Origin of the sequence: Sporolactobacillus sp. KGMB 08714 (assembly GCF_036598985.1) — a bacterium.
Classification (GTDB): Bacteria; Bacillota; Bacilli; order Bacillales; family Sporolactobacillaceae; genus Sporolactobacillus.
Genome location: NZ_JAUUBW010000074.1, coordinates 56,314 through 113,984, shown reverse-complemented (window position 1 = coordinate 113,984; position 57,671 = coordinate 56,314). Strand labels below are relative to the sequence as shown.

57 protein-coding genes, 8 tRNA genes and 2 pseudogenes (1 of these 67 running past the window's edge) are annotated in these 57,671 nt (G+C 45.9%); 15 read left to right on the top strand and 52 right to left on the bottom strand.

Going from position 1 to position 57,671, the window contains the following annotated elements:
* The 6 genes from glmS to sigW all read right to left on the bottom strand — a co-directional run.
* Positions 1-1,058 carry the 5' portion of a glutamine--fructose-6-phosphate transaminase (isomerizing) gene (gene glmS / locus Q6A92_RS20100; protein ID WP_332239125.1) on the bottom strand. The gene continues 748 nt to the left of window position 1, outside the view, so the window shows 1,058 of its 1,806 coding nt (coding positions 1-1,058); the start codon lies at positions 1,056-1,058; the stop codon falls past the left edge of the window.
* 481 nt (positions 1,059-1,539) lie between these two features.
* Positions 1,540-2,898 carry a phosphoglucosamine mutase gene (gene glmM / locus Q6A92_RS20095; RefSeq protein ID WP_332239124.1) on the bottom strand — a complete coding sequence of 453 codons (1,359 nt, stop codon included), beginning with the start codon at positions 2,896-2,898 and terminating at the stop codon, positions 1,540-1,542.
* A 112-nt stretch (positions 2,899-3,010) separates the two neighbouring features.
* Positions 3,011-4,291 carry a CdaR family protein gene (locus tag Q6A92_RS20090; protein ID WP_274401292.1) on the bottom strand — a complete coding sequence of 427 codons (1,281 nt, stop codon included), beginning with the start codon at positions 4,289-4,291 and terminating at the stop codon, positions 3,011-3,013.
* A complete protein-coding gene (gene cdaA / locus Q6A92_RS20085) occupies positions 4,284-5,114 on the bottom strand; it encodes a diadenylate cyclase CdaA (protein ID WP_443029764.1) in 831 nt (276 codons plus the stop codon). The genes Q6A92_RS20090 and cdaA overlap by 8 nt, the downstream gene beginning before the upstream one ends.
* A 233-nt stretch (positions 5,115-5,347) precedes the next feature.
* The gene (locus Q6A92_RS20080) at positions 5,348-5,749 is read right to left on the bottom strand and encodes an anti-sigma factor family protein (protein WP_274401294.1); all 402 of its coding nucleotides are present in this window, start codon (positions 5,747-5,749) and stop codon (positions 5,348-5,350) included.
* Positions 5,736-6,323 (bottom strand): RNA polymerase sigma factor SigW, encoded by a 588-nt coding sequence (gene sigW / locus Q6A92_RS20075; protein ID WP_274401295.1) that lies wholly within the window; start codon positions 6,321-6,323, stop codon positions 5,736-5,738. Before sigW ends, Q6A92_RS20080 begins: the two co-directional genes overlap by 14 nt.
* A gap of 186 nt (positions 6,324-6,509) precedes the next feature.
* Here sigW and Q6A92_RS20070 point away from each other — a divergent pair, with 186 nt between their 5' ends.
* From Q6A92_RS20070 to Q6A92_RS20060, 3 genes are all read left to right on the top strand, one after another.
* Entirely contained in the window at positions 6,510-6,662 is a 153-nt protein-coding gene (locus tag Q6A92_RS20070; RefSeq protein WP_274401296.1) for an aspartyl-phosphate phosphatase Spo0E family protein, read from the top strand.
* A gap of 243 nt (positions 6,663-6,905) precedes the next feature.
* Positions 6,906-7,562 (top strand): TetR/AcrR family transcriptional regulator, encoded by a 657-nt coding sequence (locus Q6A92_RS20065; RefSeq protein WP_274401297.1) that lies wholly within the window; start codon positions 6,906-6,908, stop codon positions 7,560-7,562.
* On the top strand, positions 7,559-8,755 hold the full coding sequence (locus Q6A92_RS20060; protein WP_274401298.1) for an Acg family FMN-binding oxidoreductase: 1,197 nt from the start codon (positions 7,559-7,561) through the stop codon (positions 8,753-8,755). The genes Q6A92_RS20065 and Q6A92_RS20060 overlap by 4 nt, the downstream gene beginning before the upstream one ends.
* 146 nt (positions 8,756-8,901) lie before the next feature.
* On the opposite strand, the gene Q6A92_RS20055 is transcribed toward Q6A92_RS20060, so the two are convergent.
* From Q6A92_RS20055 to Q6A92_RS19995, 13 genes are all read right to left on the bottom strand, one after another.
* A tRNA-Ala gene (locus tag Q6A92_RS20055) sits at positions 8,902-8,974 on the bottom strand.
* 8 nt (positions 8,975-8,982) lie between these two features.
* Positions 8,983-9,057 (bottom strand) — tRNA-Gly (locus Q6A92_RS20050).
* Positions 9,058-9,160: 103 nt separating this feature from the next.
* A tRNA-Leu gene (locus Q6A92_RS20045) sits at positions 9,161-9,246 on the bottom strand.
* Positions 9,247-9,259: 13 nt separating this feature from the next.
* Positions 9,260-9,335 (bottom strand) — tRNA-Lys (locus Q6A92_RS20040).
* Positions 9,336-9,356: 21 nt separating this feature from the next.
* Positions 9,357-9,441, bottom strand: a tRNA-Tyr gene (locus Q6A92_RS20035).
* Positions 9,442-9,465: 24 nt separating this feature from the next.
* Positions 9,466-9,541, bottom strand: a tRNA-Thr gene (locus Q6A92_RS20030).
* Between the two features lie 7 nt (positions 9,542-9,548).
* Positions 9,549-9,621, bottom strand: a tRNA-Val gene (locus Q6A92_RS20025).
* Positions 9,622-9,625: 4 nt separating this feature from the next.
* Positions 9,626-9,697, bottom strand: a tRNA-Glu gene (locus Q6A92_RS20020).
* 300 nt (positions 9,698-9,997) lie between these two features.
* Complete coding sequence (locus tag Q6A92_RS20015; RefSeq protein WP_274401299.1) at positions 9,998-10,153, bottom strand: hypothetical protein; 156 nt, start codon at positions 10,151-10,153, stop codon at positions 9,998-10,000.
* Between the two features lie 101 nt (positions 10,154-10,254).
* Positions 10,255-11,016, bottom strand: coding sequence for a M15 family metallopeptidase (locus tag Q6A92_RS20010; RefSeq protein ID WP_274401300.1), 762 nt, complete (start codon positions 11,014-11,016; stop codon positions 10,255-10,257).
* A 209-nt stretch (positions 11,017-11,225) separates the two neighbouring features.
* The gene (locus tag Q6A92_RS20005; protein ID WP_274401301.1) at positions 11,226-11,387 is read right to left on the bottom strand and encodes a hypothetical protein; all 162 of its coding nucleotides are present in this window, start codon (positions 11,385-11,387) and stop codon (positions 11,226-11,228) included.
* Between the two features lie 144 nt (positions 11,388-11,531).
* The gene (locus Q6A92_RS20000) at positions 11,532-12,341 is read right to left on the bottom strand and encodes an aminoglycoside N(3)-acetyltransferase (RefSeq protein ID WP_274401302.1); all 810 of its coding nucleotides are present in this window, start codon (positions 12,339-12,341) and stop codon (positions 11,532-11,534) included.
* A 153-nt stretch (positions 12,342-12,494) separates the two neighbouring features.
* Entirely contained in the window at positions 12,495-12,920 is a 426-nt protein-coding gene (locus tag Q6A92_RS19995) for a universal stress protein (protein WP_274401303.1), read from the bottom strand.
* A gap of 325 nt (positions 12,921-13,245) precedes the next feature.
* Here Q6A92_RS19995 and Q6A92_RS19990 point away from each other — a divergent pair, with 325 nt between their 5' ends.
* Positions 13,246-14,229: a DMT family transporter gene (locus Q6A92_RS19990; protein ID WP_332239122.1), complete on the top strand. Its 984-nt coding sequence runs from the start codon at positions 13,246-13,248 to the stop codon at positions 14,227-14,229.
* A 156-nt stretch (positions 14,230-14,385) separates the two neighbouring features.
* Here Q6A92_RS19990 and Q6A92_RS19985 read toward each other — a convergent pair whose 3' ends face one another.
* Positions 14,386-15,483: a TIGR04053 family radical SAM/SPASM domain-containing protein gene (locus tag Q6A92_RS19985; RefSeq protein WP_443029763.1), complete on the bottom strand. Its 1,098-nt coding sequence runs from the start codon at positions 15,481-15,483 to the stop codon at positions 14,386-14,388.
* On the bottom strand, positions 15,480-16,862 hold the full coding sequence (gene hemG / locus Q6A92_RS19980; protein WP_332239121.1) for a protoporphyrinogen oxidase: 1,383 nt from the start codon (positions 16,860-16,862) through the stop codon (positions 15,480-15,482). Before hemG ends, Q6A92_RS19985 begins: the two co-directional genes overlap by 4 nt.
* A 1,421-nt stretch (positions 16,863-18,283) precedes the next feature.
* Here hemG and Q6A92_RS20395 point away from each other — a divergent pair.
* Positions 18,284-18,607 (top strand): YjcZ family sporulation protein, encoded by a 324-nt coding sequence (locus Q6A92_RS20395; protein ID WP_443029767.1) that lies wholly within the window; start codon positions 18,284-18,286, stop codon positions 18,605-18,607.
* A gap of 182 nt (positions 18,608-18,789) precedes the next feature.
* On the opposite strand, the gene Q6A92_RS19975 is transcribed toward Q6A92_RS20395, so the two are convergent.
* The 20 genes and pseudogenes from Q6A92_RS19975 to Q6A92_RS19880 all read right to left on the bottom strand — a co-directional run bounded on the left by Q6A92_RS19975 (position 18,790) and on the right by Q6A92_RS19880 (position 36,660).
* Positions 18,790-19,653 (bottom strand): PHP domain-containing protein, encoded by an 864-nt coding sequence (locus Q6A92_RS19975; protein ID WP_332239120.1) that lies wholly within the window; start codon positions 19,651-19,653, stop codon positions 18,790-18,792.
* Positions 19,650-20,090, bottom strand: coding sequence for a GNAT family N-acetyltransferase (locus tag Q6A92_RS19970; protein ID WP_332239119.1), 441 nt, complete (start codon positions 20,088-20,090; stop codon positions 19,650-19,652). The genes Q6A92_RS19975 and Q6A92_RS19970 overlap by 4 nt, the downstream gene beginning before the upstream one ends.
* Before the next feature lie 7 nt (positions 20,091-20,097).
* On the bottom strand, positions 20,098-20,802 hold the full coding sequence (gene phnL, locus Q6A92_RS19965; protein WP_274401308.1) for a phosphonate C-P lyase system protein PhnL: 705 nt from the start codon (positions 20,800-20,802) through the stop codon (positions 20,098-20,100).
* A gap of 5 nt (positions 20,803-20,807) precedes the next feature.
* Positions 20,808-21,431 carry a DapH/DapD/GlmU-related protein gene (locus Q6A92_RS19960; protein WP_332239118.1) on the bottom strand — a complete coding sequence of 208 codons (624 nt, stop codon included), beginning with the start codon at positions 21,429-21,431 and terminating at the stop codon, positions 20,808-20,810.
* 9 nt (positions 21,432-21,440) lie between these two features.
* Positions 21,441-22,628 (bottom strand): alpha-D-ribose 1-methylphosphonate 5-triphosphate diphosphatase, encoded by a 1,188-nt coding sequence (locus Q6A92_RS19955; protein WP_274401310.1) that lies wholly within the window; start codon positions 22,626-22,628, stop codon positions 21,441-21,443.
* 9 nt (positions 22,629-22,637) lie between these two features.
* Positions 22,638-23,477, bottom strand: coding sequence for an ATP-binding cassette domain-containing protein (locus tag Q6A92_RS19950; RefSeq protein ID WP_274401328.1), 840 nt, complete (start codon positions 23,475-23,477; stop codon positions 22,638-22,640).
* A 1-nt stretch (position 23,478) separates the two neighbouring features.
* Positions 23,479-24,339: an alpha-D-ribose 1-methylphosphonate 5-phosphate C-P-lyase PhnJ gene (locus Q6A92_RS19945; protein ID WP_443029762.1), complete on the bottom strand. Its 861-nt coding sequence runs from the start codon at positions 24,337-24,339 to the stop codon at positions 23,479-23,481.
* A gap of 4 nt (positions 24,340-24,343) precedes the next feature.
* Positions 24,344-25,462, bottom strand: a complete 1,119-nt coding sequence (locus tag Q6A92_RS19940) for a carbon-phosphorus lyase complex subunit PhnI (RefSeq protein WP_332239117.1) — start codon at positions 25,460-25,462, stop codon at positions 24,344-24,346.
* Positions 25,462-26,088 (bottom strand): phosphonate C-P lyase system protein PhnH, encoded by a 627-nt coding sequence (gene phnH / locus Q6A92_RS19935; RefSeq protein ID WP_332239116.1) that lies wholly within the window; start codon positions 26,086-26,088, stop codon positions 25,462-25,464. Before phnH ends, Q6A92_RS19940 begins: the two co-directional genes overlap by 1 nt.
* Complete coding sequence (gene phnG, locus Q6A92_RS19930; protein WP_332239115.1) at positions 26,075-26,530, bottom strand: phosphonate C-P lyase system protein PhnG; 456 nt, start codon at positions 26,528-26,530, stop codon at positions 26,075-26,077. Before phnG ends, phnH begins: the two co-directional genes overlap by 14 nt.
* A gap of 176 nt (positions 26,531-26,706) precedes the next feature.
* Positions 26,707-27,570, bottom strand: a complete 864-nt coding sequence (locus Q6A92_RS19925; RefSeq protein WP_332239114.1) for a PhnE/PtxC family ABC transporter permease — start codon at positions 27,568-27,570, stop codon at positions 26,707-26,709.
* Positions 27,571-28,356, bottom strand: coding sequence for an ABC transporter permease subunit (locus Q6A92_RS19920; RefSeq protein WP_332239113.1), 786 nt, complete (start codon positions 28,354-28,356; stop codon positions 27,571-27,573). It abuts the gene before it with no gap.
* Complete coding sequence (phnC, locus tag Q6A92_RS19915) at positions 28,353-29,153, bottom strand: phosphonate ABC transporter ATP-binding protein (protein ID WP_274401315.1); 801 nt, start codon at positions 29,151-29,153, stop codon at positions 28,353-28,355. The genes Q6A92_RS19920 and phnC overlap by 4 nt, the downstream gene beginning before the upstream one ends.
* A gap of 45 nt (positions 29,154-29,198) precedes the next feature.
* The gene (locus tag Q6A92_RS19910; protein ID WP_332239112.1) at positions 29,199-30,236 is read right to left on the bottom strand and encodes a PhnD/SsuA/transferrin family substrate-binding protein; all 1,038 of its coding nucleotides are present in this window, start codon (positions 30,234-30,236) and stop codon (positions 29,199-29,201) included.
* A gap of 82 nt (positions 30,237-30,318) precedes the next feature.
* Positions 30,319-31,035 (bottom strand): GntR family transcriptional regulator, encoded by a 717-nt coding sequence (locus tag Q6A92_RS19905; RefSeq protein WP_332239111.1) that lies wholly within the window; start codon positions 31,033-31,035, stop codon positions 30,319-30,321.
* 759 nt (positions 31,036-31,794) lie between these two features.
* A complete protein-coding gene (locus Q6A92_RS19900; protein WP_332239110.1) occupies positions 31,795-32,811 on the bottom strand; it encodes a LacI family DNA-binding transcriptional regulator in 1,017 nt (338 codons plus the stop codon).
* 178 nt (positions 32,812-32,989) lie between these two features.
* Positions 32,990-33,244 (bottom strand): hypothetical protein, encoded by a 255-nt coding sequence (locus tag Q6A92_RS19895; RefSeq protein WP_332239109.1) that lies wholly within the window; start codon positions 33,242-33,244, stop codon positions 32,990-32,992.
* A gap of 48 nt (positions 33,245-33,292) precedes the next feature.
* Positions 33,293-33,691: a D-ribose pyranase gene (gene rbsD / locus Q6A92_RS19890; RefSeq protein WP_332239108.1), complete on the bottom strand. Its 399-nt coding sequence runs from the start codon at positions 33,689-33,691 to the stop codon at positions 33,293-33,295.
* A gap of 112 nt (positions 33,692-33,803) precedes the next feature.
* Positions 33,804-35,812, bottom strand: a pseudogene (tkt, locus tag Q6A92_RS19885) (transketolase).
* A 128-nt stretch (positions 35,813-35,940) separates the two neighbouring features.
* Entirely contained in the window at positions 35,941-36,660 is a 720-nt protein-coding gene (locus tag Q6A92_RS19880; RefSeq protein WP_332239107.1) for a transaldolase, read from the bottom strand.
* A gap of 278 nt (positions 36,661-36,938) precedes the next feature.
* On the opposite strand from Q6A92_RS19880, the gene Q6A92_RS19875 reads away from it, so the two are divergent.
* The 4 genes from Q6A92_RS19875 (at position 36,939) to fucP (ending at position 40,425) form a co-directional block, all read left to right on the top strand.
* Positions 36,939-37,352 (top strand): RbsD/FucU family protein, encoded by a 414-nt coding sequence (locus Q6A92_RS19875; protein ID WP_332239106.1) that lies wholly within the window; start codon positions 36,939-36,941, stop codon positions 37,350-37,352.
* Between the two features lie 110 nt (positions 37,353-37,462).
* Complete coding sequence (locus tag Q6A92_RS19870) at positions 37,463-38,095, top strand: KpsF/GutQ family sugar-phosphate isomerase (RefSeq protein WP_332239105.1); 633 nt, start codon at positions 37,463-37,465, stop codon at positions 38,093-38,095.
* Positions 38,092-39,024: a ribokinase gene (rbsK, locus tag Q6A92_RS19865; RefSeq protein WP_332239104.1), complete on the top strand. Its 933-nt coding sequence runs from the start codon at positions 38,092-38,094 to the stop codon at positions 39,022-39,024. The genes Q6A92_RS19870 and rbsK overlap by 4 nt, the downstream gene beginning before the upstream one ends.
* Positions 39,025-39,075: 51 nt before the next feature.
* Positions 39,076-40,425, top strand: a complete 1,350-nt coding sequence (gene fucP, locus Q6A92_RS19860; RefSeq protein WP_332239103.1) for an L-fucose:H+ symporter permease — start codon at positions 39,076-39,078, stop codon at positions 40,423-40,425.
* Between the two features lie 545 nt (positions 40,426-40,970).
* Here the strand turns inward: fucP and Q6A92_RS19855 are convergent.
* Entirely contained in the window at positions 40,971-42,398 is a 1,428-nt protein-coding gene (locus Q6A92_RS19855; RefSeq protein WP_274401813.1) for an MFS transporter, read from the bottom strand.
* Between the two features lie 152 nt (positions 42,399-42,550).
* Between Q6A92_RS19855 and Q6A92_RS19850 the strand changes: the two genes are divergently transcribed.
* Together Q6A92_RS19850 and Q6A92_RS19845 are read left to right on the top strand one after the other, a co-directional pair.
* Complete coding sequence (locus Q6A92_RS19850; RefSeq protein WP_332239102.1) at positions 42,551-43,054, top strand: MarR family winged helix-turn-helix transcriptional regulator; 504 nt, start codon at positions 42,551-42,553, stop codon at positions 43,052-43,054.
* Between the two features lie 61 nt (positions 43,055-43,115).
* Positions 43,116-43,894, top strand: a pseudogene (locus tag Q6A92_RS19845) (aldo/keto reductase).
* 103 nt (positions 43,895-43,997) lie between these two features.
* Here Q6A92_RS19845 and Q6A92_RS19840 read toward each other — a convergent pair.
* From Q6A92_RS19840 to Q6A92_RS19830, 3 genes are read right to left on the bottom strand one after another with little or no spacing between them, the layout of a single operon-like run.
* Positions 43,998-44,975, bottom strand: coding sequence for a hypothetical protein (locus tag Q6A92_RS19840; protein WP_274401811.1), 978 nt, complete (start codon positions 44,973-44,975; stop codon positions 43,998-44,000).
* Entirely contained in the window at positions 44,968-45,567 is a 600-nt protein-coding gene (locus Q6A92_RS19835; protein WP_274401809.1) for a permease prefix domain 1-containing protein, read from the bottom strand. The genes Q6A92_RS19840 and Q6A92_RS19835 overlap by 8 nt, the downstream gene beginning before the upstream one ends.
* Positions 45,564-45,893, bottom strand: a complete 330-nt coding sequence (locus Q6A92_RS19830; RefSeq protein WP_274401808.1) for a PadR family transcriptional regulator — start codon at positions 45,891-45,893, stop codon at positions 45,564-45,566. The genes Q6A92_RS19835 and Q6A92_RS19830 overlap by 4 nt, the downstream gene beginning before the upstream one ends.
* Before the next feature lie 727 nt (positions 45,894-46,620).
* Here Q6A92_RS19830 and Q6A92_RS19825 point away from each other — a divergent pair.
* On the top strand, positions 46,621-46,749 hold the full coding sequence (locus Q6A92_RS19825; RefSeq protein ID WP_274401806.1) for a hypothetical protein: 129 nt from the start codon (positions 46,621-46,623) through the stop codon (positions 46,747-46,749).
* Between the two features lie 528 nt (positions 46,750-47,277).
* Here Q6A92_RS19825 and Q6A92_RS19820 read toward each other — a convergent pair.
* Positions 47,278-47,919, bottom strand: coding sequence for a Fic/DOC family protein (locus tag Q6A92_RS19820; protein WP_332239101.1), 642 nt, complete (start codon positions 47,917-47,919; stop codon positions 47,278-47,280).
* Positions 47,920-47,923: 4 nt separating this feature from the next.
* Positions 47,924-48,079, bottom strand: a complete 156-nt coding sequence (locus Q6A92_RS19815) for an antitoxin VbhA family protein (RefSeq protein WP_274401803.1) — start codon at positions 48,077-48,079, stop codon at positions 47,924-47,926.
* Between the two features lie 890 nt (positions 48,080-48,969).
* Here Q6A92_RS19815 and Q6A92_RS19810 point away from each other — a divergent pair.
* Complete coding sequence (locus tag Q6A92_RS19810) at positions 48,970-49,131, top strand: hypothetical protein (RefSeq protein ID WP_274401802.1); 162 nt, start codon at positions 48,970-48,972, stop codon at positions 49,129-49,131.
* Positions 49,132-49,691: 560 nt separating this feature from the next.
* Here the strand turns inward: Q6A92_RS19810 and Q6A92_RS19805 are convergent.
* The 5 genes from Q6A92_RS19805 to Q6A92_RS19785 form a co-directional block, all read right to left on the bottom strand.
* Positions 49,692-50,963, bottom strand: a complete 1,272-nt coding sequence (locus Q6A92_RS19805) for a HEPN domain-containing protein (RefSeq protein ID WP_274401800.1) — start codon at positions 50,961-50,963, stop codon at positions 49,692-49,694.
* A 477-nt stretch (positions 50,964-51,440) separates the two neighbouring features.
* Entirely contained in the window at positions 51,441-52,292 is an 852-nt protein-coding gene (locus tag Q6A92_RS19800; protein WP_274401799.1) for an FRG domain-containing protein, read from the bottom strand.
* Between the two features lie 271 nt (positions 52,293-52,563).
* Complete coding sequence (locus Q6A92_RS19795; protein ID WP_274401798.1) at positions 52,564-52,746, bottom strand: hypothetical protein; 183 nt, start codon at positions 52,744-52,746, stop codon at positions 52,564-52,566.
* 577 nt (positions 52,747-53,323) lie between these two features.
* Positions 53,324-54,259 (bottom strand): ribokinase, encoded by a 936-nt coding sequence (locus Q6A92_RS19790; RefSeq protein WP_274401796.1) that lies wholly within the window; start codon positions 54,257-54,259, stop codon positions 53,324-53,326.
* Between the two features lie 16 nt (positions 54,260-54,275).
* Entirely contained in the window at positions 54,276-55,175 is a 900-nt protein-coding gene (locus tag Q6A92_RS19785) for an SIS domain-containing protein (RefSeq protein WP_274401795.1), read from the bottom strand.
* Between the two features lie 231 nt (positions 55,176-55,406).
* Here Q6A92_RS19785 and Q6A92_RS19780 point away from each other — a divergent pair, with 231 nt between their 5' ends.
* Together Q6A92_RS19780 and Q6A92_RS19775 are read left to right on the top strand one after the other, a co-directional pair.
* Entirely contained in the window at positions 55,407-56,363 is a 957-nt protein-coding gene (locus Q6A92_RS19780; protein ID WP_274401794.1) for a sugar phosphate isomerase/epimerase family protein, read from the top strand.
* Positions 56,364-56,404: 41 nt separating this feature from the next.
* Complete coding sequence (locus Q6A92_RS19775) at positions 56,405-57,628, top strand: MFS transporter (protein WP_274401793.1); 1,224 nt, start codon at positions 56,405-56,407, stop codon at positions 57,626-57,628.
* Positions 57,629-57,671: the final 43 nt, after the last annotated feature.

Sequence of the window (57,671 nt, the reverse complement as noted above, 5' to 3'; positions counted from 1 at the left end):
CTGTCGGCCGTCTCGCCGCTCTGTGAGATGAAGATGAACAGCGGTTTTTTTGAGAGAAGCGGCATATTGTAGGAAAATTCGCTTGAAATATGCACTTCGGTCGGAATCTGAGCGACCTGCTCGATCAGCTGCCTGCCCACCAGGCCGGCATGATAGCTCGTGCCGCAGGCAATAATGTAAAGCCGGTCCGCTTCGTTAATCGCCCGGGTAATGGCCGGATCGATCGCAATCGATCCGTTTTTCCCACGGTATTTCTGAAGCAGCCTTCTCAGCACAGCCGGCTGTTCATCAATTTCCTTCAGCATGTAATACGGATAGGCGCCCTTTTCCGTATCGCGGGCATCAAATGAAACGGTGTACGGATCGCGGGTTTTCACATGGCCGTCAAGATCCTTAATCACATATCCGTTCCGCGACAGCAGGACAATTTCTTCATCCATCAGTTCGACATAACGCTTGGTCTGCTGAATCATCGCCGTTGCGTCACTCGCCACAACATTGAATCCGTCGCCTGCGCCGATCAGAAGCGGACTTTTGTTTTTCCCGACATAAATGAGATCGCTGTTTTCCGCATCAAGCATCGCAATGCCGTAGGAACCGTCGATCAGCTTCAGCGTTTTCCGCAGGGCTTCTTCCACCTCAAGGCCGCCGTCGACAAAATGTTCGATCAGCTGAACAACGACTTCCGTGTCCGTATCGCTTTTCAGAGAGACTCCTCCGAGATAACGGTCGCGCAGCTGCGCATAGTTCTCGATGACGCCGTTGTGAACGATGGTAAACCGTCCGGAAGCGCTCTGATGCGGGTGGGCGTTGCGCCGGCTCGGTTCGCCGTGCGTCGCCCAGCGTGTGTGTCCGATGCCCTGAGTGGCCTGAATGGACGGGTCAACAATGGTCCGAAGCGCCGCGATCCGGCCTTTTTCTTTGAAAACATGGACGCTGCCTGCAGTCTGGAGTGCAATGCCTGCCGAATCATAGCCGCGATATTCCAGATTGCTGAGCCCGTTCAATAAAATGTCGCGTGCATCCTTATTGCCAATATAACCAACGATACCACACATTGGGTTCCCCTCCATGTGAGGCAAGAAAGCATTCCGGGGCAGTCTTGCCCCACTTGTTTTTTTATTGTCATAAATGCCTGCTGTCCGGCCTCTGTCCAGAAAGTTGCCTCTCTGTTTTGTACACGGATTAACGGTGCAGGCTGTTTCCGAGAGGCATCCGCCGAGTCTTTCGATAAACCTCTTCCTCGTCAACTATTCCGACTGCTCATCATTTCCGGGAATAGTCCAGGCGCTTTATATTCAGTTCATCCGCCCTCTCTTTCCTTCTTGAGTCAAACCTTTCGGCCAATCGGCCGCACAGAAATTCTACTTAAAAAATATATATCTGTCAACAGACTTTCCCGCGGGCGTCTCCCCCGGCAAGAAAGCATATTTGCTATCCGCCGGCCGGATTCTCTCGCTTGCTTTGCATACTTTAAATTATTCAGATCGGTTATTCTCCGTGCCGGCCGGACATACCCATATATTATAAAATCAGAAATCAGTCCTGGATCTTACCGCCGATCTCTTTTTCGACAGTCTGGGCGATGCGTGCAACGTACGCGCTGCATGCTTCTTCGGTCGGCGCCTCCGCCATGATCCGCACAAGCGATTCGGTCCCGGACGGGCGGACGAGAACACGGCCGTCACCGGCCATTTCCGCCTCTACTTCACGAATGACCTGGCCGACCGCCGGATTATCAGTAACATGAAATTTATCGGCCACCCGCATGTTTACCAGTTTCTGGGGATAGGTCCTGATATCAGCGGCCAGTTCGGACAGCTTTTTCCCCGTCGCCTTCATGATGCTGACGAGCTGCAGTGCGGACAGCATGCCGTCGCCCGTCGTCGAATGATTGAGAAAAATAATATGTCCGGACTGCTCGCCGCCCAGCGCATAGCCGCCCGCCCGCATTTCCTCCATGACATAGCGGTCGCCGACTTTTGTCTGCTTCGTTTCAATTTTTGCCGCTTCCAGGGCTTTATACAGGCCCAGATTGCTCATAACCGTCGTCACGAGCGTATTTTTGCTTAATTGACCCTTCGACTTTAAATAAGTGGCACAGATATACATAATTTTGTCTCCGTCAACGATGTTTCCAAGCTCATCGACCGCAATCAGACGGTCGCCGTCGCCGTCAAAGGCCAGGCCGCAGTCAAGCCCTTTCTCTACGACGAGCGCCGCAAGCGCATCCGGGTGTGTCGAGCCGACTCCGTCATTAATGTTCTTCCCGTTCGGCGATGTGCCGATCGGCACAATATCCGTTTCAAGATCGGCGAACAGATGCGGGGCGAGTGCACTGGTCGATCCGTTGGCACAGTCGAGCCCCAGGCTTAAGCCTGAGAAATCGTCATCCTGAATCGTGTCCTTCAGGAACTGCAGGTATTTCTGGCTTCCTTCAAAATAGTCGCCGGCGGTACCGAGATCAGTGCCGATCGGCCGCGGCAGATCGTCTGTATTTTTTGCGAGAAGCGTTTCGATGGTTTCCTCTACTTCGTCGCTCAGCTTAAAACCGTCACTGCCGAAAAATTTGATGCCATTGTCGGCCACCGGATTGTGCGAAGCCGAAATCATAATGCCCGCGCTGGCATCCATCGCTTTCGTCAGGTAGGCTACGCCCGGAGTCGAGATGACGCCGAGACGCATCACTTCGACGCCGATCGACAGTAATCCGGCAATCAGAGCTCCCTCAAGCATATAGCCCGAAATCCTCGTATCGCGCCCGACCAGGACCTTCGGGTGCTCCGTCGTTTTCGTCAGAGCATAGCCGCCCGTCCGTCCGAGCCTGAAAGCCAGTTCGGGTGTCAGATCCTGATTCGCGATACCCCTTACTCCGTCTGTACCAAAATACTTTGCCATTTTGATCGCTCCTATCTTTCCACTCGTCCAAATTCGTCTCTATTTTGAAAAATCCTCCAAGAAAACCTGATTTGCCGGCAAACGATTGGCTCGCATTGGTAACCGGCACGTCCTAGCTGATGCTGACACCGACGCTTCCGGGAGATGCATGGGCACTCAGTCCGTTCGGAACGGTCACGTCGACCGTTACCTGATGCCGGCCCGTACCCAGTCCGCTGAGATCGACACTCGCCTGTATATCTTTTGCCGTTAGATTATTGAGGTCCTGAGAATTCCCCGTAACTGAAACATCGACGTGATTCGCCGAAGTGAACGTTGCATTTCGGCCGGAACTAAGCCCCGTCATCGTAAGGGGAATCGATTGAAAATTTTTTGACCCGTATTGCCCGCTTGAACTGAAAGCCGAGCTGGCGCTGCTGCCGCTGCCTGTTGATGAAGATGATTTTACAATATGCACCGTCACGTCGACCTTCGCGGGCGAAACCCGGGTCGCGCCGGACGGAACCGGTACATCTACTGAAAATGTTTTATCGCCCGACAGCCCGTCGACGGAAACGGAAAGCGGTGAAATGCCTGTGATCGTGCTCAGCGTATTCTCGTCGGGCGCAATCACATTGACTGTATTCGCCGACAGATCAATCGAGCCGACTGAATAGCCCGATGCAGGCGTGCCGGTCGTTACCGCCTGAATGCTCAATTGTTTGGACACCCGTGTGACCGGCACCTGCACGTGAACGGCAGACGGTTCAATGGATACATCGACCTCTTTGCCGGTACTATCATATGCATGCAGCGTAATCATTCTGTCAACTGTTGCACTGGCATTTTTGACACTGACAACCCCTTTGATAAATGCGATGGAATTAACTGTATCCTCTCCGCCGGTTACGGTCACGGCTCTTGGATCAATCACCGGGTCGCCGACAAGCAAGCCGGCGCCGACCTTACTCTTGTCCAATATGTCGACGGCTACCGGAAGCTCCTTGCTGGTCTTTTTCTGTATGGTGACCCGTACAGATGACGGGACAGGCGTCACTTTCAGGCCGGTCGGGAAGCCCTGTGTCTGAACCTGTACGTCATAAGTGCCGGATTTCATATTCGTCAGATCAATGAAAGCGCTTTTCATCGTCAGCAGCTTCGCTTTCAAAATGAGATCGTTTGATCCGTTCAGACGGAGGTTTACGGACCGCGGAGCGCCGCTGACCACATATTGATTTGAATTATAGCGGACATCCAGCCCTTCCGTAATCATCATCTGCTGCGTCTGATTTGTAATGACGCTGGACGGCGTTGAAGAAGGCGTCTGCCCCGCATTCACAATGGCATAAAGCATCAGCGCTATAACAAAGGAAATAATCTTGACGAGCCAGTTTTTGCGCAGCAGTTTATCCATTATGCTTCCCTCTCCAATTCCATCTTAAAGAACCTGTGTTCTTTTCAGATTTGTTTAGTTCAGTCTGCAGGATTTCCGTCAGCCGTTCTTCAGAAATGTCGCGGAACATTTCGCCGTTTTTTGTGACCGTAATGCCGCCTGTTTCCTCCGATACAACCACGGTGAGAGAGTCGGTGACCTCGCTGACCCCCATTGCCGCACGATGCCTTGTCCCAAGTTCTTTCGAGATGAACGGACTTTCAGAGAGCGGCAGATAACAGGCTGCCGCCGCTACTTCATTTCCCCGGATAATAACCGCACCGTCATGAAGCGGCGTGTTCGGGATAAAAATATTAATCAGCAGCTGGGAAGTCAGATTCCCATGTAGAGGGATGCCCGTTTCAATATACTCATTCAGCCCCGTTTTCCGTTCTATGGACATCAGCGCCCCGATCCGGCGCTTGGCCATATATGAAGACGCCTTGACAATGGCGTCGATCATCTGTTTATGCTGTTCTTCAACAACCGTCCCCCGGGAAAAAAGCCGTCCCCGGCCAAGCTGTTCGAGCACGCGCCGCAGTTCAGGCTGAAAAATAACAATAATCGCAAACAGGCCGTATGTAATCGCATTGTTCAGGATCCATTCGAGCGTCTTCAGCTGAAACAGGCTGCTCAGAAACCAGACACCGACGATAACCAATATACCTTTCGCAAGCTGAACGGCCTTTGTGCCCCGGATAATCAGGATGACTTTATAGATCAGATAGGTGACGATCAAGATATCAATGATATCCGTCAAATAGTTTAAAATGTTAAAATGGGCCAACCAAGACATGGCTTTCATCCTCCAAACAGCCGCTCATTTTCATTATCCAATAATCCCGCAATCCCGATCCCGTGCCGAGTGCCATTGTACCGTCCATCATAGCATAGATTGTCTTCGCGGGCATTTCAACGGCTGCCGCCTGTTCAGTACATTTTCATAGTTTATGCCATAATCCATAAAAAAATGAAAAGCCCTTCGTTTCAGGGCAGCAAATCAGCCGGAACCGATGTATTGCCGGCCTTTTATTCGTATCAGGAACGGTCACCGGGCATTTTAAGCAGTATAAACTGACCGTTTCCGCTTTTTTCCCGATCGGAGGCCTGACGCCTCGCTGCAATCATCATGAGCGACATCGGAAGCGCACAGATTGCCATCCCTGTATACAACGGATGGCGGGCCGCCCAATTCCGAACCGCATGACGATGATCGGCGGGAAGTTTATCAAGAACATTTTTCGTAAAATTTATCGGCACTTGTGGGTGGACCAGCTGGTTGAGCAAATTTGCATACTGCCTCAGCTCATTAAAATGATCACGGCAGCTGCTGCAGCCGGCGAGGTGGGCGTCAAGCAAACATTGTTCTTCTTTCGTCGCTTCGCCGTCCAATACTTTATTCATTAAAGAGACATATTTTTTATGTTCACCGCTCGCCATTTTTTTCACCTCTGAAAGCAGTCATATTTTTTCTCAGCATTTCACGGCCGCGATGAATTCTTGTTTTCACCGTTCCGACAGGAATACCCATAATTTCACTTATTTCTTTCAGGCTGAGATCCTCAATATATTTCAGAATGACGGCCGATCGATACTTTTCAGGGAGAAGGCTGATCTCGTGCTGAATAATTTTCTCCATCTCGGCACGGATGATCCGTTCATCGGGCAATATTTCCCCGCCGCTCAACAATTCTTTCAATACAATCCCGTCAGCACCCGGTATTTCGGCGTCAAGCGAGACACTCGGTTTCTTCCTCCTCAATGAATCAATTGAGAGGTTGGTTGCGATGCGAAAGATCCACGTGGAAAAGCTGCGGTTATTGTCAAATTGATCAATATGTTTGTATGCCCGGATAAATGTTTCCTGAGACAGATCTTCAGCTTCCTGGCGATTGCCGACCATTCTCAGACAAATCGCAAACACACTGTTTTTATATCTGTCGACGAGTTCTGCAAAGGCCTGATGATCGCCTTTTTTAACCCTCCTGATCAGCCGTTTCTCCTTCTGTTCCATCTTAACCTCTCTTTTGCATCAATATGTCATACGAAAGAATACCGAGTCAAGTTTCACAAATGAAACGGCGCCGGAACTCATGACAGAGGCCCGGGACAGTCATTCAGAAAAACCGACATCGTTTGTTTTATTTTTTAAATGAACGGGTATTTGAATATAACTTAAACAGAATATGGAGGCGAGCCGATGAACAGGAAGGATCTCAGTAAAAAAATCGAAAAACTGCGCGACCGCCTTGTCCTTACCGCCATTAAAGAGCCGCTGTCTTCCCCGAAAATCCAGCACATGAGCCGCCGCCTTGACAAGTTACTGAATAAATACGAGCAATTAATCAGATAATCACAATTAGAGAAGGCACGGCCCGCCCGTGCTTTCTTTTGTCGTGAACAAAATCGAACGCAGCAGGGTTTCCGGTTACTATTTGTTACTCAAATTATACCATAATAATACGGGACGGATATGACCATATTCGACATGTTACGACGTTCCTCACAATATTGACAGAAAGAAGAATTTAGTGAACAATAAAGTAAACCGGCAGTTTACTTTATTGTTCACTCATCGCTATCGGAGGTGGCACCAGTGAAACTTGAAGAGGAAAAAGCCATGCGCAGAGATAAAATAATCGGCGCCGCGGAAAAGCTGTTCTTTTCAAAGGGATATGAGCAGTCGACGATGGATGACGTAGCCCGTGAAGCACATTTCAGCAAACGTACGGTCTATGCCTATTTCACAGGCAAAGAACAGCTTCACTTTGAAGTGATGATCCGCGGGTACAGGCAGCTTATTGCTTTGCTGAAAAAGGAAGAGAAGAGCGTGAAAACCGGCCCCGCCGGTGACAGACTTGAGCGGATGACCTATGCCTTTTACCGATTCAGTACCGATTTTCCCGATTATTTCGCTGCTGTCTTCTCCTATGAAAACGGCGAGAGCGATTTTCAGAAGGGGATCCCCGATCAGTCAAGAGAAGAATGCTACAGGCTCGGTGAGGAAGTCTTCGATATGCTGGCCGGCCTGCTTAGAAAAGGCCAGGAGGAGGGGAGCTTCAGGAATGATCTGGATCCTGTAGAAACGGCGATTGTCCTGTGGTCCTGTATGGTCGGCGTATTTAATACATCGAAGGTCAAAGCCAACTATATTCAGAATTATCATCACATATCGGCTGGGGATCTGATTTCAGCTGCTTTCCAAATGATGATCCGTTCGCTTCGAAACGAAAACGGAGGTTTTCATGAATGAAAAAACAGGGAGTGAAAAAAACAATGCTCATCATTCTTTGCAGCCTGGGCACCGTCATTCTGGCGGCATTTCTTTTTCTTCTTCTGATCAGCGGCATTTTCCTTCCGCGGCATTACCTGGAACCGTGGAATAAAAATTATGCGCTGAAATTTGACGATCCGCGCATTCAGCTGGCGGCATACGGGCTTCTTGCGGCGAACGGCCACAATATGCAGCCGTGGAAAATCCGGCTTGACAAGAGCGACCCGAGGATCTTTTACCTTTACGCGGACAGCAGACGGATGACAAACGAAGTCGACCCCTATGCGCGCCAGATGATGGTCTCTCAGGGGACCTTTCTGGCCTACATGCAAGTCGCCGGCGAGAAAATCGGCTACCGAACGGATATATCCTTATTTCCGGACGGAGCCTACGATGAGAAAAACCTTTCGACAAGCATGGATACAAAACCGGTCGCAAAAATTACACTCGGGAAGACCGGCCCGCAGCAGAGCCCCCTCTATAGTGCGCTGTTTGTCCCGGACACGAACAGAGGGCCTTATAAAGCGGACAGGCTGACCGCCGCACAGACCGGCCGCCTCGAAAGCCTCTCAGAACCGGACGTATCGGTGAAAGTTTATCAGGATCAGGCGGATGTCGCCCGATTGAACGATTATGCGATGAAGAGCGCCGTCGTTGAGTCCGGTGTGAAGCGGGTTATGGATGAATCGGCCGCGATTTTCCGGGCCAACGAATATCAAAAGAATAAATATCGCTATGGATTTTCCGTCGAAGGCCAGGGCACATCCGGAATCATGGTCCACCTGCTTCAGGGGCTTGTCACACTTTTTCCTTCGATGAACAGCGGAAAAGCGGCGTCGGACCTCTTCGTCAAATCGACGCAGGCATCGGTTGACAGCACGCCGGCATATATCATGATTCAGACGAAAGACAACCGCCGTGAGAGCCAGGTGAAAAGCGGCCTGATATACAGCCGGCTGATTCTTGAGGCCGGTCATCTGGGGCTCGCCGTTCAGCCGCTCAGCCAGGCTCTGGAAGAATATCCGGAAATGAAGAAACTTTACAACGGCATACACCGTGATTATGCGGCGGACGGAAGCACGATTCAGATGCTCGTCCGCATCGGAAAACCCGATCAGAATGTGCCGCAGACCATGCGGCGCGATGTGACGGATCTGATCATGAAAAACTGATTGAACGCCCGATGCCGGGGCCTGTACGGTGCTCCGAAAGAGAAAAGCCGCCCCCGGGGGCGGCTTTTCCTGCTCAGTCCAAAAAAGCAGCAGGATTCCCGATTGTATAACCGGGGATCCTGCACCATCTTATGTAAGAACCGGAGTGGAGCCTAGGGGGATCGAACCCCTGACCTCCTGCGTGCAAAGCAGGCGCTCTCCCAGCTGAGCTAAGGCCCCGCAATAAATGGAGCGGAAGACGGGATTCGAACCCGCGACCCCCACCATGGCAAGGTGATGTTCTACCACTGAACTACTTCCGCAAAATAAAAGGCGCCCTCGAAAAAGCTTATCCGATGAAACAGCGCGGACTGCCTGTCCCCGCCTCAAAAGCCTTTCAAAACGCACCTCCGGTTAAACAATCAATGCGGATGAGAGGACTTGAACCTCCACGTCCGGTAAAGGACACTAGAACCTGAATCTAGCGCGTCTGCCAATTCCGCCACACCCGCAAAACAAGATAAATGGTGGGCCATGAAGGCCTCGAACCTTCGACCCTCTGATTAAGAGTCAGATGCTCTGCCAACTGAGCTAATGGCCCGCAGTTAAATAAAATTTATAGTGGTGGAGGGAGAAGGTTTCGAACCTTCGAACCCATAGGGAACGGATTTACAGTCCGTCGCGTTTAGCCTCTTCGCTATCCCTCCATACCGTCGCTGCGCATCGATCAATGGTGCCGGTCAGAGGACTTGAACCCCCAACCTACTGATTACAAGTCAGTTGCTCTGCCAATTGAGCTAGACCGGCGAAATAATGGAGGATATAGGGCTCGAACCTATGACCCTCTGCTTGTAAGGCAGACGCTCTCCCAGCTGAGCTAATCCTCCAAAGTGACCCGTACGGGATTCGAACCCATGAACCCACCGTGAAAGGGTGGTGTCTTAACCGCTTGACGAACGGGCCATGTCTCTCCGCCGCAATCGACGTTCTTAATTATATACAGAATGTGAAGGCTTGTAAAGGCAAAAATAAAAAATCATATATTCTGACTATTGGCATTTCCACAGTTCAGTCTTTCCGAATCTTCACACATGGCCCATTCTATCCTGAATGTAAACTAAACTTGTCTTACAGGGATGCCGCCCATCCTATTATACCCCTTCTATGATTTTAAGGTTGTTTTGGAATATCTGCATCTTTTCTTCCGATGTTTTTCTTGTCTGTATAAAAACAGGAATCCAACGAACGGATTCCCGTTTCCGGTTAAGTATCCGGAAACAATTTCTTCTGCTGTACCATCTGATTCATCCGATTTCTGACTGCCTGTCCGATCCGGTTATTGGGCCTCAATAATTGATAAACAGCCGCACCAATACCGATCGTCGTAATCAGTGGAAGAAGCCTCCGTCTTCGCTTCATGATTCCGCTCACCACCATGAATCATTTTATTCACTCTTTCGTGAACCCTTATAGATTGCCCATAGAGTGGGAATCCATGAACGGCAATCTTTGGCAGCCCGTCAGTGTGTAACAGAAACTTTGCCCAGATATTCCTCAAGGGCGAGGCCTTTTTCAGTGATTTCCTTTGCGGCGGCAGGCCCCACGTAGCGAAGATGCCACGCCTCGTATTCATAGCCCGTTACCGATTCTTTTCCTTTTGGGTAGCGGATGATAAAACCATATTCCGCTGCATGGGCCGCCAGCCAGGCAGCCTCGGCCGTTGTTGCGAAGGCGGGCGTCGCCGCATATTGGCCGTTGATCCCTGAAACATCAACGGCCAGGCCGGTTTCATGTTCGCTTGTTCCGGGCCTGGCGCTGTATGTCAGTGCCTTTTTTTCACCGTCTTCCCGGACATAAGTGTTGAAAAGCGTTGTCTGGGACTTGTAGGAGCGATAAGCCGACACACCCGCAAGCTGAACCCCGTCTTTCTTAGCGGCGGCGAACATGATCTCCAGAGCTTTCGCGGCAACGGGACGCATCTCCGTCAGTTCGGATTTCTCACCGGTAATAAACGGAACATTGACAGATACAAGCTGCTTGGGAACATAATTGTCCGGCAGCTTAAAATATTTATTAACCAGGACAAGTGTGCTGTCTGGATTGGCAACGGTGTACAATCCCTTATGGCTGAGAGACGAAACCGTTTTTACCGCCGGACTTGTCTGTGCCGCAGGTTTGTTCTTCTGAACATCCGTCGGCTTTATTTGATGAACCGTACCCGAACAGGCAGCCAGGCTCAGAAAAACGGCAATGACGCCTGCATAAAACATGTTTGCTTTCATATTTTCGATTCTCCATACCAAGCTTGTCTTTTATCAAATTAGTTTATTCGATTCCGTTCTGCCGGCTCTGTCACTTTTTTCTATAAAAAAGCAATAAAAAAATAATGGAAACGCGCTCTTCCCATTATTTCTACATTTTTTTAATTTATGCATCTTGATAGATCGGAAATACCTTTCTTCCTGTTCCGTCCATCCGGCGACCTGCCCTATTATCCGAAAAGCAGTTTGACATTGACAGCAATGGAAATGGCCAGGACACAGTTGGTCAGAAACAGCTTGCGGTTCAGTCTGGCCGTCTGCTGATCCGTATGATCGCCGCTGCTCTGCTGCGGTTCCTCTGTTTCTATGCGTTCTGTTTTTTTGGCCTCCACTTTCATCATCTCCTGTCAGAGAATGAACTCAATAATCGATTCTGCGCCTGATTGCTTTGATAATTTAATTATGTACTCAAGATGTTGAGGCAAAATAACCTGTTGATTAAATTTTTGTTAATATGAAAAAGAGAATCCGATCTGTTATCCTTTTCGGATTGTCTCAAACGTAAAATCAACAATTGCCCGCTGAGACATCAGCATCGATTTTGCCTGTCCGATCATTCCGCTTTGCAGCGCCTTGCTGCCGGCGCTTTTTTCAAAGGCTTTCCCGATCCTTGAAAACCTTTCCTCATGATAGTTCCAATCGCGATAGGTCACCCACTGTTTCTCGTCATGAATCAGAACCGGGCTCGAACGTCTGATCATCCGCAAACGTCCGGCAAGGCACTCGCCGAGATGCATCGACGTATTGTTGCCGTAGCCGACGCCGAGAAGCAGCACAAAACCGTTGCGATCGTATATCTTTCCTAACGGAGACGCCGGGCCGAGACCGTCGTCCAGTGCGTGCTCCGATATGATTGCACTTGCTCCGGCACCCCAGGCGGCAAAAGAATAGATCGGATGGCTGCTCCGTTTTACCCCCGGAAAAGTCCTGAAACATTCCGCTACTCGGCCCATGCCCAGTGTCGGTGTCCGTTCGGGATCAAAGGGCGGCATTTCCGCGTATATGCTTTGCCACCAGGAAGCCGGAACGGCCGGATTATCCCAGTCGCTCGGATCCGAGACATCTGCGCTGTGCGCCGGCATGACAAGGGTGCCTTCCGCCGTCAGCACTTCCTGCAGTGCCTCAATCACTGTGACCGGGCCGCCGCACACCCATCCGATCCGGCTCATTGACGTATGAACAATCACTGTCATCGTCTTTTTTAAACCGAGTCTGTGAAAATCCTCGACAAGAGCGGACCGTGTAACGGCCCGTCTGGTCTTTCTGATCGCATCCTGTTCTGTCACTTCAATTCATCTGCCTCTTTTTATTGTTCCCGCCGGGTTATCTATTTAATCATCTTTTATTCATTCAAAGGTACGAAAAAGGCACTCCGGGCCGGAGTGCCTGAATCACAAAAAATTGAGCTGACTGCGGAACCCGGCCGCTTTCCTGTCTCTCTACTTGACAATCAGAACCGGAATCTTCGACCGCTGCACAACGCCGTGACTGACACTTCCCAGAAACTCCTTAATCCCGCTCAGGCCTCTGCTGCCGATGACAATCAGGTCATACCTATTATCGTCGGCAAATTCAAGAATGGTTCGCACCGGCTGTCCTTCTTTGACGAACGTATGGGTGATGTTGGGAAGATCGCGCAAAGTCTCTTCCGTCCGGCCGACAATCTCTTTTCCGAATTTCAACGTGGATTCCCGTACTTCGCGGTAGACATCGCCGACAATAAACTGATTTGTCGGCACGGTCACAACATTGAGCACGTCAAGAATCGTGTGATCGTCCAGCTGCGCAATCTCGGCTGCTTTTTGAAGCGCTTTCTTTGACAACTCCGAATCATCATAAGAAACCAGAATCTTTGAGAATAACAACGTGATCACCCGCCCTTTTGTCTTTCTGCTTCCTTTTTTATTTTAACATATCAGAAACAGATTCAAATACAGGAGCAGGGAATTGTAATCGGATTTATCAAAAATTTTTTTGCCGTGATATGAAAAATCATGAATATCCAGTTGAAAGTAGGTTACATATTTTTAATATCTGTGCTATATTAATGCTTGTGAATATAGAGCCAATATATATTAGTTGTTTACGCTTACATTACATTTTCTGGAAAAGCCGGTCTTTCGCGGCTAAGATTTTTCTGAAGCGATCAGATCACCTAAAATTTATGGTGAGAAATCGAGGTTTTGAAAAATGAAAAAAGGCTACATTTTTATAGCCTTCTCCACGCTTTTTTTCAGTACGATGGAAATTGCCATCAAACTGGCAGCTTCCGACTTTAACCCTCTGCAATTGAATCTGCTTCGTTTCTTAATTGGGTCTATTATTCTAGCACCGCTGGCGATACAGCACTTAAAAGGAAGCGGATTTTCGCTTAATAAGAGCAATATCCTGTATTTTCTGTTCTCCGGTTTCATGTGTGTGGTTGTCAGCATGACCTTCTTTCAGATGGCTATCGTCTATTCAAAGGCGTCGATCGTCGCTATCCTGTTCAGCTGCAATGCCGTGTTCCTGATTCCGTTCGCTCATTTCTTTCTAGAAGAAAAGCTGACGAAACTGTCGCTGCTGTCGCTGTTGATCAGCCTGGCAGGCATGATATTTATCGTCAATCCTGAAAATCTGACCAATGTGACCGGCATGACGCTGTCGCTTCTGGCCGCAGTTACTTTTGCGCTTTACGGCATTATCGGCAGAAGAGGCAGTCTGAAGTTCGGCTATGACGGCATTGTCCAGAGCAGTTTCAGTTTTTTGGCAGGCAGTGCCGAACTTTTTGTCTTGATCCTGATAACTAAAATCGGTCCGGTCGCCCACTGGCTGCAAAGCATCGGACTCGGTACTTTCAGCAATGTTCCCGTCCTGCAGGGAATTTCCTGGAGCACACTGCCCAGCCTGATTTATCTTGGCGTCTTCGTTACCGGCCTCGGATTCAGCTTCTACTTCCTGGCGATGGAAGAAACATCGGCGGCGACCGCATCGCTGGTCTTCTTCATTAAGCCGGCTCTCGCTCCGATTCTTGCCCTGTTTATTCTCGGCGAAGCCATGACGGTAAACGTTCTTTCCGGAATCGTGCTTATTCTGGCCGGCTCCTGCATCGCCTTTATTTCCGACAACCGCGAAAGCAGGCTGGCTGCCGCGCGGAAATCTTCCGTTCATACAAGCCGTGTCCAGGCAAGATGATATAATTTTGAACAGATTTTAAAACGCAGAAAAAAAGAACAGAGGAATGCCGTTTTTTTTGATGGCATTCCTCTTTTTTACACGTTTACACGGAGCCGCCGTTCTTTTTGCAGAAGACATCCGATCATCCGGACGCGCCGTTTCCTATGCCCCCGGTCAGAGATTAACCTGCGCAGCCTCTCTGTACTTCTTTGGAATATAAATACAGTACGGTTCGGCAGCCTTATAATCTCCTGTAACCGCATAGGCTCTCGACCTCGAACCTCCGCAGATAAAACGGAACTCGCACACGCCGCATTTTCCTTTTGTGGAATCCGGGTCGCGCAGTACCTTAAACACCGGATGATTCCGGTAAATATCCGGCAATGGCGTATCACGGATATTCCCGCAATTGATCGGCAGAAATCCCGAGGGCTGCACATCTCCCGTATGACTGATAAACACAAATCCGTTGCCGTCATTCGTTCCCCGCGGTGCTTTGGCCAGATCGTCATGAGGCCTTCCGATCAGTTTCAGGCCCAGTTTCCTGCGGCGCTGATTTTCCTGAAAAGCGACGCGGCGGTAAAACTGCGCTTCGGTTGTCGACACGATATACGGCATGTGTTCCTGCAGATTGAATGCCCAGCGCAGGACTTCTTCATGCTGCTCCGGAGTAACCGGTTCAAGGGCTTTCCCGCGCCCTGTCGGTACAAGAAAGAACAGCGTCCAGACAGAAACACCGCATGTTTTCATCAGCTCGGCCATCTCAGGCAATTGATCCACATTATATTTGGTGACCGTTGTGTTAATCTGAAATTTTATCCCCAGTTCGTTTAAATAAGAGATCCCCTTCATTGTCCGGTCGAAAATGCCCGGGACTCCGCGGAAGTCATCGTGCGATTTCGCGTCCGGGCCGTCCAGAGAAAAAGCCCAGCGCGCAATGCCGGCTTCTTTAGAGCGGAGCACGGCTTTTTTCGTCACGCGCGGCGTCGCGGAGGGCGTTATCGAAACACGCATCCCCTTCCCCGATGCATAGGACGCCAGTTCAAAGAGATCGTCCCGCATCAGCGGATCGCCGCCTGAGAAGACAAGCAGCGGGTTATGCATCGAGTAGATCTGATCGATCAGCTCTTTTCCTTCCTCCGTCGAGAGTTCTCCCGGATAGGGATGCAGCTGGGCGGCTGCCCGGCAGTGTTTGCAATGAAAAGGGCACATCCGGGTGACTTCCCAGATTGCGATAAAAGGGTCCTGATTATAGTCGCGTACCATCATCATTCGTTCACCGCTTTCTCTTTTTCTTCCAAATACGCTCCGACTCTTTCCGCTACATTCATGGCATTGTCCACACAATCCGGAAGGCCGACACCATGGAACATGGCTCCGCATGCATAGACCCCTGCCCTGTTTTCCAATGCCTGCTCAAATGCCTGCACACGTTGGATATGATTGACGGTATATTGCGGCATATTGTCTATTTGACGAGTAATCACCGAAAACAGCGGAGTGCCAAGTTTCCCGACCCTTCTTAAGTCGGCCAGGGCTTTTTCCTCAATTTCTGTGTCGCTCTCTTCAACAATGGCCGCATTGTCCGCTGTTCCGACGTACGTGCGGACGAGTGCGCAGTCTTTCGGGGCCGCATGGGACCATTTACGGTCCATCCAGCTGCATGCGGTAATATTGAGCCCCTCTTTTCTCGACACGACGTAGCCCGTTCCGTCCAACGATTGCACCGCATCTTTTTTGAAGCCCATCGCTACGGTTGCCGTGGTGGACCGTTTATCATTTGTCAGGCTCCACGCCTCCGGAAAATCAAGCAGCGGGCCCAGCTGTTTCGGCGAAGTCGCCACAATGACGGCATCGGCTTCCATGACTGTGCCGTCACTCAGAACAGCCTTGCCGGGCTCCGCATGGCTGACCGGTGTATTCATTATGACGTCGTCCGCAAACGACGCCAGCCTCTCCGGCAGAACATCGAGCCCGCAGGAAAGGCTCAGAAAACGTCCCTCAGCCTTTTTCGGCGCTCCCGCCTGCTTCGGCGGCTGAATGTGTTTCATACCCAGAATCAGGCTTCGATGTTTTTTTTCGATTGACGCAAATTGCGGCAGCGTCGCTTCCAGGCTCATATCCGACAGATTGCCGTTGTAGATCCCGGATAACAGGGGCTCAATCATATTGGTGACCAGCTCCGGCCCGAGCCTCCTGCCGAAAAACTCGGCCAATGAAATATCCCTGCCCCTGTAAACACGCGGAATCAGCAGATCGAGCCCCGCACGCAGCTTGCCCATCGGACTGATCAGGCCGGTCGTTACCATCGGAAGCATCTTTGTCGGAATACCCATAACCGATCCTGCCGGCATTCTTCTGAGACGATGATTGACATAAATATAATATGTACCTGTATTTGATCGGACAAGCTGATCGCCCAGCCCCAGCTCTTTAATCAGCGCCGTCAGTGTCGGCTTGCGCGCCATATAACCCTCCGGCCCGCATTCGATTAAAAAGCCGTCACGGCGCACGGTTTTTACCTTTCCACCGATTCGTCCGGAAGCCTCGAGCAGAACGACCCGAGCCTGCGGCCGCCGCTTTTTCACATAATAAACCGCAGCCAGTCCCGATATTCCCGCTCCGACCACAATGACCTTCTGACTGTCCAAAAAAATGCCCCCCCTGTGCTTCTATTCATTCTCGCTTATTATAACTGAAGCTTTTAAAAATTGAAGGACCCGACACAATTTTTCATAAATATAGCATTCATATAAATATTATCACTAGATAACTAATCATAAGCTGTAAACTGTTTCAATTTGTTGTCATTTGAATAGCGCTTTCACGAATAAGCGGTATCTGCCGGAATAAGGAATAAAAATTTATGAAGAGCTCTTTATTGTAAAGGAAGAGACAGAAACGAGGGGCTGCCGAAGCGCGTAAATTACCCATGATGATCCGGGATCAGCCATCCAAAAAAAAAGACCCTCTCGGGCCCGAAACAGGGGGTTAAACTCATTGAATAAGCTTATCCTATCGCCTGTTTCTTAAGATTCTCTTAACATCTCTCGCCGAGATGCAAAAAGATGGGGAATAGTTATTGCTTCATTCGTGCAAGATTTACTATATCACATATTTTACTGCTTTACCATATTAGCGAAGTAGAAAATTAAATTAAAAAATATGAGTCTCTCTTTAGCCGATTTTCCTGCTGTACCGTCAATTGATGATCGATTCTTTCCGAGACTGTCATCTCCCGAAAGACGAAGAGCGTGCCGCGATCGATAAACCGTGCATGTCAACCGATAAACTGCTACTAACGGCCGATAATGGGCTGAAATCCGATCCAATCAGGCCGCCGGCCGGTATCCCCTCATCCTGAAAAATTCGACAATCGCCCTGTTCAGGCGGAGTATCACCCCGTCAGGAGTTTTTCGCCCCGGAAAAAGATTGAATCGCCCTAAAGCAGTGAACAATCGCCCGGAAACGGGGCCGATTCGCCCTGTTCAGGCGGAGTATCGCCCCGTCAGAAGTTTATCGCCCCGGAAAAAGATTGAATCGCCCTAAAGCAGTGAACAATCGCCCTAAAATGGGGCCGATTCGCCCTATTCTGGCGGAGTATCGACCCATCAGGAGTTTATCGCCCCGGAAAAAGATTGAATCGCCCTAAAGCAGTGAACAATCGCCCGGAAATGGGGCCGATTCGCCCTATTCTGGCGGAGTATCACCCCGTCAGAAGTTTATCGCCCCGGAAAAAGATTGAATCGCCCTAAAGCAGTGAACAATCGCCCTAAAATGGGGCCGATTCGCCCTGTTCCGGTGGAGTATCGCCCCGTCAGAAGTTTATCGCCCCGGAGAAAGATTGAATCGCCCTAAAGCAGTGAACAATCGCCCGGAAACGGGGCCGATTCGCCCTGTTCAGGCGGAGTATCGCCCCATCAGGAGTTTTATCTGGACCGTTAGGACCGATAAATTGCTAAACGGCCTGCCGCGGTTGATTAAATCAATCGGGTACAGTTTGCTGTTCTGATTATTCGCGCTTATTGATTCCGGTCCGTTAACTGTTGATATTTTGCTTTTTACTGGTGATATGCCGACCCATTGGCAATTGACCGGGAACGCGGGTCCTGGCCGCAGATCGTCCGTGCTGCGGATCGCATTAAATAAACATTTGTTTGAGACTATCAAAGATCAATCGAGAAACGTTTCCATCCTTTTCCTGCACCCCCGCGCATCGTGTCTACGTTGTTTTCTTAATTTAAAAAGTTTTTTCTCCCTGTCCGTTAATACTGCGCGATCAAGTAACAGGAGGTATCTGCCCTTTGAACATGACGGGGCTGCAGGCAGCAGTTTTGCCCCGATCGTCATTCTGTTCATTCTGCCGATCAGCGCCGGCACTGCTTTCTGCTATTAAGGAAAGCCGGCACCGGCACTCATGAATTCTCTTGTTTCAGGGCAGCTTGCAGCGGGTGCCCTTTGAGGTTTTCTATTCTTATCTTATCTGTGCACCGTCCTCCTGCCGTTCAATGAATCTTTAGCTGGCCCGACTGCATGAAAAATGGATTCTCCGAGAGAAAGCCGGAACGCGGAAATTTCTCATTGTTGCGCGCGGACAAGATCTCTCCTGATCTGAAGCGCCGCGAACCAGTCAGGCTCCGCACATTTTAATCCTGGAACGGAATCGGTATCGCTGTAAAATCCGTGAAAATCGGAACCGCCCGTCTGCACCAGATGATACTTTGCCGCCAGTTCCTGCGCTCTCTGTTCTGCCTGCTTGCCATGCAGAGGATGGCAGACTTCAATCCCTTCCAATCCCTCACGGACCCAATCCGCCACGGCGGAAAAATTGTCAAACTGACCGGGGTGGGCAAGAACCGGAACGCCTCCTGCTTCGCGAATAGCGTGAATGGCGTCGCCCGCATCGAGATAGCGGACCGGGACGAAAGCCGCTCCCGCAGGACTCCGATCGTCCCCCCTATAAAAGAGCTTTTTATACAGGCTGCTGTAAATAGCGCTCGTGTACCCTTTTTGAATGAGGACGTGCATGATATGCTGTTTAAAAACGCCTGTTCCCGCTTCCGCCAGCTTGGAAACTTCTTTCCAGCTGATTTCGTAGCCAGCCCGGACCAGTTTTTCAACCATTTGATAAGAAGCGTTCTGGCGGGCCTCCCTGAGCGGACCGCAGAGCCTTTCCAGCGCCGGATGGCCGGGTTTCACATATAAGCCGAGAATATGGGCGCGCCGGTCCCGGCGGAAATCGTAGGCTGAAATTTCGATACCCGGAATGATATCTATCCCGGCACTTTTTCCTAGATTCACGGCCCGATCGAGACCGATCGTCGTATCATGGTCGGTGATCGCCAGATGATCGACGCCGTTCCGCCCGGCGATATGAACAACGTCCCCGATCGAAAAGGAGTTATCGGAAGTGTTGGTATGGCAGTGCAAATCGATGGTCATTTGTTCAGCTCCGTTCTAAAACTGATTCCGTGTCTCTGAAAACCCAAACTATCGTAAAAGGCATGGGCGCCGCTTCTTTTTATATCACTGGAAAGCATCAATTTGTAGCATCCGTTATCTTTTGCGCGCTGCATGGCATCATCCATCATTTTTCGTCCGATTCCGGCATGGCGGGCATCCGGGGCGACGGCCACATTTTCTACAATCGCGATTTTCAGGCCTCCGTGCCCGAAATTATCGAGGATAATCAGCGTATAGGTCCCGATCATCTTGTCTTCGGAACAGACGCAGTAGATTTTATAGTACGGATAGCGCCGAATTTCATGGAAAAGCGCCCGTGCCTCCTCTTCCGGCATCCTCTTCTTTTCGTCAAGTTCGCTTAAAAGGCGAAGATATATACGTATTTCTTCCGGTTTCAGTTCGCGTATCTCTGTCATAGTTCAATCAGGCCTCTTTCAAAAGTCCGAATTCAAGCTTATAATTCCGGTCGACAACGGATTCCATAAAATCAAGGTCGTGAAAGATTCCGATCATCGTCGTGCCGCTTCGTTTCAATTCATTAATACGCGCCCTGACCGTCTCTTTCGACGCCTGATCGAGAGAAGCCGTCGGTTCATCAAGCAGCAGCAGCCTTGATTGTCCGACCATCGCCCGGGCAAGATTGAGGCGCAGCTTTTCACCGCCGCTGAATGTTCTCGGAAATGTATTCCAGAGGGATTCGGGAATCACAAAATAATTCAGTATTTCTTCTGCTTTCTGTTTTGCGGAAAACTCGTTTTCCCCCAGGGCGAGCACCGATTCCATGACAAATTCCAGCGCCGTGACCCGGGGCATGATATCAAGAAACTGCGAAACATAACTGATTTCTTTTTTTCGGATGGCGATGATTTTTCTTTCTTCCGCATCGGCAAGATCAATCGTCCCAAATTGTTCGGAAGGATAATAGATATGCCCTCCCGTAGGCAGGTATGTTCTGTAGATGCACTTTAAAATAGTCGATTTGCCTGCTCCGCTTTTACCGGCTATACCCAGAAATTCTCCTTTTCGGACCGAGAAGCTGATGTTATCGCACCCTACAATTTTCTTTCGGCCGGACTGGTGCATCGCAAAGATTTTCTGCAATCGGTCTACCCGAAGCATCTCCTGCATTTCGATCACCTTCGTTCATGAATTAATTTCAAAAAGGAATCGACATCGCACAATTCATGAAAATGCTCTTCAAGTTGGCTGCGGTCCCAGTTCCACCATTGACTTTTCAGAAAATCCTTAATAATAGGATCGGAAAATCGCCTGCGAAGCGGTCTTGCAGGAACCCCGACGGCAATTGTATAGGGTTCAACGTCCTTTGTGACCACCGCTCCGGCACCGACGACCGCCCCTGTCCCGATCGTGACTCCGGGCATCACCGTCGCCGAGTGGCCGATCCAGACATCATGGCCGATCGTGACTCTGTTTTCCCGGCGCCAGTCAAAAATCGTGTCATCATCCGTGTCCGAAAACCGATATCGGATTCTCCGGTAGGTCAGATGATGCTGGGTTACCCGCCACATCGGATGATTGCCCGGATTGATACGAACATGAGAAGCGATGGAACAGAACTTGCCGATAGTTGAATAAATGATGGTCGCGTCTCCGTCCGTGTAACTGTAATCGCCGAACTCTGTTTCTTCTATTTTTGTATTCAGCCCGATATCGGTCCAGCTTCCCAGATAACTGTCGATGACCGTTGAACTCGGATCAATGGTCGGCTGTTCGCTCAGCAGCCTGTGCTCTGTCATAGTTATCACCTATTTCACTAAAGTATCTACATGGTCCGGAGCAAGATACGTCAATTGGCACACCTTTTTGCCATCGACGATTACTGTCTGCAGGACCGGCCGCTTCTGATTTTCAGCTACAATTAAGACATCCGCTTTTTTACCGATTTCTAGTGAACCGAGCTGACGGTTCAGTTTCATGGCACGGGCCGGATTCAGCGTCACCATATTGACCGCATCCGGGAAAGTCATGCCCAGATCATAATGAAGTTTAAAGACAGCATGAAGCAGAGAGGAAGGATAATAATCCGAACAGATCATATCGACCAGCCCTTCCCGAACCGCCTCCCCGGCCGACAGGTTGTTGCTGTGCGATTTGCCCAGCAATAGATTCGGAGCCCCCATAACGACAAACATTCCCATATCTTTCGCCGCTCTGGCCACTTCAATCGTAATCGGAAATTCACTGATCGATGCCTTCCAGTCATGGATGACCAGCAGTTTTTCCAGCGTGTCGTCGTCATGAGAAGCGACCGGGATGCCCTGCCGTACCGCAAGATGGGCAAGCTCTTTAATCGCTTCCGGATTCAGCTTGGGCTGGTGCATCGTTTCCCGGATGATCGCGTCGGCCTCTGCTTCCGAATAGTGGCGGTGGCCGACAAGCAGGCGGCGCTGGACTTCAAGATCGCGGTACTGACCCTGGCCGGGTGTATGATCGGTCAGTGAAAACTCATTAATTTTCCCTTGCCGGATCAGATCTTCAACCTTGGCCGCCGCATCCAGATTGGCAATCTCATAACGCAGATGCGTCTTATGGCGGATCAGGCGGCTTCCCTTAGCCAGCCGGTCGATATCTTCGATCAGCTTAAAGACGGTTTCATTCTGTCTCGGCCAGCGGACCGTATTGCTTTTCATCAGGGAAATGGAGTGAAAGATTGTCGTGATGCCTTCACTCGCCAGCTTCTTTTCCAGTTCAAAAAAAGAAAGTTCAATCGGGAACTTGCTTGTCGGTCTCGGTTCAATTTCGATTTCGATCGCATCGCTGTGTGAATCGAGGATCCCGGGCATCACCCAGCAGCCGCCGGCATCGATGTCGCCGGATTCGATGACAGCCGGCTCTGCTTTTTCAATAGCCGTGATCGTGTCATCTTCAATCGACAGCGTTCCCTGCCCAATGACCTGATCGGGAGTTACAATTTTACCATGATAAATTTTCATGCCGGCACCTCACAACAAAGATTGAACAAGCAATTGCGTGTAGGGATGATGCGGATCTTCAAGGATCTGGTCGGTCAGGCCGCTTTCCACAAACCGGCCCTGCTTCATGACAATCGTCCGGTCACAGAGCATACGGATCACACCGAGATCATGGGAAACGACAATCATGGCCGTATGGCTTTCACGCTGAATTTTGCGGATCAAGTCAAGAACGCGGGCCTGAACCGACAAATCGAGGCCGGTTGTCACTTCGTCAAGCAGGAGAATCGAAGGATTATTTGCCAGCGCCTTTGAAATCTGAACCCTCTGCTGCATGCCGCCGCTGAAATGAACGGGTTTTTCATCCATCCGGCTTAAGGGAATTTCCACATGCTCGAGCAGAGCGGCGGCGCGGTTCCGGATCTGATGAACGTTGAAAGTACCGGCAGCGATCAGCTTCTCTGCAATATTTCCGCCGCTTGAGAAATTCATCTTCAGGCCGAGCCACGGATTCTGATAGACCATTCCCATCAGGTAATTTTTTATATAGCGTTTTTGTTGCGCAGATTCAGCAAAAATATTGGCTTTCCCTTCCTTAAAGGTGGCGATCAGGCCGGTTCCGGACGTCACAGGGGCGTCGAAATACAGACTCCTGACCAATGTGCTTTTCCCGGATCCGCTCTCACCGACGATGCCGAGAATTTCGCCTTCATAAAGGTCAAGATCAACGTGAATGCATGCCCAGACACTTCCGCAGTAAGGGCAGCGATTATTGGAATCCGGCAGATCCTCCGGATTCTGGCAATGGATACACCCCTTGCCGAACCGTTTGTTCAAATCACGGATACTGAGAATCGGCCGATCCATCATGTCACTCAATCGAATGTCTCCTTTCCCGTCTCTTCCGGCAATTATCCGTATCAGAACATTGGTAAACCTTTTCGCCCGTCTGCTCATCGTAGATCTCATCAAGGAAGGTGTCCGTGCCCCCGCAGAGGCGGCATCTGCATCCTTCAAAATGTTCCGTTTCGAACGGGTAGTCTTCGAAAGCGAGCGGTATCACATCCGTATAAGGCGGAACGGCATATATTTTCTTTTCCCGTCCCGCCCCGAACAGATACAAACCTTCCGCCTGATTCAGTTTAGGAAGATCAAACCGGGGGATCGGGCTCGGGTTAATAATATAACGATGATTCACCATTGCCGGATAATCGGGGCCGATCGTGATTTTTCCCCATTTTACAATGTCTTCATACAGCCGCAGCCAGATACTGCTGTAATCCATCTCCGCGTGCAGCCGTTTCGTTTCTTGTTCGCGGGGCTCGACACGGCGCAGAGGCTCGGGTTCCGGTACCTGGAGTACAAGAATCTGATCCTGCCGAAGCGCAGCTTCCGGAATCCGGTGCCTTGTCTGGATAATCGATGCCTGCTCCGAATCGGTGGTCGTCGTGATCTGCGTACAGGCTTTGACCAGCTTTTTAATGCTGACGGCATTGACGCTGTCGTCGTGGCCCTGATCGATCACCTTCAGGCAGTCGCCGTCGCCGATCAGCGAGAGCGTCAGCTGCAATCCTCCGGTCCCCCATCCGCGGCCGATCGGCAATTCTCTGGACGCAAAGGGCACCTGATAGCCGGGGATTGCGACGGCCTTCAAAGCCGCCCGGCGGATCTCGCGTTTCGATCCCTCGTCCAAAAATGCGTAATTATACGTTTGCAGCAGCTGGAAATCCATGCTTTCACATCTCCGGTTCCTTAGAAATTTGCCTGTCATGCTTCTTTTTGTCCATAGAGAGTTTCCGGGACTGGCGGAGGACATCCAGCTTGGACTGGAAAGTGATGTAGTGAGGCAGCTTCAGATGGGAGACAAAACCGTTCGCTTCCACGCTGTCGATGTGCAGCAGCACAAATTCTTCATCCTGCGTCGGACTTTCTCCCTCCGTTTCCAAACTCTGTTCCAAAATGGCCATGGCAATCGCCTTTGTTTCATTCTGTCCAAAGGTCAGGCCGTACCCCAGCCGGAAAGTCACCGCTCCGTCATCGTTCAGAGTAAACGAATTGATCGTCTCTACTTCCGTCAGCATCACTTCACCGATGTATAGACTTTCCTGTTCATCGTAAGGATAAGGAATCGTCATCTCGGCATAGCCGACACGCAATTCACCGATGGTCGGATGCACCGCCCCGTAACCGCGCAGGCTGCTGTAGGCCAGTGCCGTCATCGCCCCCGTCTCGCCCCGTGCAAGCGCCTGAAGTCTTGCGGAACGCGGCGCCGGAAACGTCAATTTCTGACGGGTCATATCAAAAGGCTCCTCCTCGGAAAGAACGGATTTGCCGAGCAGTCCCTGCTCCCGCAGGAGATCGGTCACTTTCCGGAACTTAAGCGGGGCGGACTGATCCGGGTCAATCGAAAGGCGATCCAGAAGATCATGCAGGGCGTTTTGGTAATCTTCGTTCCTCAGATCAAAGTTCAGCAGACGGTGTCTGTAGTCATATGTCGGTCCGAGCATCTGCCCGCCCGGTATGTCTTTAAAAGAGGAAGAGATCCGGCGGATGATGCGCATCTCTTCAGGATCCACGGTCTCCGAATAATAATTTCTTGCCAGTGTGGATCGGTAGGCTCTCAGTAGAAAGGCCGCTTCGGCAGGATCGCCTTCAGCCTGTTTCAAGGCGATGGCTGCATATTCGGGAGCGTAAAGCCCTCCTTCGCCCATGACCCGATCAATCAGCAGCCTCATCTGGTGTTCAATGTCACTCACCTTCAGGGAATGGTCGGCATCCTTCAGGCGATACCACTGCGTCAGATGATCGGCCGCTTCAATCGCTTCCTGTCCGCCCGTGACAGCAACATAACCCATTACAATCCCTCGCTTTCAATAAAGGTTGTACGCGGCAAGGCGGCCATTTCCCCTGCTGCCGTCATCAGAATAAAATCGCAGCCTGTCGGATACTCTTTATTGACCTGTTTCCTTTTTTCCAGCCATTCTTTATCCATTCCGGCAATGAAAAGCCGGCGTTTTTCTTTGATCCCGGGGCCTTTAAGCGTCAGCGCAAGCGGCAATCCGGCCCGATCGGAAAGGCCGTCAACGCCCAGTATCAACGTCGCGCTCCGCTCGGGACTCTGAAGCGTACCGGTCCGGACCGTGTCCATGATTTCATCGATTGCCCGGGCATCGACCGCTGCATCAACCAGAAGATAATCTGCCTGATTAATCGCTACATGGCGGCTTCTCGTCCTCCATTCAATGAAATGGAACGCATCGATTTTACCGGCACTAATCAGATGAAAACCGACTTCATAATCAAGCAGTATACTCGCAATCATAAACATTCTCGGCGAGCAGGGAAGCTGCGTGCCGATTTTGCGCAGGAACGGCGAGACCGAATTAATTTTTCCGGGGCGTGCCATGCAATCAAGCAGCTGGCGGAAGACAATCTGTGTATCGCGGACTTCATCAAACTCGGGCAAATTAGCGTTGATCATGGAATTCCCCCATCGTGTCAAAATTCACTTTGGATACGGACGCTCGGGCATGTTCCAGCTTTCTCTGTTCGGTCATTCGTTTCTCCGCAGCCTCCAGTACCGGACTCCAGTCTTTGACTGCCGGAAGCCCGGCATTCAGGGCCGCGTCAATCACAGCGATCCGGTAGGCGCGTTCCGGCTGCTCCCCGATGACCACACCGATGCCGAATGTATTCCTGACGGATACGGCGCATTCGGTAACAAGCACCTCGCCCATATAAAACGGCTGCATCGATACCGAATCTCTCGTTTTCATCATGACCAGGGAGGTTTGCGGCGCTCTCTCAATCCGGATGTTCTCCAAGGCTTCCGCTTGACCGGACAGCTTTTTCAACAGCGCCATATCGCAGTTGACAAGAATTTTGCTTAAACGCCGTTTGTTCATCTCAGCTATTGGGTCCAACCTTCTTTCTGCTTATCTTGTCTGCACTTGAACTATATCTTGTTGATAAGTGCCGGAAGTTAACTGTTTGTAAAATTACGGTTAATTTTTTCTCCATGGGCATGGGAAAGCAGCTGATTCGGCACGGAAAAAAAGCCGGCCGCATTTTCCACAGCCGGACAGATTCAAGCGAAGGTTCAGGCTCTTATTTTGTCTTTTATTTTTACCGAACTGTATTCAAGAAGCATGGCAACAATCAATATTAAGTAGGCAATGACGCCCATTTCATGAAGATTATAATAATAGGAACTGTCCATGTACATGTCATAGCCGATACCGCCTGCACCGGCCGCAGCGCCCATCGCGACGGCCACGCCGAAATTGACTTCAAAACGAATAAATGTCCATGAGATCAATGAGGTCATGGTTGAGGGAATGACGGCCTGCCAAATAATTTGCCACCAGCTGGCACCGCTCCCTTCAAGCGCCTCGATGGTTCCCTGATTGATTTCTTCGAAAGATTCAGAGTAGGCCTTCGTCAAATAACTGATTGAATGAAAAGACATGCCGATGACCGCCGCAACGCTTCCCAGGCCTGCCGACACCGCAAAAATCAGCACCCATAGAACGGTCGGAACCGCGCGGACGATGGCAACACATTCTTTGATCACATTGGAAGTTTTCCTGCCCGACAGATTTTTGGCGGCAAACATGCCGAGAAACAGCGCGATGATCGCCCCGAGTATCGTTGTCAGGACACCCAGAGACAACGTGACCAACAATTCATTGATGGCCCCGAAAAACGTAACATGTGCAAAGGCAGGGGTGAGAAAGATCACTTTAAAATTGGCCAGTGTCGCTTTAACGCCCTGAAAAAATTTTACATTCTGATAATTGAAAGTCAGAAAACCGACAATCGTCAGCAGGATGAGCATCCATACAGTGAAGCGGATGGCGAGAGAGGATTTTGTCAGCAGTTTAATTTTAATTTTCTTAGAACGATAGGGATTCTGATTGCCGCCATTGAATACGGCCGGCTCTGCCGCTCTGCCTATTGCCACTTATAACATCGCCCTTCTTACATAATTAGAGATCCACTCCGTAACTAATATAGATAGAACAATGGAAAGAACCACGAGGCTGGCCGAATTATAATCCATCCCTTTATAATAGAGATCAAAAATGAATCCGATCCCGGATCCCGTCAGAATGCCGACCAGCGTGGCACTTCGGATATTCGTCTCGATCATGAAAAGGACCCAGCTGATCATCAGAGGGATGCTCATCGGCAGAATTGCCTGAAAAACAATCGACAGGTAATTGGCGCCCGTCGCCCGCAGAGCCTCCACTGTGTCGGCTCCGACCTCGTCGATCGTTTCGATAAACACGCGTGTCAGAAAACCGAACGAAGCAACAAACAGGGCAAAATATCCGGTCAGCGAGCTCTGCCCGAATGAGAACAGCAGAACAAGGGCCCAGATGCTGACATCAATATTCCGGAAAATATTCGCAATGAAGCGGGCAATCAGGGCCAGAAAACGATTGACTTCCGTGACCCTTGACCCGAACAGCGCAAAAACGAACGCAAAAACGGAGGCCACGGAGGCGGCGGCAATCGATATAAGAAGCGTTTCCCGGAGCTTTGCCCAAATATCCGGCATCTTCGTCAATGAATAGGCATTGGGATAGAAATTCGTGACACTCCATACTATGGCTTTCGGTATGGAAATCAAACTGTCGAGAAGATCGAATTGTGTCAGCAGCATGGCCAGATAGGCGATAATGAGCAGGATGGCAAGAATAACGAGCGACTGTATCTTTTTTCTAAATAATAAATCATGCTTCATCTTTTCTGCGCCACTTCTTTAAATTTTGAAATGGAGATATCCAGTTCCTCGCTGTCCGCACCGTAAATGGCCCGGATCTTTTCATCCGTTATTTCTTCGGGCAATCCGTCATAAACAACTTTTCCCTGACTGATGCCGATAATCCGGTCTGCGTAATTCAGGGCGATATCGAGCTGATGCAGATTGACGAGAACCGTTATGCCGAGCGACGTCGAGATATTTCTTAAGTGGTCCATAATTGTTTTCGATGAGCTCGGATCGAGAGAAGCGATCGGTTCATCGGCCAGCAGCACTCTTGGCTCCTGGACAAGGGCCCGGGCAATGCCGACACGCTGTTTCTGGCCGCCGCTCAATTGATCGCAGCGTTTGTAAACCTGCTCTTCCAGCCCCAGGGACTTGAGGATCTCCAGGGCATGCCGCTTCTCGTCTTCATGATATATGCCCAGTGCACCGGTAAAGGACGATTTATAGCCAAGCCGCCCGTGCAGAACGTTTTCAAAGACACTCAGACGGTCCACCAGATTATAATTCTGAAAAATCATTCCTATTTTTGTCCGCAGCGTTCTCAGTTTTCCTTTTTTTAATTGCTGTACATTGGTTTTGTCAAAAATGATTTCCCCGCTTGTCGCTTCAACCAGCCGATTGATGCAACGAAGGAGAGTTGATTTCCCTGCCCCCGAAGGACCGATGATGGAAACTAACTCCCCTTCATTTACGGAGAAGCTGACATGCGATAACGCCAGAGTGTCTTTATCGTATCGTTTCGATACATCTCTGAATTCTAATAACGTTGCCATGTTTCACTCCTCGTTTCATTCATAAAGTTCCGGAGGCATCCCCCGTCATTCAGACAGTTTGCGGATCGGATCGAACCAGGCGTCATTGATTTTTACAAACCGATCATTTTTCCCTGTCTTGAAGAACATGGCGCTTGAATTTGCCGGGGCAAATATCGACTTGTCATTCGCCACTTTATCCGAAGTCAGTGTGCTGATCAGTTTCTGCTGATCCTGTTTGCTCAGTGTCGATGTATTCATAACGATCGGTGCATTAAGTACAGGCGTAACCGTGAGAGCTGTAAATTCTTTGCCGGCCAGATTGTTGAAAGGTTCGGGAGCACCGCTCTTAACCTTGTAAGTTGTTCCGGGTTTGTCAAATGTACCGCTGGCAACATCGACATAACGTTCCAGTTCGGTGTCGCAGAAAGCAGCCACGTCCACTTTGCCGGTCAGAAGATTAACCGCCGATCCTTGATGGGTCTGACCGAAGAGCACCTGGGAGAAGAACTTCCCGCCTTGGGTCAGATCGTTCTGGCTCAGATTTTTATACTTGCTCTGCGATTTGAAATCGTGAATAATCTGAGCGGTCGGAATAATAAAGCCTGAAGTGGACGCAGTCGACACAAATGACATTTTCTTGCCGGCAATATTATCCAGCGAATACTTGCCGTTTGTCTGATACTTGCTGGCATCTGCCGCTCTGACGGAGATCCAGCTGTAATACACGGCATCCTTCAGTGTGCCGGATCCCCCGGTATTGACGACAAGGGGCAGCACCTTGCTGTTCTTCTTGTGTGCCTCAATATATCCCTGGGCAGCGAGGAATCCTATATCCGCGTTTCCGCTTGCGACAGCTTCAATGGCAATGTTGTAATCGGTCGTCAATTTGTCAATGACTTTTTTGCCGGTCGCCTGGGCAATGACTTTATCAAGTGCCTGACGCGAAGTTTTCATATCGGCACCGGATTCATTCGGATACCAGACAACGGTCAGTGTTTTTTTGCCGTTGTTTGCCGAACCACTTCCCGAAGCGTTTGACGAGCAGGCGGTCGTTACGAGAACCAATGTTAGAATGAGAACCCCAATCAAAAATTTTTTCACTTTTCTTTTCCCTCCGGAATGGTTATCTGACTGAATGGAACATGGGTCAGGCGATGAAATCACGCCGCCGGATCCATGCACCTTAAAAAGTGATGAGCCCTTTTTCCATATCTCCGCGAATTCGCGAGTTGCTGTATTCAATTGGATGATTTTTAAGGTGATTGACAAAGCTTTCAATCCTGATGATCGGAACATTTTCGGGAATATCCAGCAGTTCGGCATCCCTTGTATCAGGCAGCATCGCCTGAAATATCGATTTCGAACGTCTGGGCATGAGATGATAGAAGTCTGACAGTACTTGATAAAGTGAATGAAAATTGATCAGATGCTGCTCAAGCCGGGGTACTTTTTCGGCCGGCAAAAGCGTCGTTGTCACAGAGATTGGACATTGATTGACAAAACGCAGAATTTCGAGCTCATAAACCGACGGATCGTTTTCAAGCTGCAGATAATGCTTTTCTGTTTCGGAGGACCGGCGCATCATACAGTTCAATAATTTGCAGCTATGCACAATACCCTGATCATCCATGTTATCGGAGAATCGCGTCTGCGATGAAAGGCTGTAGGAAACGGGTCTAGGCTTCTTATTGACAAACGATCCTTTTCCCTGTCTGGAAGTCAGCCAGCCCAAATTCGCGGCACGTGCAATCGCCTGCCTCACAACTGATCGTTTGGCTGCGAACCGGCTGCACAATTCATTTTCGGAAGGAATCTTATCTCCTTCCTGATAAACGCCGGTGTTAATGCAGTTAATCAAATATTCGGCAATTTTCAAATGTTGAAGTTCCGTCTGCACCACCTCTCGACTCCACCTCCCTGCTTTCACTGGGCTCAATTCTCTACGCTTTTCAGTCTAGCTTGTTAATAAGTAGGAACCATTAAGAAATTTTTAATTAATTATAAAAGGTGGAAAGTTATAATATAGAAAGCCTGAGTATTCCAGACTATCAACCCTTCATCCCGGACATTCCAGACAATTTAGAGACCGTTGAATTATCTGATATTTATCTGAAGTTCGGATCACTGAAATTTCTCCCGCAAATACGGAGCAAAAGGCTGCAACATCAAGGAGGTCCCTGACAAAAGCCAGACTGGAGGCATGAAATTTAATTTTAACGATTCGATTATGTTCTGAACCCGTACGTTCGCCGGCTTCCTCTTTTCATACCGAAGCGGTATTGGAAATATCTGGTGAAACGGGTATAAGCAAAGGTCTCCATGCTTGGAAATTAAGGCCGGCTTCCAAGTTTCTCGGAAAATGGATAACTGGTTTCTGCTTTATGAAAGGGATAAATGGGGATTAAGTTAAATCCTTTGTATGAACATTACGAACCGCACCGGTCAGCACATTCGAAAGGGGACGGAAAATTTGCAAAAAGCGGTTCTGAAAAATGTGAGTTCAACGGGGAGATGTAATAAGACCTGAATTAGGGAATGTCTTGCTGTGAAAGGGGGTTCAAGACAAAGAAATAAGCCGTTCTCCAGAGCTGCACCTGCCTGACGCGTCTGCTCCTTGCTTATAACCCGGCGTCTCTCATCAATCCGGGGATCTTTCGAGTTAACTGTTCTCTCCATTTAAAGATAAGACAGAATTGCCTTCAATCAATTGGTTGCTGATTGATATTTTTTTCTGTAAGTTTTCTTCAGAATTTTTGCCGAGTTTATTTAGGACTATTTTAGAAACATTTTCCCCAATAATATTCTCTTTTTGTTTGATACAAGTGATCTTTGTCTTTATAAATTCCTGATTTACGATTTCTCCAAACGAGACGAGAGAAATATCTTCCGGTATCCTTTTATGATTTTTTATTGCCGCTCTCATAATACCTTCACTCATCAGGTTATTGCAGCTTACAATGGCTGTTGGCTTAATCCCATTGTTGCTTAAAAAGAGTTCATTCATTGTTTGAAAAGCCTGCCTTTCATAATACCCGCCGGATAGTATCAGATCATCGCAAAGAGGGATATCATACTGCTTTAATGCAGACTGATACCCCATATACCTTTCCATACCTGTACTGCTGTCTAACGTGCCATTCATAATCGCAATCTTTTTATGCCCTTTTTTTATTAAATACTCTGTCAGTGAATAAGATTCATTAAAGTTTTGTTCTCCGACGTAATTCAGGTTTAAGAAGGGAACATCTCTGTCTATTAAAACCGTAAAAATGTTCTCTTTGATTAAAGGCATTAAATTTTCAGGATCTTGAGTACACGGCGAAATGATGACAGCATCCACATTCTTCTCAATCAACATTTCCAGGATCTTTTTCTCTTTTTCAGCAGATTCGTCGGTACTGCAGAAGATCAGATTATAACCATCGTCAAACAGACAATTGTCAATCTCTCTGGCAATCGAAATATAATACGGATTTCTAATATCTGTGACAACAATAGCAATCAAATTAGACCTTTTAATCCTGAGACTCCTTGCAATGGAGTTCGGTTTATATTGCAAGTCCTCAATCGCCTGCTTCACTCTTTCCATAATTTCTTTACTGACAGGATAATTTCCGTTTAATACTCTGGAAACAGTAGCTGTTGACACATTGGCTTTTATAGCAACGTCCTTCATTGTTTTTCTTCTCATTACTTAGATTTCAATCCCCGCCATTGTTTTTTTGCACTTATTATACCAAAAAACATGGCTTCATTGGTCAACAGTGTACCGATTTATTCAGCAAATTAAATAATTGACCTTCTCAAAACCTGTTTTCACATCTTTTAGTATCTCATAATCCTGCCCTAAGCTTTTATTCTCCAATATTACGATCCAGATTAAAAATTTTCAATTTGTCAATCTTCATAAGCAAATTGTCAAAGCTAGACGGGTCTCCGTGTAACATCTGAGCTTCCAACTCATTGAACTTTTCAGCCAGCATTTCCGCAACCAAGTATAAAGTGAGTTTCTCCTTAACAATCTTTTCAGGATCGTTTCCATGGGACGGCTGTGATTGAATGATTAATTCAGCAAATCGGCGCGGATCGATTTCCATTTGTTGTGGCATCTCTTCTCTTCTCCTCTATTCAATGTGGAATAAGCACTGTTTAAAATGTTAAAAAATCACTCCTGAACACAATATAATATTAGCGAAGGGAGTCATCTCCCCTGTTCGGATAAATGCTTTACAAGTACTCAAATCTTTCTTTAACTGTGTATGCGGCTCGTAACTGATGGTCACCTGATTCCCTAATATCTGTTTTATTTGTTTCAGAATCGGAACGTTTTTCTCTTTAATTTCTTCTGCGAGAATGACATGGTCTACATAATCTTCTGTTAAGACATTTTTAAGGACGTCAATAAATGCCGGCAATTGTTTTGATACGGCAAGATCAATTTTCTTTGTATCTTTCGGAACAGGCATGCCCGCATCGCCTATGCTCAGCCGGTCCATATGCCCCAGGCCGGCAATAACAGCGGCCATTTCCGAATTTAAAACGTTTCCCCTTTTCATCACATATCAATCCCTTTTTATGACTTCTGATGTTTCATACTTAGTGGGATCTAATAGCGTCAACGATCAGCTGCTCCTTTACGGGCACAGCCACAGAAAGATCGGGAGCCACTTAATTTAGTCGCTCTTCAAAAGTTTGCGTGAATGCAAGAGCCACTTTATCCGGAGTGAAGCCGTAAGCTTTTGTTACTTCCGAACCTTTACCTGAAGCCCCGAAACGATCAATTGTGACAAATGCACCGCCTGGGCCAACATACCGATCCCATCCAAAAGAAGAGGCCATTTCAATTCCGACCCGTCTGGTTAATCCAGGTGGAAGCACACGATTACGATAGTCCTTGCTTTGTGCATCAAATCGTTCAAAACAAGGCAGACTGACGACGCGGACATTCACATTCGCCTCACAAAGCAATTTTTGCGTCTCAAGCGCCAGTTCTACTTCTGAGCCGGTTGCGATCAGAATGCCATCCTCTTTCTTACTTTTATCGGCGGCAGAAACGATATAGCCGCCCCGTGCTACTCCCTCCCGGGCCCCGTCTGCTTCGCCTTTATAAGTCGTTGTATTCTGACGCGTTAATACCAGCACTGTCGGTCCGCTGCCAGTGATCGCTTGTTTCCAGACTTCCCTCGTTTCTATCGCACAGCTGGCCGATAGACATTAAGATTCGGAATGGACCGCAGGCCGGCAAGCTGTTCGATCGGCTCATGAGTCGGTCCGTCTTCGCCAACCGCAATGCTGTCATGGGTAAAGACAAAAACAGACGGAATTTTCATCAAGGCAGCTAGTCGAATGGCCGGTTTCGCATAATCGGAAAACGTGAAAAAGGTTGATCCATACGCTTTCACACCGCCGTGTAATACGAGGCCATTGACTATTGCAGCCATTGCGAATTCACGGACGCCGAACCAAATATTGCTCTGCTCATAATGTTCTGGCTGGAAGTCGCCGCTTCCCTTTAGATAGGTCTTGACCGAGGAAAATAAATCTGCGGATCCGCCGAACATATTCGGAATGGCTTTGTGCAATCCCTGCATGACTTCACCGGAAAGGTTTCTCGTTGCTGCGGTCGTTCCAATCTGATATTCCGGCAGAAAGCTCTCATAATTGGATGTGATTTTTCCCTCAATAGCATTTTTTAATTCTTGACTCTCTTCCGGATATCTTTCTGAATAATCTTCCAGCAGTGTGTGCCATTGTTTTTCTTCCTTTTCTCCGTGCACTGCATACAACGCACACTTTCGGTGGACTTCTTCCGGCACAAAGAATGGTTCATGTTTCCAGTTGTATCCTTTTTTTGCCAGAGCCGCTTCCTTTTCTCCTAAGGGGGATCCGTGCACAGCGTGAGTTCCGGCGACATCAGGAGCACCATAACCGATAACGGTGTGTACTTCGATCAACGTCGGATGATGGATGTCTTCCTTAGCAATCTCCAAGGTGCGTTCAATGGAATCCATATTGTTCCCGTCCTCGACGGTTAAAGTCTGCCATCCGAAGGAACGGAACCGATCCTGAACCTTTTCAGTAAAAGTCATTTCCGTTCCGCCGTCTAAAGAAATGTTGTTGGAATCATAGAGTACGATCAATTTTCCAAGCTTCAGATGTCCTGCGAGTGACGCGGCCTCAGAGGAAATTCCCTCCATCAAATCGCCGTCGCCGCACAATACATAAGTATAGTGATCAATGACCGGGAAAGCCGGCCGGTTATATTTTGCACCCAGATGTGCCTCTGCCATAGCCATGCCTGCAGCCATCGCAAAACCTTGTCCCAACGGTCCGGTTGTTGCTTCAACACCGGCAGTATGGCCAAATTCCGGATGGCCCGGAGTTTTGCTCCCCATTTGTCTGAATTGTTTCAGATCCTCAATGGTCAGGCCGTAACCGAAAAGATGGAGCAAGCTGTACAGCAGAGCAGAACCATGCCCGGCAGACAAGACAAAACGGTCACGATTGAACCATTTGGAATCATTCGGATTATGATTCATGATACGGGACCAAAGAGTATACGCCATCGGAGCTGCGCCCAGCGGCAGCCCCGGATGCCCGGAATTCGCTTTGTTGATCATATCGATTGATAAAGTTCGGATTGTATCGACAGCTAATTGATCAACTGATTTCTCCATAATTATCTTCCTCCGTTAATGCGCGCATCCTTCCTTCAAATGGATGTCCGAAATTTATTACATACAATATTAAAAACGGTTACATTAAACTGGTAAATAATCGGTTAGCCAATAAAATCATCATTAACTCAAGATAAGATACTGAATCCTAAAGATTTAATGTCTTTTTCAAATCCCTTAACCGTATCCATAGAGACATCAAACTGGCTTTTACCCAGATTTTTTAATTTTTTAATAATAGCCGGCGGAACCGTAATAATATCACAGCCAAGTTCCTGGGCCTGAAAAATATTCAGTACTTCACGTGTGCTTGCCCAGAGCAGATAGGCTTCATCTTTTGAACGACAAATTTCAGCACTCTTCTGTACAAATTGGGAAGGGTCTGTGCCCGTATCGGCTACCCGGCCGGCAAAAACGGAGACTAGATTTTTAGTCCCCGCCGCAAAGGCCGACACGCAATCTTTAACCTGATCTAAAGTCGCAATAGCGGTGACATTAATAAAAATCCCCTGATCCGACAGCCTTTTAATGAGCGGCGCCGTACTCTTCCCTTCCACCGTAATAATTGGGATCTTAACAAAAACATTGTTTCCAAGTTTATGAATAATTTGAGCTTCTTTTTCCATTGTCTCGAAATCATTGCTAAAGACTTCAAAGGAAAGCGATTTATCGGGGAATGTTTTAACAACTTCCCGGGCAAATGTCATGTAATTGGTTACACCCGCTTTTTTCATCAGAGTCGGATTCGTTGTAAAACCGGTCACATAATTCAGCTTTGCCATTTCCTTCATATCCTCGATGTCTGCCCCATCTGAATAGACATCAATTTTCAAATCAGTTAGATCCATTTTTCATCTCTCCAATTTTAGTAATCGTTTTCTTACAAAGTGAGCATATCACATACCCGTATTTTGTCAACCTCCGTTTGAGCATGACTTTATTAACATATTTTTTATTAATTTTACATAATTTAATGTTTTCCCCTATTTTCGATCTGTTTCATGAATAAATCGAGTTGGCATGTCATAAAAATTATCGTTGACATTTATTATTTTGAGGAATATGATGCTTCTGTAAGCGGTTTAGTAATCGATTACCATCAAAATTCTAATTCGGAGGCTTTAAAATGTTAACATCAGAACTATTGCATCCAACTATTTTACGTGCCCTTGCAAACTGCGGACATGGCGATAAAATTTTAATAACTGACGGGAATTATCCGCTGGATTCCGACACTAACGAGAAGACCGAGAAGATTTATTTAGGGCTTAAACCGGGTTTGCCAAAAGTTACGGATGTTCTGGCTACTCTAAAGAGCCAGATAAATTTCGAAAAAGCCGAGGTCATGACGCCGGGACCAGGCGAACAGCCCAAAATTTATGAGGAATTCAAAGAAATTCTCGGGGTAGATGATCTTTCTAAACTAGGACGTCAGGAATTTTATGACGCTTGCAAGAAAGCAGATAATCTGAAACTAGGTATTAACACCGGCGAAGTTCGGACATTTGCTAATATTCTGCTGACCGTTGGTGTTCGCTGACGATTTTATTAAGTTAAAGATTTCTGTTTTAATTTTTGCCAGAAAAAGTAATCGATTACTATAAACCGCTATTAAATATACGTTCTGAAAAAGATTTAGGAGGAAAAATCATGGAAAATGACTACAGCCAATTAATTAAAAAGGTCATGAACAGTGAAATTGACGCTTTACAAAACGTTGAAAAGAACATTGATCCCTCTTTCAACACCATTGTTGATGCGGTCCTCCATTGTGAAGGAAAAATTGTGTTTATGGGCGTCGGAAAGTCCGGACACATCGGCAAGAAATTGGCAGCAACTTTTGCAAGCACCGGTACGCCGTCTTTCTTTGTCCATGGAACGGAAGCGATACACGGTGATTTAGGAATGGTTGAAAAAAAGGATCTGGTTATTGCCATTTCCAACAGCGGAGAAACTCAGGAAGTTCTCGCACCCATTCCTTCATTGAGAAGAATCGGCTCCAAGATTATTGCTTTGACTGGAAATAAGAATTCTACTCTGGCAAAAGCGAGCGATCTCGTCTTAATGGTCAAGGTTAATCATGAAGCCGACGATTTTAATCTGGCTCCTTCTAATAGCTCAACGGCCGCACTTGTTGTTGGAGATGCGATTGGTCTGACAGTATCTCACCTTAAAGGGTTTCAGGAAAAAAACTTTGCGAATTTCCATCCCGGCGGTGCGCTCGGCCGAAGATTATTAAATAGTGACTTTAGAATCCATGAAAAAAAGGTGAATGAACAGTGAAAAAAATTCTCGTTATCGGCAGTTTCATGACGGACCTAGTTGTTCAGGCGGATCGATTTGTTGAAGAAGGCGAAACCTTGATTGGTAATTCTTTCGGCCAGTTTACAGGGGGGAAAGGAGCCAATCAGGCAGTGGCAGCCGCTCGCCTGGGGGGCCATGTTGCAATGCTTGGCGAACTGGGCAAAGACAGTTTTGGAAAAGACCAAATTGCCTCAATGGAAGAAAACGGAATCGATCACTCTCATGTCCTTTTCACTGATGAAGCCAGCTCGGGCATTGGCAATCCCCAACTGGACAGTCAGGGACGCAACAGGATTGTTGTCGTGCCCGGAGCTAATTTTAAATTTACTCCGGAACAATTGGAAAGCCTTGAAGATGAAATTATAAAGTCGGATATTATTGTTCTTCAATTGGAAATCCCTGTCGAAACCGTTTATAAAGCAATAAAATTAAGCAATAAAAACGGCAAAATTGTTATTCTGAATCCTGCTCCGGCTCAGCACCTTGATCCACACTATGCGCCAATGGTTGATTATTTAACGCCCAATGAACACGAGGTTCAAGTGCTGACAGGCATTGCCGCCGATACTGAAGGCCACATTCGAAACGCAGCCGACGCTTTATTGGCACAGGGATATAAAAATGTATTAATTACTTTGGGCGAAAACGGCAGCTATTTTAAAAATGCCGATACCGAAATAAGTATCCCGGCATTTAAAGTGCAGCCTGTCGATACAACGGCGGCCGGCGACGCATTTGTCGGTGCGTTTGCCTATAGCCTGTCAAACGACTGGGATACTAAAAAAGCATTAAAATACGCTACTGCAACATCTGCTATGGCCATAACAAAAATGGGGGCTCAGCCTTCGCTTCCAAAGAAAAAGGAAGTTGATGCATTTCTTGCAAAGCAGCAAACGACGATTCAATAATTTTCAGGCTGCTGGAAATCATATGAAATATAAATAAAGGTGGTTCAATCAATGAAGAAAAAGACAGGCTGGATAGAGCAACCCGACGGATATTTGAATATAACGCCGATTTTACAGTTTGTTTTAGTAACGATTCTGTTTGCGATGTGGGCCATCGCCGCCAGCTTAAATGACATTTTAATTACACAATTCAAGAGTGTTTTTCAACTGAGTGATTTTGCAACCGCTTTCGTTCAAAGCGCTTTTTACGGTGGATACTTTGTGATTGCTATCCCGGCGTCATTATTTATTAAGAAAAGCAGTTACAAGCTGGGAATTATCGCCGGGCTTATTTTCTTCAGCATAGGCTGTTTTCTGTTTTTTCCCGCCTCCCGTCTGGCAACGTATGAGGTATTCCTGTTTGCCATCTTCGTTGAGGCTATTGGCCTAAGCTTCCTTGAAACCTCTGCCGACACCTATAGTTCTCTTCTCGGGCCGCGACGGTTAGCCACAGTAAGATTGAACATCAGTCAGACTTTCAATGCCGTTGGTGATATTATCGGCATCCTACTAGGCAAATATCTCGTCTTTACAGATGCCAATCTTAAGACAGAAATGGCGAAGATGAGCCATATAGCAGCTTTAAATTACGGTCATCAGGTTCTGCAGCGGACGCTGCGGCCTTATATCTTTGTATTGCTCGTTCTCCTTGCCTTAATCATTGTGTTTGCTTTTACAAAATTCCCTTCAGGAAAAACCCGCAAGAAAACAGGGGAAATTGTATCGGCCAAATTCAGCGAAACAATGAAGTATCTATCCCACAATAAACGCTATTTAAAAGGGGTTGCCGCTCAATTCTTTTACATGGGTGTCCAAACAGGTGTCTGGTCATTTACCATGCGGCTTGCACTCGACATGTTCCCGAAATTCAATGAAATGTATGTGGCGAATTTCATGCTATACAGTTATATCTGTTTCTTCATTGGCCGATTCCTGGCAAGCTACTTACTTTCAAAGTTCCGGGAAACCGTCATTTTAACGGTCTACGCCTTAATCGGAACAATCATGCTGCTGGGGACAACGTTTATACCGAATATCTTTGCTATTTATTTGGCCGTCGGAGTCAGTCTCCTGTTGGGTCCATGCTGGCCGACCATTTACGCGCGGACTCTCGAAACAGTTACAGATAAGCGCCACACCGAGACAGCCGGTGCTGTTATTGTAATGGCAATCGTCGGCGGAGCCGTTCTTCCGGCGATTCAGGGATTAATCTCTGATGCGACTAGTATGCAATTCTCTTTTATTGCAACGGCAATCGAATTTGCACTCGTTGCCTGGTATTTTATCAGTGAAATGAAATACGATACCAAAGCTGCCGAAAATGAGGAGTCGCAGATTACGGCCCTGAATGAAAACGCTTAATATGCAGCTTAACGAATCCACTGCCCAACACTGTTTTTATAATAAAGTGCAAAGAGGATCATTTCGAAAGGGAATCGCCATCAATTTCATTGAAAATAGCGGCGCAGCCGAAAAAAGAGTGTGAATGTAAAAGAATCGGAGAGAAAATACCAATTCTCTCCGATTCTTTATTAAGTGGAAGAACTCATCAACATCTGATAAAAGAAATTTCATATAAATACAGAGAAAAAGCCGCCGATAAAAAGTGATTGATGAGGCTAAAGTGGGCGCAGATTGGATAGGAAGCGGGCTCTACAAATATTAATATACGTTTTCTTGTTTTGTTTCGCATGTATAGGGTAAGACATGTACTGGTTTGAAAATTGTCCCGGTTTCAAAACAAGTGATCACAGCGCCTATTTTTTCAAAATTCATCACTAATCCTTATTTCCAAATAGCCCCGATTTTTCTATCTTTTTTCCCTACCGTAGCCCGAAAATCCTGCCAGTATTACATCTATGAGAGTTTCCAACTGTAATCTATATATTTCTCGCCTGGTTACATCTCTAAAACGGTTTATCTTTTGCTAAATTCATGCCATGGCGGCTATGATTGAGCCGAGAGACAAGCAAGGTTGAAAGCAGGCCGACAAGTGCCAGGATGGTTAATAAAAGATAATCAAAGTGACTGCCGTTTGCTACTGCGGCAGAAACCTGCTGTCCGCTTCTGCTTAATTCGCCGGCAGAAATAACTGCCGAGAGTACGCTTGTGCCCAGTGACCCGGCATATTGCTGAAGCATATTAAACAGCGAGTTCAAATCGGTCTTTTTTGAGGCCGGCACGAATTTACTGGAATCAGACATCGTATTCCCGAAACCAAAATTAAAGCCAAAACGCAGAAAAAGGTAGACCAACGTAATCATTAGCAGTGTCGAGCGATTCGTGAGCCAAAAAAACAGGAATGAGCCGATCAGCATTGAAAAATTACTGATTAATAAAGGCGTCAGGGCCCCATAGCGATCATAGATACGTCCGGCAAGAGGCGACACGATCGCACCAAGCAGCGAGCCCGGCAAGAGGATCAGACCGGCCATCATCGAGTTATAATGGAGCGTTTCCTGAGCAAAAATAGGAATAACAAATGAGATGCCGATGTTGATAAATTGCAATGTAAAAAAGTTTACGGCGCGCCAGCTGACTAAGGGAGATTTTAAAATTGTAAAATCCAATAGCTGCCGGCCGCCGCTTTTGATGTGTCTTACAAACAGAGCGAAAGCAATGCAAACGATAAGCAGCGTTCCCCAGAAATTCCGGCTAAGAAAACCGTGGCCGCCCCCTTCGTTAAAAGCCCATATTAGGCTGATAAAAAATAAGCTTAATTCACTCATACCTAAAAAATCGAATTTGGCTGAACTGCGGTCTGATTTTAAACGGATTGTTCGATCCCCTAGAAGGGTAATGACCAGAATGACGGGTAAAACAAACCAGAAGATCATGCGCCAGGACAAGTAATGATTGAGCAATCCTCCGTAGGTCGGGCCTAGAGCAGGCGCGAACGAAGTAATCATGCTGGCGATTCCGGTATAAACGCCCAGCTTCTTAACAGGAATGAGCGAGAAAATTAAATGGAACATTAACGGTGTTGCCAGGCCGGTGGCGACTGCCTGCGCTAAACGGCCGATCAGTAAAATCGGAAAATTATCGGCCAGAGCGCAGAGCAATGTACCCAAAACACACAGAATGGCGGCTATCCGAAATAACCGGCGCGCATCAAAATGCTTTAACAAATAGGCCGTCGTTCCCATAACAAGCGTGACTAATAAAAGATAGCCGGTAGTTACCCATTGAACGGTATTTAAGGATACATTTAATGTGCGGGTTAAGGTCGGAAAAGTCACGTTCATGGCCGTTTCCACTAATATGCCAATAAACGAAAGCGCCCCTGTTGCTAAAATAGCTAATTTTGTTTTCTTTGAAACAAGCTGCGATTCCAATGGTAACCGCCCTTTCATTTGCTGGATTAAAAAATGACTATATCGCAATTGATTTTCTAAGTTATCTATGGCAGAATAGTTTCCGTGGAAACAAAAACTATGCTCAGTATACAACTTTTTCCGCAGGGATGCCAGATATTAGAGGTGCAGAAATGACGACCGAAGAACAGATATTAGCGTTATATCACGGGCTCCTGGCATTGGATAATAATGATGATCAAGAAAAACAATGGCTGATCAAACAGGTACCGGAGGCGAGAGATCTATCGACGCTAAATCTGCATATTCTTTCATTTTTAAAAGCATATCCGCACAGCCATGCCATAAATATAGCGGCCAAACTCGGTATCTTACGAGGGACGCTATCCAAACAATTGACGAGGCTGGAGCACCGCGGATTGCTGACCATGCAAACGGACAGCAAAGATTCCAGAGCCCGGCAATATCAGCTCACGTCATTGGGGGAACGGATCGCTTCGGAACACGACCGGCTATTGGTGCTTAAAAATCAGCGTCTGAAGAAATGCCTGTCCGCATTTCCCACTGAAAAACTGAACATCATTCAGCAATTCTTGAATGCCGTCTGGACCGTAGAAAGACAGGCAAATGACGATCTGGAACCCATTGATAAATATTCATGTGCCTATGATAAATGAAAAAAGAAACTGCAGATCGAATATGACAGTACCAGTGATTGCATGACGCGATGGGCTTAAGTTGCCGGCGATCGGCTTCGGAACATCCGGATTAAGGGGGACAACAGGGGTTCATGCGATTGAAACGACGATCATCGGTTAATTTGATACAGCGTATAACTACGAAAAGAGGGAACCGTCGGAGAAGCCATCCGCCGCAGCACAGCGCGTCAACAATTATTCATCTCGTCGAAGCTCCCCGGCCGATATCATGAATATAGGCAGGCCGTCACGGCGATTCAAGAATCACTGTATCGGATGAACCTGGACTATTACGATTTATACTTAATTCATTCGCCGAATCCCGAACGTGACTTATACATCGAAGCCTGGCAGGCGTTGATTGACGCTCAGCGGTGAGGTTTAGTCAGATCGATCGGTGTATGCAGCTTTCTGCCTGAACACTTAGACAAAATAAATTCGGAGGCCGGAGCTTCCGGTCATTAACCAAATAGAGTTGCACCCGATATTCAGTCAGGAAAAACAGTGGGCGTACAATCAGAAATACAACATTTTGACCGAGGCCTGAAGTCCGCTCGGAATCAGAGAGAATCACATTCTGGAAATTGACTTGATAAAACAATTATCGCAAAAATATAACAAAACGCCGGCCCAAATCGTTTTACGCTGGGAATATCAGTTAGGGACACTGCCCATTCCGCTTTCCCGGCACACAGAACGGCAAATAGAAAATTTAACCCTTTCCAGCTGAGCGAGCGGGAAGTGCAGCAAATTATTGAACTGGATCGGACAGATGGAAGAGTAACCAATCAGTATCCGGCGACACACGAAGAATTATAAGTGTATGCCTGCGTCTTCAATAAAATCGAAAATGAACTTTGCATAAAGAAGGACGACCCATGCCGTACGCCAGATCTGCGCACGGCATTTAACGCTATTTTTTTCACCGTGCCGACGGATTCAGTCTTTCTGCCGCCCGCCGCCAGACGAAGTAATAGATTGCCAGCGGCCACCACGCCAGCGCAAAGATTGGGTAAACGGCCCAGATCGTGCCCGGCGACGTGATTGCGTTGATCACAATGAACAGGACTGCGGTGAGTGCCGCGCCAATGATGGAGAGCGGCAGCATCCGTTCGCGTTTTCCAAGAGCGATCGCGAGCGGCCACCAGAGGAGCGCATATGCCGGAAAAATTGCCCATGGGAAGCCCGGAAACAGAGTGATATTCAGCGCTGTGTAGTAGACGATGCCGGCCGCGCAACCGGTGATCGCGGTATTGAGCTTGCCCAGACGACGGCCAAGCAGGACACTTGCCGGCCATGCAAGTACCGGGAAATAAGTCAGCAAAGCCCACGGAATGAGCGGTGTTTCTGTGAAGTTTTTGAACGACAGATAAGCAAGGATGACGAGGGCACCAAAAATCGAATAAGCTTTAATCGTTCCCGGTTTTGCCAATAAGACGCTGAGCGGCCACCAAGCAGCAACGAATATCGCATCATAGAACCAGACGACGGCAGGAGATACCACAAGATTGGTGATCATGAAGAAGACTGCCAGCACGATGAAGCCGGCAATTGAAAACCACTTCCTGTTCTTTACACCAAAGAACAAGGCGAGCGGCCACCAGAGCACGGCAAACGACGGAAACAGAAACCACGGATAACTCCATGAGGTCAGATAATTCGTTACCACAAGCAGGGCAATTGTCGCCAAACTGCCGACAAGCGACAGCATTTTGATGGAGTGCCGGCCGACGGCCATCGTCAAAATCGGCCACCACAGGGCGGCATATGCCGGAAAAATGAACCATGGGAAGCTTGATCCGGTCGAGAAATTAATGAAAGCAAAGAACACGATCATGATGAGGCTGCCAGTGAGCGAAAAACCGATCAGGTACTTACGGCTGTCCTTTTTCTCATTCATAAGAGCCATCCTCCTCCTTGTTCTTTTGGCGCAAGCGATAAAACAGCATCGAGAGCGGCCACCAGACGACGGCGAATATCGGATAAACGCACCAAATAATATGCGGTGTGTAGTAGAAATTAATGAACAGCATCAGGCAGGCGATCAGTATAAAGCCGCAAACTGAGAATCCAAAGCCGATAGGCACATTGTTCCTGATGCGCAGCCAGTGGAAGAACAGCGGCAGCGGCCACCAGAGCACGGCAAAAGTCGGATAGACAAACCAGATGATGTGCGGTGTGTAGTAGAAATTAGCAAACAGCGCGAGTGCGATAATCAGAACGGAACCCCAGACTGAAAAGGCAAGTGCCAGGCCGTCCTTCTTCACCTTAATCAGCTTTGCACTGCTCTCCAGCTCTGCTTTTAAATCGTCGATGTCGCCGAAATCTTCGATCGTTTTGCTGACCGCGAGTTCGCGCGGCTGCCCCTGCCGAATGAGATCGGAAAGCTTTTCATTAAGATTCTGCGTAATTTCCTGCATGATCTCCCGTTTGCGGCTGCTTTCCGGAACTGATTCAAATAATTTGCGGATGTGTGCTTCGATCTCGTTCATGGCAAACCCTCCATAAAAATATTGATGATATCGCGTGCTTCATGCCAGTTGCGAATCTCCTCTTTCAGATAAGCGCGGCCGAGACTTGTGATTCGATAATAGCGGCGCCGGCTGCCGAAAGAGACATCGCCGAGATAGGATTCGATCAGTCCCTTTTTCACGAGCCTTTGGAAAACGGCATACAGCGTCGCTTCTTTAATCCGGAATTTATGATCGGTCCGATTCGCAATTTCGTTTGAGATTTCATAACCGTAGCGATCTTTTTCGTAGATGAGCCGCAGGATAATGCCCTCCAGATGTCCCCTGATGATATCGCTGCTGATCACTGGCGGTCCTCCCTTTCTTGCTTGCCATTAATTATGTTAGATAGAGTAATGCCAGACAGAGTAGTATCTGATAGAACTATATCTGACAGTGTAATCATACAACGGATAGTTCCATCTGTCAAAGTAATATTTTCTGAACTGTGGTCAGAAAAATTCTGTGCCGCCGCACGGAATTACAGCTGTGACGATCTATAGTCTGACCGAGGCGGCCAGGCATTAATGTGACTGCGCATATGATTCGGAAAAAGCGGCTGTTTACCAGTACTTCCGCTATGCCAAAACCTGTGCGGCCATCTACAGTTTACAGTAGCCAAAGAAAATGGGTTGAATACCTCTTTTGCTATTTCGCTGTTTTAACAGCTTCCATCCTCTCACACTGTTCACAATATTTGACGCTTGTTAAAAAAGAGCAAAACCGCAATAATTTTGATATAAGCCATTTAAATGATCGGTTTTACTCAATCAGCGATCTGATTGATAAAAATTGAATCAAAAATTTGAATATATATTTTCATTTTCATTCGCGGTCACGTATTTACTTTAAATAAAATACGAAATAGGCAGGACTGGGCTAAGTCCTGCTTGTCCTATGAAGGCTTTATCTTGACAAAATATATCTACCCTGCCGTGTTTGATCCGGGTACGGATGGCAGTGAGGGATATACGATCACTTTTCCGGATCTCCCCGGCTGCAGCTCGGAAGGAACGGACATTCAAAATGCCCTATATGGCTAAAGATGTTTTGAAAGGCTTTATGTACGCTCTTGAAGAAGATAGTTTCATTATTCCGGCACTTTCAAATCCGAACACTGTTAAGGTTCCCACTAGTGGGTTTGTTGCCCTGATCGAAGCATGAACAGACTTTGTTCACAATCGAACAGTTGAAAATATAAAAGATGCATCAAGGTAGTCAATAGACTGAATTCCTTGATGCATCCATATTTTTCAAGCAAGCTTCCAACTGAATCTGAACCAGTAACCTCTTCCTTATCATGGAGGAAAAAATCAAGTAAAATCTGAGCGTGTTTATAAAGGCTATGAATCCAAGATTGCTTCCCTGATGAACATCACAGAAAGTTGTGTAAAGTTAACCATGGTAATAAAATATGAGTCAACCAGGCATGAGATCGGCATCTCGGTAGTGCTTAAAAACAGATACTTTAGCCTCCGCGCGGTTTTGGTTTTAACAATCACCCTCGCTGTTTGTCTAGGAAGCAACTCCATAACACACCTGTACATTAATATTGGCTGCGTCATGAAGAATTTGATTACATTCCATGCATTAAAATATGTGTCCCAGCTGAACTGGGTTTCAAAGCATTATGGTTCTAAGCCATATCCACGGTTACTTTTTTTGCAGCGTTTCTTGAAATGTTCAGGAAGCTCATAAAAAGGCCTTTCCCTGATGACGATTCCATTCTGCAATAAGCGCTGGACTGGGTGTGTCCTCTAAAATTGCCTTTTTAAAAAGCGGTATCAAAACATGGGCATCTATGACGAAACGCTCACTGGCCTTTAACAATTCCGAGCGGCTAATCTTTTTAAAATCCAGCGTGTATCCGTTTTTCAAGGCTAAGGTTCTTAAAAATTCTCGTTCCGTTCGCCCGTTTCCTTCCCTGAAGGGATGTAGTACGTTAATTTCTGAAAAATAATAGGCCATGCGCTCACACATATTGTTTTTACGCAGGCCTGTTAGATACTGTTCCTTTTTTAATGCTTGAAAGATACGATCCGCTTCACTCCCGATATAAAGCGGGCTCGCAAATCTGAAATTCCCCTTGCTAATCTGCTCGGTTCGGAGCGCTCCGGCAAACGGGTAGATATCCTGAAAAATATGCCGGTGGATTGTTTTAAGATGGACAAGATTCCACTTCTGATCAGCGACCGGATTCTTTATCAATTCCATCAGACGGATACCGGATAATTTTCTTTCACTGGCGTCCAGTCTGTTTTGATCCCGAATATTCAACTTATTGATTAAGACATCCGTGCCCGGATAACAATAAACGGAACGCGCATCATACATTGGCTTACTCCGTTAATTGCCGGATGAGCTGCTCTCGGCTCATCTTTCCAGTGAATACATCCTTCATTGCTTTCTCGTCGTCCGCTGTAACCTTAAACCCTTCAAGTTCCAGGGAATGCTTTGCGTATTGAAATGCATCATTAACTTCCGATTCGGTCATTTCAATCACATCCTTATATTTATATTATACCATAATTCAGACCCGCATTCGGCCGACTGTTTTATACGCCGCCACCGGTCGCTAAGATAACACCGATGAAAAAAAGCAACGCTTGGAAAACCCAAAAGCGCTGCTGCAAAAGAAAAAAACGATTAAGCTTCCAACTGGACTTGAACCAGCGACCCCTTCCTTACCATGTATGCCCATGTGCTTTGTGTTGTTTTTTATGTTTTAAACAGTCTGAATTTGCCCTACTCGTAGAGCCTTTATTCTATTTCAACTCGCTTTAGTTTTACTGTCAGGATAAGTTCGGCACCAGTTTTGACACCAGTTTCAGAGTTGACGTATGGTTTAGGAAACCCACATAGCTTATTTCAATTTCAATTCGTATTTTACGTGTTACATTGTTTCTAAGGCCTATTAAAACAGGCAAATAAGACGTTTGCTTTCCATTTTGTATTTTATGTCTGGATAATTTCGTGACCATTCTTGTGACCACACCCTCTGATGTAATTCCATTTCTGAGTATAAACAGCGTTCCTTCATTCATTGTTTGAAGGAACGCTGTTGATCTATTATTTTCTTAATCAGTTTTGATAACGCCTCGAATAAGAATTTGCATTTGGTGCATTATTAGCTTGTCAATTCAATTTTTAAAATATTATCTGAATTTGGTATAATGGATGCAGAAACGTCTGATTTGATAATCATGCAGATTGAGACGACAATATGGCCAATGTAAAAAAATATATAATTTGTCACGGATGGAAAGGTATGACATCAAGAACTGACGGTATGCAGGATTATTGGCTACTGGAACGAATATCCATTATTAATGTGATCTTGTGTACATGTGAGATGCGACATATAGATCCAAGGGAGGCAATAATATGAATTTGAGAGAAGCAATGCGGCCATATATAAATGCACTTTCCGATGCAATAAAATTAAAAAATTGGCATTTGGCGTTGATGCCAGCCTTAACGTTACCAGATATCTGTTGCTCATTGGAGGCAGATGAGCAAAGTAAACGGAGTGATTATATTGAATAGTTTGATTCTTATTCGAGTAAAACAAATCTTAATCCTACTATTTATAGTACTGTTGGAATAAGAGATGTGGAGACCTTAAAAAAACTTAAAAAGCCCTTTATTTCCAAAGATTTTAATGTAGAACTGTTAAACGGAGTCCATATGCATAGAGTGTTTATGGTAGAAAAATTAAAGCATTTCTTCATTAGCATTTGAAGAAATGCTTTTTTTGCTTCTACCTTATCTTCGTTGATAGATTGGCAAACTAAAAGGATAAAGGCTAGATACGCCATATTCGCTGCTGAACTCTTTGGAGTTCCTGACTAGTAAAATTCAACGATCATTTCCGGAACTCATCGCTAAATTTTTTGTTTGCCTCTCCGCTTCCCATATGGGACACATCCTTTCGATAATATCAGTTTAACTAAAATGTGTCCGTAAAACTATCTTAACATCAGTACCGCCATTTAGCAGTGCTTTTTTGTTATGGGGAATTTTTGAGCTAAACTCCTTTAAAATTCAATCTGTCTAACTAATTTTCAACTGTCATTCGAGTTTATAACTATTATCTTAAGAGTGACTTACATTGTTATTCTCTTTACTTCTGAAAGAAATGACTCTGCTCTTAAAACACAATCATTACATTCCACTTTATCAATTTTTGAAATCTCATAATCTGCAATCCACCTTTTTTGTTTAACGTATTGAAAATCGCTAAGGAATTGTCTCATTAAAATATGATTTTCCGTAAGTTTTTTTAATTTTCCCTCTAATTGTTTGTGATTTTCTCTAACATTAAGTACATTGGGTTCCCAATCTTTAAGCATGTGCTTTTTTTCAAGTAACGCTTTTGAAGAATGCATCATTGAATAGTAACATCTATTCGTAGCTGGATTATATAGCCTTTGCTCAAATAATGATTTGGCAGCCTTCAAATCATCAGCCGCTGTTTCTAATTCAATCAAATAATTAACAACAGGTTTGATTAACGATTGCTCTAGCAACTGACCTTGAGTGTTAATATTTTTATGGAACTGCTCAGCACCATCGATTAAAGTATTTCTAATCATTTCTTTATCATCTATAATAATTTCTTCATTATCAAGAATTGCATGTATTACTTCAATTAATGTTTTTGGATTTAAGCCCTTCAAATTATAGAAACTGTCGAATATTGGTAAGTACTCAATTTTCTCTCCTGGTTTTTTAGTTTTCCAGCTTCCATTAATAAAGGATACTCTTTTTGAAAATTCGTGATTGAAATAATCCGTAAACGAATTATACAAATGCCTATTATCGCCATAAAGAAATCCGATTATCGTGAATATAAACGCACTTCTTAAAGAATTTAATAATGACTGATTAATTTCGTCAGTTTCAGTTTTCCATGATCCTAGATAAATAGAAATTCCATTAAAATCATACTTATTAATAATGTTAAGATATGTATTTCTCAAGAGATCTAAAGTGATGAATTCCCAAGTATCTACCCTAATGTATGGAATATATTGATCAATTAATTTAAATTTAATTTTGCCTTTATTGCTAATAATCTCAACTCCAAAAAGATTTAGGGGATCAGCATTACTATTATTTATTGCTGAAGGCTTAAGTCGTGGGGTATTCGTAATAAAAAGTTTAAACATTGCTTTAAAATCATCATCAGAAAGTTGTTCCCCATTTGCATATTTTGTAAGAAGTTTTATTTCCTCCTTGTCTTTTAGGCCCTGTAAATATAGTAAGTTTGCCCCTCTAGGCAAATCTATGCTTATCGGACGTTCATCATTTGACCCTTTTGTGCTCATACTCATTACCCTTGGGAAAATTGCAGTATTTATTTGTAGCTCTGACATTTCAGGTCACTCCACATCTATTGAAATCTGACTGCATACAAAAAAGATGCTACATCTGCATTTAAGTATCAAACTAGCCTACATGAACCCAAAGTATTTATCTGGAAGAAACTAAAATTCCTATCATATTCAGAATAGAGGAATCCAGGCGTACATTCGATGTTTTTATTTACACTCCAAATTTGAGCGTGCTTATCTTATTCCCTTGAAACACATTCCGGAGCAACAATTACTGAAACCTGGGTGAAAATTTTTTATCCCTTTATTTCGCATATTATCTTTCTATTCTGTGAAGACAAAACGTTTGAAAAAGCGCTTAATAAGTACTTCATAGTTCCTTGCTGTAATAACCCGCAAGTCCCTGTGTACCTTGAGTAAATTAAAAAAAATCCCTTATAAAAGTTTTTTTATAGATCCAATATTTAGCAAAATCCTCATCAACTAGTAACATTGTCCATCCTATTTAACTTAAAAAGACTATAGATCGAATTCACTATACAGCGATTTTGCAAAACCATCAATGCCAGGAAATAAAGTTTCGCTTGTAATGTTCATTAGCTTCAAATCTTTTCTTATTTCATTGTGAAACTTTTTTGGTATCTTAACTTTAAGCAAAACGCATTCTTGATTTAACAGGTCTAGTAAATCATTATACTTTTCTATCTTCTTAATTGTTGGTAATTCTTTTTGAAACCTATTGACTGTTAAGGAAAGATTATATTCAAATGATTGTCGCCCTTCAAAAGGAATTGCAAATAATCCTTGTTGTTTAGACAGCCTTTCATGCAAATTATAAGGCTCTATCAGCATAACTAACGGACTCCGAATTTGTTCATTTAGCACACAATTACAGTATTCTCTTGTTCCAAAGAAACGATCATCTTCTAACCCTCTCCATTTTTCAATCTTAAGTCCTTCATTATGAATCAAATCTTTATTTATACAAAATACCGATGATTCCTGTAATGCTTGCTCTATAGAAAAATGCAGAGCAACATAACATGAGTAAGAGAAATCTAATAATCTTGTTGGAGCTCCGTGATGTTGCATTAATGATACCCATTCTAATGTATTATCCTTTTTTGGTAATTTTTCTATATAATTAAAAGCTTTACGTTTAAACTTTTCAATAATGCTTTTTTCTATCTTTGGTATATCTCTAAAGACAGAATTATTTATGGCTCCTCTTTCTAAAGTAGTTTGCAAACGCCACTTACTATCTGACTGCCCTCTAAAAACCCAATTTTTAAGATGTGTTAACAACGTCCTACAATCTTCCCATGATTTGACCGTATATTCACAAAATATGTTATTATTATGCTTATTCACGATTAACCTCTATTTTTCTTTTCACATTTTTACAACTTACATTTATTGTAACAGATCTATAATAAAGAAAATGAGTGTGTTCTACTTGTCATGTTCTTAAAACCCTTTTTATTCTCAGGATTCAAGCTAAATCTTATATAACTCTTTCCAGAAGACAACTTATTTCTATATCCTTTGTGATAGAAAAAATAATTCAGAACGTTTTTCCGTCTTAGGAAAAATTAAAAGCATTTTTTCAATCACTTGAAGAAATTCTTTTAATTTATATCTTTTATCTCATCTTTTCCATCTGTTTTTTAAATCTTCTTAAATAAGAATCAGCATCTGATACACTTATATTAGCTTGCCAACTCAATTCTTCCATCGATGGGTATCTTTCATTGTCTTTTCCAAATTGTAAAATCGCTACTTCAATCTCTTTTGGAACTGATCTGCTTAGTACACCTTTGAGCATTAAAATCATCTCCCTGCCCATCATTATATCGAATGTGAGTTCTCATTTCAACAGAAGATAAATCATTAGTCCTACTACTATTGTTTTATCCATTTGTTCAACTGCTTCTAAAGACTCAATGTATACAATCAGAAAGCATTCAGCATTAGTTCAACCTGACGCACGGTTTAGAAGAAGTGCGGACATAGTTCTAATAGGATACTGTCTGTTTTTAATATATGCCGATATATAGTATTTTTAGTGTTTATTTTTATGTTAGTTTCCTTAATATTTATCATTTTTTTATAAGTTTTGCACTCGATATCATAATATCAGAAGAAGCTTTATCAAGCTTAGTCTTCCTTATTTTGAACGAACAATTAGCTATTATTATAAAATGTTGTCATTTCCACGTTTTTTCAAAGCTTTTTTCCTGTTCATTATAATAAATTCTTGTTTTATTTGACGTTTTGTATATTTAATATTAGATTTTTTTGACTTTGCTGCACGAAAGATAAAAATCCGATACCCCTACTTAAAAAAGGCGAAGATACCGGATCTTTTACTTCTCTATAATAATGATCTACGATCATCTATTTTATTTAGCTACTTGTCCCGAAGTAAAATTAGAAAAAGCCTCTACTTCCCTTTTCGTTGGGAAAGAATCCTGCCCGCCATTTTTGGTCACGGTAATCGCACTGACCTTCGAAGCAAAGGCCATACTTTCCTTTACGGAAAATTGATTCGCCAGACCATAGACAAACGCCCCAATATAGGAATCTCCTGCCCCGGTCGTATCAACCGCTCGAACCTTATAAGCAGGCTGATAGAGGGCCTGTTTCTCTGTCACAACTATAGCACCGGCAGACCCTAAGGTAACCACTACCATTCCTCCTGTTAGAGGGAGAATTTCTTTTCCGGCCTCAGCCCCGTCATCGACCGTTTGAATTTCCCGACCGATCATGAATGCGGCTTCGGTTTCATTCACCACTAAAACATCCGCTTTCTTTAACACATCGGCCTTGATTTTTTTCGCTGGTGCATTGTTTAAGACAATCTTCGAGGCAGAATTTTCACAAGTTGTAATAATGTAGTCTATGATTTCCTGAGGAATTTCTTGCTGTAAAATAATAAAACCCGCTTGATCCATTAGATCTTTAATTTCGTCAATATCGTTTTTCGTGATTAAGGTATTGGCCCCTTTTATTATGGTGCTGTAATAATCGCCGTCTGGCATAACATGCACCAATCCCATACCTGTCGAACCCTGTTTCCTGATCATCGAGACGTTAACCCCTACGGCTTTCAAAGCGCCGACTAAAGCCTCACCAAACCGATCGTCTCCTACCTTGCCCACCATAGTTGTCGGTAATCCGAGCTTGGCACACTGGGCTGCCTGATTTGAGCCCTTCCCGCCGGGCCCTTGAACCATTTCATCGCCAACGTAAGTCTCGCCTTTGTGAGGCATCCGTTGCTGTTTAAGAATAATGTCATAATTTAAACTGCCGATCACCACTATATTTTTTGAACTCATTTTTATACAGCCTCCGTCAACTTTTTGTCCGCTTGGATTCCACCGAGCTTCTTGTTTTCAGCAAATTATCATAGGCTAAACGACTTTGATACAAAGCCAGGATTGAAAAAAGGACATCCAAAATATTTAACTGAACGATCCGTGCGGCGGCATTTTCTCCGGTCAGCGGTGAATTCCGGGCAGAAGAATATAACTTAATCTCTGCAATCTCCGTGATTGGGCTGAGCGCGTGATTGGTAATACAAATGGTCGTGGCTCCTTTCTCCCTGGCGAGTCTTAGAACCTCAAGGACATCTTTTGTCGTGCCAGAATGAGAAATGCCTAGAACCACGTCGCCCCTCTTGACAAGGGAAGCCGACATGAGTTGCATATTGGCATCGCGATGCATCGTCGCTATAATCCCTATCTTAAGCAACTTGTGTTGAAAATCTTCACATAATATCCCAGATCCGCCGCTGCCGACAAGAACAATTTTCTTTTCTGTCGCCTGTTTAAGAGCTCTTGCAGCCTTGCTCAATTCCTGACGATCAATCAGAGAGAGCGTATCCTGTAAAGCCGTGATCGAATGAATAAACACTTTTTCCAGAATCGTCTGTTCATCATCTCCAGGAAGAAAGTCATCCTGTTCCTCATCGATCATCGAGGTTTCGTCATGGCTTAGATAATCGACAATCTTATGCCTTAGTTCGTAGAAACCCTCACATTTCAGTTTCTTGCTGACCTTCGTGATGCTCGCTTCACTGACATTAAGATACTGAGCCAGACGACCAATCGTCATTTGAGATAATTCCTGATATTTATTACTGATGAAACTTACGATTAATTTTTCTTTTTTACCCAAAGACGGAGCAATGCTCCTAGCATATAAAATAATTTCTTTCCCGTTTAATGGAGTCCTTTGATTATCCTTTTGCATAACAGTAATCCTTCCCTTTAAACTGACTAGAGTATAGCATCCCTCACGAAAATTTTCCACCATAAATTTATTTTCATTTTACAAAAAGTAAAATATAATGACATCTTAACGATATATATCAATATTATAAGTTTAATTTTTCATTTTCATTTACTTAGAAATAAAATATCAATATAATCAATGTGAAGTTATCCTTCCCGATAAACGAAATTCCGAAAGAAGCGTGAACGTATGAAATTTGCAGTTAGGCTCAATTCATTTAAAACTCATTTATTTTTTAATTCCAATGAACATCCCCTTTCGACGCTGGATTATATTAAAAGAATGTCAGCTGTGAAGGGCTTGACGCACATCGAACTCAATTATCCAGAACACTTTCAGGGTGTCTCTGCCGAGGAAATCAAGCAGTCTTTAAAAAAAAACCATCTAAAATTAAGTGGAGTCGCTTTAAGATTTAAAAAAAATTACGCCTATGGAGAGTTTACCAACCCGGATGCGGGCATCCGCGAGCAAGCGATTCAGGAAACGATTCAGGCGATTGAAAAATGTCAGGCCCTCGGCGGAGAAATCACCACGATCTGGCTTGCCAACGACGGTTTTGACTATCCTTTTCAACTCGATTACAATCAAGCTTTAGCTCAAGAAGTCGACGTCTTAAAAAGAATTACGAGCCAATTTCCCGACAGAAAGATCAGCCTTGAATATAAGCCCTATCAACCGAGAACCTTTTCCTTAATTGGAGATATTGGTACCACGTTACTCGTGCTGGATGAGGTCGGTTCTCCAAACCTAGGAGTGACATTGGATTTCTGCCACATGTTAATGAAAAAAGAAAATCCGGCCTATTCTTTGGCTTGGGCGGCCCGTAAAAAACGCCTGATGGGTTTTCATTTAAACGATGGCTATAACGATAATGACGATGGACTGATGTTGGGAACCGTTCATCTTTTGCAGACGCTTGAATTCATTTACTATGCCAAATTGTACAACTATACCGGCGTTAATTATTTCGATACCTTTCCTGTCCGAGAAAATCCTGTGCAGGAATGTGAACAGAACATTAAAATGTACAAAACCCTGGAGCAGTTTATTGACACAGTGGGCCTCGAGACCGTGAAACAACTCATTCAGGAGGGAGATGCCCTCAAGGTCCAAAAACTTTTCCTTCAATTAATTCAACCTAATTAATTAAAGATAAAAAAACTATTTCTTCAAAGGGAGAGAGTCAAATGCTTGAAAAAATAGGATTGCCTAAAAATTTACTTTGGGGATATATTGGATTGGCCATTTTTATGATCGGAGACGGAGTAGAACAGGGGTGGATTTCCCCCTACCTCGTTTCCCGGGGAGTGAGTATCGAAGGGGCCTCTCTCTTGCTCACTGTCTATGGGATTACGGTGGCCGTCGCCGCCTGGCTCTCAGGCGTGCTGGTTCAGACGCTCGGGCCCCGCAAGATCATGGTGTCAGGACTCATTGCTTTTATGATCGGAAGTTTTGGATTTATCGGAGGAATTTACTCCCTGAACATGCCGGTGATGCTGCCTTTTTACGCCATCAGAGGCTTTGGGTATCCCTTGTTTGCCTATTCATTTTTAGTGTGGATCAATTATACTTCTCCTCTTGAACGGCGGGGAAGCGCGGTCGGATGGTTCTGGTTTATGTTTTCTGTCGGCTTAAGTGTTATTGGCCCTTTTTACTCATCAATTGCTATTCCCATACTTGGTCATATTAACATTTTATGGACGGGGCTATTGTTTGTCATCATTGGTTCTCTGCTCGCCATTGTTGTTAATAAAGACAAGGTCCCCGAATCAGAAATTACGACTTTTAATTTACGCGAATTAATGAAAGGGATTACAATTTTAAGACGAGGCCGAATTTCCATCGGCTTAGTCGTGAAGACAATTAATGGACTCGCCCAATACGGTCTAGCTGCCTTCATGCCTATTTATCTTGCCAGTTTTGGATACTCAACAACTGAATGGCTCCAGATGTGGTCGGCAATCTTTACTGTAGCTATTTTCGCTAATCTTTTCTTTGGCTGGGCCGGCGATAAAATCGGTTGGCGCAACACAATTCAATGGGTCGGCGGTGTTGCCTATGCCGCTGTGCTCGTCATGGTTTTTTATACTCCTCAAATTGTGGGACATAACTTTTGGGTCATGATGATCATTCTCTGCCTATGTGGTGTGACCATGGCAGGTTACGTTCCCTTATCCGCTCTTTTTCCGCTTCTGGCACCGGATAATAAGGGCGCAGCCATGTCCATCCTGAATCTTGGTGCCGGCCTCAGTACCTTTTTAGCGCCGGCGATTGTTTATCTTTTCTTTAAATCCTTAGGTGCGGGGGGCGTCCTGTTCATTTATGCAGGATTTTATATTTTGAGCGCCATCTTAACGCCATTTTTGAAAACGCCGGAAGAATTGACGTCAAAAGTAGCCAGCGAAAACTGACAGAGTCCCAAAGAATGACTTCATTGAGAAGAAAATAAAAACA

Excerpts from the sequence above, each read along its gene's own strand:
- glmM (WP_332239124.1), bottom strand. The coding sequence starts at position 2,898 with ATGGCAAAGTATTTTGGTACAGACGGAGTAAGGGGTATCGCGAATCAG.
- Q6A92_RS20090 (WP_274401292.1), bottom strand. The coding sequence starts at position 4,291 with ATGGATAAACTGCTGCGCAAAAACTGGCTCGTCAAGATTATTTCCTTT.
- cdaA (WP_443029764.1), bottom strand. The coding sequence starts at position 5,114 with ATGAAAGCCATGTCTTGGTTGGCCCATTTTAACATTTTAAACTATTTG.
- Q6A92_RS20080 (WP_274401294.1), bottom strand. The coding sequence starts at position 5,749 with ATGGCGAGCGGTGAACATAAAAAATATGTCTCTTTAATGAATAAAGTA.
- sigW (WP_274401295.1), bottom strand. The coding sequence starts at position 6,323 with ATGGAACAGAAGGAGAAACGGCTGATCAGGAGGGTTAAAAAAGGCGAT.
- Q6A92_RS20070 (WP_274401296.1), top strand. The coding sequence starts at position 6,510 with ATGAACAGGAAGGATCTCAGTAAAAAAATCGAAAAACTGCGCGACCGC.
- Q6A92_RS20060 (WP_274401298.1), top strand. The coding sequence starts at position 7,559 with ATGAAAAAACAGGGAGTGAAAAAAACAATGCTCATCATTCTTTGCAGC.
- Q6A92_RS20015 (WP_274401299.1), bottom strand. The coding sequence starts at position 10,153 with ATGAAGCGAAGACGGAGGCTTCTTCCACTGATTACGACGATCGGTATT.
- Q6A92_RS20010 (WP_274401300.1), bottom strand. The coding sequence starts at position 11,016 with ATGAAAGCAAACATGTTTTATGCAGGCGTCATTGCCGTTTTTCTGAGC.
- Q6A92_RS19990 (WP_332239122.1), top strand. The coding sequence starts at position 13,246 with ATGAAAAAAGGCTACATTTTTATAGCCTTCTCCACGCTTTTTTTCAGT.
- Q6A92_RS19985 (WP_443029763.1), bottom strand. The coding sequence starts at position 15,483 with ATGATGATGGTACGCGACTATAATCAGGACCCTTTTATCGCAATCTGG.
- Q6A92_RS20395 (WP_443029767.1), top strand. The coding sequence starts at position 18,284 with ATGCCGACCCATTGGCAATTGACCGGGAACGCGGGTCCTGGCCGCAGA.
- Q6A92_RS19975 (WP_332239120.1), bottom strand. The coding sequence starts at position 19,653 with ATGACCATCGATTTGCACTGCCATACCAACACTTCCGATAACTCCTTT.
- Q6A92_RS19970 (WP_332239119.1), bottom strand. The coding sequence starts at position 20,090 with ATGACAGAGATACGCGAACTGAAACCGGAAGAAATACGTATATATCTT.
- phnL (WP_274401308.1), bottom strand. The coding sequence starts at position 20,802 with ATGCAGGAGATGCTTCGGGTAGACCGATTGCAGAAAATCTTTGCGATG.
- Q6A92_RS19960 (WP_332239118.1), bottom strand. The coding sequence starts at position 21,431 with ATGACAGAGCACAGGCTGCTGAGCGAACAGCCGACCATTGATCCGAGT.
- Q6A92_RS19955 (WP_274401310.1), bottom strand. The coding sequence starts at position 22,628 with ATGAAAATTTATCATGGTAAAATTGTAACTCCCGATCAGGTCATTGGG.
- Q6A92_RS19950 (WP_274401328.1), bottom strand. The coding sequence starts at position 23,477 with ATGATGGATCGGCCGATTCTCAGTATCCGTGATTTGAACAAACGGTTC.
- Q6A92_RS19945 (WP_443029762.1), bottom strand. The coding sequence starts at position 24,339 with ATGGATTTCCAGCTGCTGCAAACGTATAATTACGCATTTTTGGACGAG.
- Q6A92_RS19940 (WP_332239117.1), bottom strand. The coding sequence starts at position 25,462 with ATGGGTTATGTTGCTGTCACGGGCGGACAGGAAGCGATTGAAGCGGCC.
- phnH (WP_332239116.1), bottom strand. The coding sequence starts at position 26,088 with ATGATCAACGCTAATTTGCCCGAGTTTGATGAAGTCCGCGATACACAG.
- Q6A92_RS19920 (WP_332239113.1), bottom strand. The coding sequence starts at position 28,356 with ATGAAGCATGATTTATTATTTAGAAAAAAGATACAGTCGCTCGTTATT.
- phnC (WP_274401315.1), bottom strand. The coding sequence starts at position 29,153 with ATGGCAACGTTATTAGAATTCAGAGATGTATCGAAACGATACGATAAA.
- Q6A92_RS19900 (WP_332239110.1), bottom strand. The coding sequence starts at position 32,811 with ATGAAGGACGTTGCTATAAAAGCCAATGTGTCAACAGCTACTGTTTCC.
- Q6A92_RS19895 (WP_332239109.1), bottom strand. The coding sequence starts at position 33,244 with ATGCCACAACAAATGGAAATCGATCCGCGCCGATTTGCTGAATTAATC.
- rbsD (WP_332239108.1), bottom strand. The coding sequence starts at position 33,691 with ATGAAAAGGGGAAACGTTTTAAATTCGGAAATGGCCGCTGTTATTGCC.
- Q6A92_RS19880 (WP_332239107.1), bottom strand. The coding sequence starts at position 36,660 with ATGGATCTAACTGATTTGAAAATTGATGTCTATTCAGATGGGGCAGAC.
- Q6A92_RS19875 (WP_332239106.1), top strand. The coding sequence starts at position 36,939 with ATGTTAACATCAGAACTATTGCATCCAACTATTTTACGTGCCCTTGCA.
- Q6A92_RS19870 (WP_332239105.1), top strand. The coding sequence starts at position 37,463 with ATGGAAAATGACTACAGCCAATTAATTAAAAAGGTCATGAACAGTGAA.
- fucP (WP_332239103.1), top strand. The coding sequence starts at position 39,076 with ATGAAGAAAAAGACAGGCTGGATAGAGCAACCCGACGGATATTTGAAT.
- Q6A92_RS19850 (WP_332239102.1), top strand. The coding sequence starts at position 42,551 with ATGACGACCGAAGAACAGATATTAGCGTTATATCACGGGCTCCTGGCA.
- Q6A92_RS19840 (WP_274401811.1), bottom strand. The coding sequence starts at position 44,975 with ATGAATGAGAAAAAGGACAGCCGTAAGTACCTGATCGGTTTTTCGCTC.
- Q6A92_RS19835 (WP_274401809.1), bottom strand. The coding sequence starts at position 45,567 with ATGAACGAGATCGAAGCACACATCCGCAAATTATTTGAATCAGTTCCG.
- Q6A92_RS19825 (WP_274401806.1), top strand. The coding sequence starts at position 46,621 with ATGGCTAAAGATGTTTTGAAAGGCTTTATGTACGCTCTTGAAGAAGAT.
- Q6A92_RS19820 (WP_332239101.1), bottom strand. The coding sequence starts at position 47,919 with ATGTATGATGCGCGTTCCGTTTATTGTTATCCGGGCACGGATGTCTTA.
- Q6A92_RS19815 (WP_274401803.1), bottom strand. The coding sequence starts at position 48,079 with ATGACCGAATCGGAAGTTAATGATGCATTTCAATACGCAAAGCATTCC.
- Q6A92_RS19810 (WP_274401802.1), top strand. The coding sequence starts at position 48,970 with ATGAATTTGAGAGAAGCAATGCGGCCATATATAAATGCACTTTCCGAT.
- Q6A92_RS19805 (WP_274401800.1), bottom strand. The coding sequence starts at position 50,963 with ATGTCAGAGCTACAAATAAATACTGCAATTTTCCCAAGGGTAATGAGT.
- Q6A92_RS19795 (WP_274401798.1), bottom strand. The coding sequence starts at position 52,746 with ATGCTCAAAGGTGTACTAAGCAGATCAGTTCCAAAAGAGATTGAAGTA.
- Q6A92_RS19790 (WP_274401796.1), bottom strand. The coding sequence starts at position 54,259 with ATGAGTTCAAAAAATATAGTGGTGATCGGCAGTTTAAATTATGACATT.
- Q6A92_RS19785 (WP_274401795.1), bottom strand. The coding sequence starts at position 55,175 with ATGCAAAAGGATAATCAAAGGACTCCATTAAACGGGAAAGAAATTATT.
- Q6A92_RS19780 (WP_274401794.1), top strand. The coding sequence starts at position 55,407 with ATGAAATTTGCAGTTAGGCTCAATTCATTTAAAACTCATTTATTTTTT.
- Q6A92_RS19775 (WP_274401793.1), top strand. The coding sequence starts at position 56,405 with ATGCTTGAAAAAATAGGATTGCCTAAAAATTTACTTTGGGGATATATT.